General features: G+C 63.8%; 55 protein-coding genes and 1 tRNA gene (1 of these 56 running past the window's edge). 20 read left to right on the top strand and 36 right to left on the bottom strand.

Annotated features, from left to right (window positions below):
* A protein-coding gene (locus AC2FNL_RS03190) for a carbon-nitrogen hydrolase family protein (RefSeq protein ID WP_496832357.1) crosses the window boundary here: on the bottom strand, positions 1-344 show its beginning. The gene continues 532 nt to the left of window position 1, outside the view; only the first 344 of its 876 coding nucleotides appear in the window; it begins with the start codon at positions 342-344; its stop codon lies off the left edge, out of view.
* Positions 345-539: 195 nt separating this feature from the next.
* Between AC2FNL_RS03190 and AC2FNL_RS03185 the strand changes: the two genes are divergently transcribed.
* Positions 540-1,715, top strand: coding sequence for a S41 family peptidase (locus AC2FNL_RS03185; RefSeq protein ID WP_496832355.1), 1,176 nt, complete (start codon positions 540-542; stop codon positions 1,713-1,715).
* A 55-nt stretch (positions 1,716-1,770) separates the two neighbouring features.
* Here the strand turns inward: AC2FNL_RS03185 and AC2FNL_RS03180 are convergent, their stop codons facing one another.
* The 10 genes from AC2FNL_RS03180 to AC2FNL_RS03135 form a co-directional block, all read right to left on the bottom strand.
* Positions 1,771-2,364: a GNAT family N-acetyltransferase gene (locus AC2FNL_RS03180; protein ID WP_496832353.1), complete on the bottom strand. Its 594-nt coding sequence runs from the start codon at positions 2,362-2,364 to the stop codon at positions 1,771-1,773.
* Complete coding sequence (locus AC2FNL_RS03175) at positions 2,357-2,755, bottom strand: ketosteroid isomerase-related protein (protein WP_496832351.1); 399 nt, start codon at positions 2,753-2,755, stop codon at positions 2,357-2,359. The genes AC2FNL_RS03180 and AC2FNL_RS03175 overlap by 8 nt, the downstream gene beginning before the upstream one ends.
* Positions 2,752-3,210 carry an arsenate-mycothiol transferase ArsC gene (locus AC2FNL_RS03170; protein ID WP_093962858.1) on the bottom strand — a complete coding sequence of 153 codons (459 nt, stop codon included), beginning with the start codon at positions 3,208-3,210 and terminating at the stop codon, positions 2,752-2,754. Before AC2FNL_RS03170 ends, AC2FNL_RS03175 begins: the two co-directional genes overlap by 4 nt.
* 3 nt (positions 3,211-3,213) lie before the next feature.
* Positions 3,214-3,693 carry a UPF0262 family protein gene (locus AC2FNL_RS03165; protein ID WP_496832349.1) on the bottom strand — a complete coding sequence of 160 codons (480 nt, stop codon included), beginning with the start codon at positions 3,691-3,693 and terminating at the stop codon, positions 3,214-3,216.
* 83 nt (positions 3,694-3,776) lie between these two features.
* Complete coding sequence (locus AC2FNL_RS03160) at positions 3,777-4,574, bottom strand: glycosyltransferase family 32 protein (RefSeq protein WP_496832347.1); 798 nt, start codon at positions 4,572-4,574, stop codon at positions 3,777-3,779.
* 128 nt (positions 4,575-4,702) lie between these two features.
* The gene (hisD, locus tag AC2FNL_RS03155; protein WP_496832345.1) at positions 4,703-6,004 is read right to left on the bottom strand and encodes a histidinol dehydrogenase; all 1,302 of its coding nucleotides are present in this window, start codon (positions 6,002-6,004) and stop codon (positions 4,703-4,705) included.
* Between the two features lie 58 nt (positions 6,005-6,062).
* Entirely contained in the window at positions 6,063-6,584 is a 522-nt protein-coding gene (locus AC2FNL_RS03150) for a GNAT family N-acetyltransferase (protein ID WP_496832343.1), read from the bottom strand.
* Between the two features lies 1 nt (position 6,585).
* Complete coding sequence (locus AC2FNL_RS03145; protein ID WP_093962862.1) at positions 6,586-7,062, bottom strand: DUF2948 family protein; 477 nt, start codon at positions 7,060-7,062, stop codon at positions 6,586-6,588.
* Positions 7,062-8,327, bottom strand: coding sequence for a UDP-N-acetylglucosamine 1-carboxyvinyltransferase (murA, locus tag AC2FNL_RS03140; protein ID WP_093962863.1), 1,266 nt, complete (start codon positions 8,325-8,327; stop codon positions 7,062-7,064). The genes AC2FNL_RS03145 and murA overlap by 1 nt, the downstream gene beginning before the upstream one ends.
* 6 nt (positions 8,328-8,333) lie before the next feature.
* On the bottom strand, positions 8,334-8,489 hold the full coding sequence (locus AC2FNL_RS03135) for a hypothetical protein (RefSeq protein WP_170337448.1): 156 nt from the start codon (positions 8,487-8,489) through the stop codon (positions 8,334-8,336).
* A gap of 83 nt (positions 8,490-8,572) precedes the next feature.
* Between AC2FNL_RS03135 and AC2FNL_RS03130 the strand changes: the two genes are divergently transcribed.
* A tRNA-Thr gene (locus AC2FNL_RS03130) sits at positions 8,573-8,647 on the top strand.
* Positions 8,648-8,923: 276 nt separating this feature from the next.
* Here AC2FNL_RS03130 and AC2FNL_RS03125 read toward each other — a convergent pair.
* The 5 genes from AC2FNL_RS03125 to AC2FNL_RS03105 form a co-directional block, all read right to left on the bottom strand.
* Entirely contained in the window at positions 8,924-9,169 is a 246-nt protein-coding gene (locus tag AC2FNL_RS03125) for a MoaD/ThiS family protein (protein ID WP_093962864.1), read from the bottom strand.
* Entirely contained in the window at positions 9,162-11,417 is a 2,256-nt protein-coding gene (locus AC2FNL_RS03120; protein WP_496832339.1) for a xanthine dehydrogenase family protein molybdopterin-binding subunit, read from the bottom strand. Before AC2FNL_RS03120 ends, AC2FNL_RS03125 begins: the two co-directional genes overlap by 8 nt.
* On the bottom strand, positions 11,417-11,896 hold the full coding sequence (locus tag AC2FNL_RS03115) for a (2Fe-2S)-binding protein (RefSeq protein ID WP_496832337.1): 480 nt from the start codon (positions 11,894-11,896) through the stop codon (positions 11,417-11,419). The genes AC2FNL_RS03120 and AC2FNL_RS03115 overlap by 1 nt, the downstream gene beginning before the upstream one ends.
* Positions 11,893-12,759 carry an FAD binding domain-containing protein gene (locus AC2FNL_RS03110; RefSeq protein WP_496832335.1) on the bottom strand — a complete coding sequence of 289 codons (867 nt, stop codon included), beginning with the start codon at positions 12,757-12,759 and terminating at the stop codon, positions 11,893-11,895. Before AC2FNL_RS03110 ends, AC2FNL_RS03115 begins: the two co-directional genes overlap by 4 nt.
* A gap of 126 nt (positions 12,760-12,885) precedes the next feature.
* The gene (locus tag AC2FNL_RS03105; protein WP_496832333.1) at positions 12,886-16,098 is read right to left on the bottom strand and encodes a reductive dehalogenase; all 3,213 of its coding nucleotides are present in this window, start codon (positions 16,096-16,098) and stop codon (positions 12,886-12,888) included.
* Positions 16,099-16,173: 75 nt separating this feature from the next.
* Here AC2FNL_RS03105 and AC2FNL_RS03100 point away from each other — a divergent pair, with 75 nt between their 5' ends.
* Positions 16,174-17,076 (top strand): LysR family transcriptional regulator, encoded by a 903-nt coding sequence (locus AC2FNL_RS03100; RefSeq protein ID WP_496832331.1) that lies wholly within the window; start codon positions 16,174-16,176, stop codon positions 17,074-17,076.
* Here AC2FNL_RS03100 and AC2FNL_RS03095 read toward each other — a convergent pair.
* Complete coding sequence (locus AC2FNL_RS03095; protein ID WP_496832329.1) at positions 17,067-17,918, bottom strand: LysR substrate-binding domain-containing protein; 852 nt, start codon at positions 17,916-17,918, stop codon at positions 17,067-17,069. The two genes, AC2FNL_RS03100 and AC2FNL_RS03095, sit on opposite strands and share 10 nt — an antisense overlap.
* 104 nt (positions 17,919-18,022) lie before the next feature.
* On the opposite strand from AC2FNL_RS03095, the gene AC2FNL_RS03090 reads away from it, so the two are divergent.
* On the top strand, positions 18,023-18,727 hold the full coding sequence (locus AC2FNL_RS03090; protein WP_496832327.1) for an SDR family oxidoreductase: 705 nt from the start codon (positions 18,023-18,025) through the stop codon (positions 18,725-18,727).
* A gap of 4 nt (positions 18,728-18,731) precedes the next feature.
* On the opposite strand, the gene AC2FNL_RS03085 is transcribed toward AC2FNL_RS03090, so the two are convergent.
* The 4 genes from AC2FNL_RS03085 to AC2FNL_RS03070 are packed head-to-tail and all read right to left on the bottom strand — an operon-like array spanning position 18,732 to position 24,454.
* Positions 18,732-20,006: an NAD(P)/FAD-dependent oxidoreductase gene (locus AC2FNL_RS03085; protein WP_496832325.1), complete on the bottom strand. Its 1,275-nt coding sequence runs from the start codon at positions 20,004-20,006 to the stop codon at positions 18,732-18,734.
* Positions 20,007-20,048: 42 nt separating this feature from the next.
* Positions 20,049-21,083: an ACP S-malonyltransferase gene (locus tag AC2FNL_RS03080; protein WP_496832323.1), complete on the bottom strand. Its 1,035-nt coding sequence runs from the start codon at positions 21,081-21,083 to the stop codon at positions 20,049-20,051.
* Positions 21,080-23,269, bottom strand: coding sequence for a dehydrogenase E1 component subunit alpha/beta (locus tag AC2FNL_RS03075; RefSeq protein ID WP_496832321.1), 2,190 nt, complete (start codon positions 23,267-23,269; stop codon positions 21,080-21,082). The genes AC2FNL_RS03080 and AC2FNL_RS03075 overlap by 4 nt, the downstream gene beginning before the upstream one ends.
* 18 nt (positions 23,270-23,287) lie before the next feature.
* Positions 23,288-24,454 (bottom strand): pyridoxal phosphate-dependent aminotransferase, encoded by a 1,167-nt coding sequence (locus AC2FNL_RS03070; RefSeq protein ID WP_496832319.1) that lies wholly within the window; start codon positions 24,452-24,454, stop codon positions 23,288-23,290.
* A gap of 98 nt (positions 24,455-24,552) precedes the next feature.
* Between AC2FNL_RS03070 and AC2FNL_RS03065 the strand changes: the two genes are divergently transcribed.
* On the top strand, positions 24,553-25,437 hold the full coding sequence (locus tag AC2FNL_RS03065) for a LysR substrate-binding domain-containing protein (RefSeq protein WP_496832929.1): 885 nt from the start codon (positions 24,553-24,555) through the stop codon (positions 25,435-25,437).
* A 100-nt stretch (positions 25,438-25,537) separates the two neighbouring features.
* On the opposite strand, the gene AC2FNL_RS03060 is transcribed toward AC2FNL_RS03065, so the two are convergent.
* The 3 genes from AC2FNL_RS03060 to AC2FNL_RS03050 form a co-directional block, all read right to left on the bottom strand.
* Positions 25,538-26,695, bottom strand: coding sequence for an acyl-CoA dehydrogenase family protein (locus AC2FNL_RS03060; protein ID WP_480779103.1), 1,158 nt, complete (start codon positions 26,693-26,695; stop codon positions 25,538-25,540).
* A 108-nt stretch (positions 26,696-26,803) separates the two neighbouring features.
* Positions 26,804-27,595, bottom strand: coding sequence for a TIGR03084 family metal-binding protein (locus AC2FNL_RS03055; protein ID WP_496832316.1), 792 nt, complete (start codon positions 27,593-27,595; stop codon positions 26,804-26,806).
* 48 nt (positions 27,596-27,643) lie between these two features.
* Positions 27,644-28,207 carry a TetR/AcrR family transcriptional regulator gene (locus AC2FNL_RS03050; RefSeq protein ID WP_093962879.1) on the bottom strand — a complete coding sequence of 188 codons (564 nt, stop codon included), beginning with the start codon at positions 28,205-28,207 and terminating at the stop codon, positions 27,644-27,646.
* A 305-nt stretch (positions 28,208-28,512) separates the two neighbouring features.
* Between AC2FNL_RS03050 and AC2FNL_RS03045 the strand changes: the two genes are divergently transcribed.
* From AC2FNL_RS03045 to AC2FNL_RS03035, 3 genes are read left to right on the top strand one after another with little or no spacing between them, the layout of a single operon-like run.
* Positions 28,513-28,977 (top strand): nuclear transport factor 2 family protein, encoded by a 465-nt coding sequence (locus AC2FNL_RS03045; protein WP_496832314.1) that lies wholly within the window; start codon positions 28,513-28,515, stop codon positions 28,975-28,977.
* 13 nt (positions 28,978-28,990) lie between these two features.
* Positions 28,991-29,605: a pyridoxamine 5'-phosphate oxidase family protein gene (locus AC2FNL_RS03040; RefSeq protein ID WP_496832312.1), complete on the top strand. Its 615-nt coding sequence runs from the start codon at positions 28,991-28,993 to the stop codon at positions 29,603-29,605.
* Positions 29,606-29,652: 47 nt separating this feature from the next.
* Entirely contained in the window at positions 29,653-29,901 is a 249-nt protein-coding gene (locus AC2FNL_RS03035; protein WP_496832310.1) for a hypothetical protein, read from the top strand.
* A gap of 67 nt (positions 29,902-29,968) precedes the next feature.
* Here the strand turns inward: AC2FNL_RS03035 and AC2FNL_RS03030 are convergent, their stop codons facing one another.
* Entirely contained in the window at positions 29,969-30,637 is a 669-nt protein-coding gene (locus AC2FNL_RS03030; RefSeq protein WP_093962882.1) for a TetR/AcrR family transcriptional regulator, read from the bottom strand.
* Between the two features lie 64 nt (positions 30,638-30,701).
* Here AC2FNL_RS03030 and AC2FNL_RS03025 point away from each other — a divergent pair, with 64 nt between their 5' ends.
* The 6 genes from AC2FNL_RS03025 to AC2FNL_RS03000 all read left to right on the top strand — a co-directional run bounded on the left by AC2FNL_RS03025 (position 30,702) and on the right by AC2FNL_RS03000 (position 38,775).
* Complete coding sequence (locus AC2FNL_RS03025) at positions 30,702-32,018, top strand: flavin-containing monooxygenase (RefSeq protein WP_093962883.1); 1,317 nt, start codon at positions 30,702-30,704, stop codon at positions 32,016-32,018.
* The gene (locus tag AC2FNL_RS03020; protein WP_170443686.1) at positions 32,015-32,917 is read left to right on the top strand and encodes a bile acid:sodium symporter family protein; all 903 of its coding nucleotides are present in this window, start codon (positions 32,015-32,017) and stop codon (positions 32,915-32,917) included. Before AC2FNL_RS03025 ends, AC2FNL_RS03020 begins: the two co-directional genes overlap by 4 nt.
* Positions 32,914-33,846, top strand: coding sequence for an SDR family oxidoreductase (locus AC2FNL_RS03015; RefSeq protein WP_496832307.1), 933 nt, complete (start codon positions 32,914-32,916; stop codon positions 33,844-33,846). Before AC2FNL_RS03020 ends, AC2FNL_RS03015 begins: the two co-directional genes overlap by 4 nt.
* On the top strand, positions 33,843-34,601 hold the full coding sequence (locus tag AC2FNL_RS03010) for an SDR family NAD(P)-dependent oxidoreductase (protein WP_496832305.1): 759 nt from the start codon (positions 33,843-33,845) through the stop codon (positions 34,599-34,601). The genes AC2FNL_RS03015 and AC2FNL_RS03010 overlap by 4 nt, the downstream gene beginning before the upstream one ends.
* A gap of 133 nt (positions 34,602-34,734) precedes the next feature.
* On the top strand, positions 34,735-35,607 hold the full coding sequence (locus AC2FNL_RS03005) for an NAD(P)-dependent oxidoreductase (RefSeq protein ID WP_496832303.1): 873 nt from the start codon (positions 34,735-34,737) through the stop codon (positions 35,605-35,607).
* A gap of 102 nt (positions 35,608-35,709) precedes the next feature.
* Positions 35,710-38,775, top strand: coding sequence for an aminotransferase class III-fold pyridoxal phosphate-dependent enzyme (locus AC2FNL_RS03000; RefSeq protein ID WP_496832301.1), 3,066 nt, complete (start codon positions 35,710-35,712; stop codon positions 38,773-38,775).
* A 43-nt stretch (positions 38,776-38,818) separates the two neighbouring features.
* On the opposite strand, the gene AC2FNL_RS02995 is transcribed toward AC2FNL_RS03000, so the two are convergent.
* Both AC2FNL_RS02995 and hemP read right to left on the bottom strand, forming a co-directional pair.
* A complete protein-coding gene (locus tag AC2FNL_RS02995) occupies positions 38,819-39,295 on the bottom strand; it encodes a hypothetical protein (protein WP_496832299.1) in 477 nt (158 codons plus the stop codon).
* The gene (hemP, locus tag AC2FNL_RS02990) at positions 39,292-39,459 is read right to left on the bottom strand and encodes a hemin uptake protein HemP (RefSeq protein ID WP_005978533.1); all 168 of its coding nucleotides are present in this window, start codon (positions 39,457-39,459) and stop codon (positions 39,292-39,294) included. Before hemP ends, AC2FNL_RS02995 begins: the two co-directional genes overlap by 4 nt.
* Positions 39,460-39,679: 220 nt before the next feature.
* Between hemP and gph the strand changes: the two genes are divergently transcribed.
* A complete protein-coding gene (gph, locus tag AC2FNL_RS02985; RefSeq protein ID WP_496832297.1) occupies positions 39,680-40,354 on the top strand; it encodes a phosphoglycolate phosphatase in 675 nt (224 codons plus the stop codon).
* Positions 40,355-40,579: 225 nt separating this feature from the next.
* Here gph and AC2FNL_RS02980 read toward each other — a convergent pair whose 3' ends face one another.
* Both AC2FNL_RS02980 and AC2FNL_RS02975 read right to left on the bottom strand, forming a co-directional pair.
* A complete protein-coding gene (locus AC2FNL_RS02980; protein WP_496832295.1) occupies positions 40,580-41,827 on the bottom strand; it encodes an acetate/propionate family kinase in 1,248 nt (415 codons plus the stop codon).
* Positions 41,824-43,212, bottom strand: coding sequence for a bifunctional enoyl-CoA hydratase/phosphate acetyltransferase (locus AC2FNL_RS02975; protein WP_496832293.1), 1,389 nt, complete (start codon positions 43,210-43,212; stop codon positions 41,824-41,826). Before AC2FNL_RS02975 ends, AC2FNL_RS02980 begins: the two co-directional genes overlap by 4 nt.
* 364 nt (positions 43,213-43,576) lie before the next feature.
* On the opposite strand from AC2FNL_RS02975, the gene AC2FNL_RS02970 reads away from it, so the two are divergent.
* Entirely contained in the window at positions 43,577-44,779 is a 1,203-nt protein-coding gene (locus AC2FNL_RS02970) for an Aq_097 family APC-type transporter (RefSeq protein ID WP_496832291.1), read from the top strand.
* A gap of 44 nt (positions 44,780-44,823) precedes the next feature.
* Here the strand turns inward: AC2FNL_RS02970 and AC2FNL_RS02965 are convergent, their stop codons facing one another.
* A complete protein-coding gene (locus AC2FNL_RS02965) occupies positions 44,824-46,419 on the bottom strand; it encodes a GMC family oxidoreductase (protein WP_496832289.1) in 1,596 nt (531 codons plus the stop codon).
* Positions 46,420-46,527: 108 nt separating this feature from the next.
* Between AC2FNL_RS02965 and AC2FNL_RS02960 the strand changes: the two genes are divergently transcribed.
* The 4 genes from AC2FNL_RS02960 to AC2FNL_RS02945 all read left to right on the top strand — a co-directional run bounded on the left by AC2FNL_RS02960 (position 46,528) and on the right by AC2FNL_RS02945 (position 50,647).
* A complete protein-coding gene (locus AC2FNL_RS02960) occupies positions 46,528-47,766 on the top strand; it encodes a TRAP transporter substrate-binding protein (protein WP_093962894.1) in 1,239 nt (412 codons plus the stop codon).
* A gap of 66 nt (positions 47,767-47,832) precedes the next feature.
* Positions 47,833-48,498, top strand: a complete 666-nt coding sequence (locus tag AC2FNL_RS02955; protein ID WP_093962895.1) for a TRAP transporter small permease — start codon at positions 47,833-47,835, stop codon at positions 48,496-48,498.
* Positions 48,498-49,856 carry a TRAP transporter large permease gene (locus tag AC2FNL_RS02950; protein ID WP_093962896.1) on the top strand — a complete coding sequence of 453 codons (1,359 nt, stop codon included), beginning with the start codon at positions 48,498-48,500 and terminating at the stop codon, positions 49,854-49,856. The genes AC2FNL_RS02955 and AC2FNL_RS02950 overlap by 1 nt, the downstream gene beginning before the upstream one ends.
* A gap of 11 nt (positions 49,857-49,867) precedes the next feature.
* The gene (locus tag AC2FNL_RS02945) at positions 49,868-50,647 is read left to right on the top strand and encodes an IclR family transcriptional regulator (RefSeq protein ID WP_170337418.1); all 780 of its coding nucleotides are present in this window, start codon (positions 49,868-49,870) and stop codon (positions 50,645-50,647) included.
* Between the two features lie 99 nt (positions 50,648-50,746).
* On the opposite strand, the gene AC2FNL_RS02940 is transcribed toward AC2FNL_RS02945, so the two are convergent.
* The 6 genes from AC2FNL_RS02940 to AC2FNL_RS02915 all read right to left on the bottom strand — a co-directional run bounded on the left by AC2FNL_RS02940 (position 50,747) and on the right by AC2FNL_RS02915 (position 55,202).
* Positions 50,747-51,259, bottom strand: a complete 513-nt coding sequence (locus AC2FNL_RS02940) for a c-type cytochrome (RefSeq protein ID WP_496832928.1) — start codon at positions 51,257-51,259, stop codon at positions 50,747-50,749.
* Positions 51,246-52,145 (bottom strand): c-type cytochrome, encoded by a 900-nt coding sequence (locus tag AC2FNL_RS02935; protein WP_496832286.1) that lies wholly within the window; start codon positions 52,143-52,145, stop codon positions 51,246-51,248. The genes AC2FNL_RS02940 and AC2FNL_RS02935 overlap by 14 nt, the downstream gene beginning before the upstream one ends.
* Before the next feature lie 9 nt (positions 52,146-52,154).
* Entirely contained in the window at positions 52,155-52,727 is a 573-nt protein-coding gene (locus AC2FNL_RS02930) for a c-type cytochrome (RefSeq protein ID WP_496832284.1), read from the bottom strand.
* Between the two features lie 55 nt (positions 52,728-52,782).
* Positions 52,783-53,103 carry a hypothetical protein gene (locus tag AC2FNL_RS02925; RefSeq protein WP_496832282.1) on the bottom strand — a complete coding sequence of 107 codons (321 nt, stop codon included), beginning with the start codon at positions 53,101-53,103 and terminating at the stop codon, positions 52,783-52,785.
* 24 nt (positions 53,104-53,127) lie between these two features.
* Positions 53,128-53,577, bottom strand: a complete 450-nt coding sequence (locus tag AC2FNL_RS02920) for a c-type cytochrome (protein ID WP_496832280.1) — start codon at positions 53,575-53,577, stop codon at positions 53,128-53,130.
* A 290-nt stretch (positions 53,578-53,867) separates the two neighbouring features.
* Positions 53,868-55,202, bottom strand: a complete 1,335-nt coding sequence (locus AC2FNL_RS02915; RefSeq protein ID WP_496832278.1) for a tetratricopeptide repeat protein — start codon at positions 55,200-55,202, stop codon at positions 53,868-53,870.
* Positions 55,203-55,472: the final 270 nt, after the last annotated feature.

The following is a 55,472-nucleotide window of genomic DNA, read 5'->3' as shown; positions in this document are numbered from 1 at the left end:
GCGCCCGAAGGGGCGTAGAATTCGGCCCGGTTCACCGGGCGGCCTGAGCCGGCCTGAACCGGGGCGGATGCGCCCAGAATGTACAAATTGTATTCGGCCGAGAGGCGCCGATGCAGGATCTGTACATCTTCTATCCGCTCGGATACCGCCTGGATCGAGCGCTCGAGATCCCCCGCAACCTCGGCCCCGGCCAGCGTCGAAAGCTCCATCGCGCCGTACTCGGGAAACACCAGCAGTTCGGCCCCCTGCCCCGCGGCCTGCGAAACCCAAGCGTCCAGCTTGTCTTCGTAATGCGCCCAGCTGTCGAGCCAGTCGAGATTGTAGGCGGCGGTGGCGATTTTCATGATGCGGGTTCCAATGCTGTTCTTGCGAAGAAGTAAATAGCCGTTGTTGCCCGGTGTACAGGCCAATCGGGTTGCTCGCTGCAACAGAAACTTTTGGTTCGATGCATAGCCTTTCAAAACAAGGTTCCGGGCCGGTAGAGCGCCGGACCCACACCCAATCTGGACATTGCCGATCGGCCATGCGCACTGTGACCCATGTCGTTGATCGATGACCTGGAGCTCATTCTGGAGACTGTCCTGCCAAACGATCCCAGCTTTCAGCGGATCGAAAGGGCGGCGATAGACAGCTGTGTCAGTGACATTCGGCGATACGCACTTGAGAGCTCGGTCGAAGCATTTCTCCTGTCCGCGATGCGCCTTCTGGCACTTCCCAGCAACGGGCACACAAGGCTGATCCCGAATGATGCAATCTCGGTGTTGCCTCTGCGGTTCGTGAGCGTGGGGCGTTCCGTCCAAGTCCTTGGGTCGGCATCGGGGGTGATCGCTCCACAAGGCAAGCTGCTGGCAGTCAATGACGCTGCTGTATGCGAAATCGAGGCCGCGGCGGACAAATTTCTGGCGGGAACGCGCCAAAGGAAGCGGGTCATCGGTCCGATTATTCTGGCTTGGCCGCAGGCGTTGGAACGGCTGGGATTTTCGTCCAACGACGGTATGACCGAGTATCATGTGCAGGACGAGAACGGGCAGACAACCAACCTGAAAGTAGCAAATGGAAACACCGTTCCTGCGTCGACGCTCTACCCGAGAAACGAGCACGGCAAAGCCGATCCAGCATGGGAGCCCGAGAGCCTTGTGGAGATTGAGGATTGGCAGGCATATGGACTTTCAATACAATTGCTGAGCTTCTTTGACCCGGGCAAAGATGCGCTGCGCAAAGCCATATCCGAGGCAGCGGATCGCGTGCGCACTTGCTCTGACAAAACGCTTTTGATTGACGTTCGCGGAAACACCGGCGGTGATTTTCTTCTGACGATGCCTTTGATCGACGCACTCGCGCAAAGCGCAAGTCAGCGGGTCGTCGTACTTGTCGATAAATTCACGTTTTCCGCCGCGATCGTGTTTGTCGCCATCCTCAAGCATCGCTTGGGTGGCCGGCTCACACTCATCGGGGAAGAAGTGGGAGACGGACTGACGTTCTTTGCCGAGGGTGGGTTGCTTGACTTGCCAGCGAGCGGAGCGGTCGTTCGATACTCCTCCGCATTTCACGATTGGAAGACGGGAACGTCTGACGAAACGACACCGCGCGAAATCGCACGGCAAATCGTGCCCGCGGGGGAATTGAACCTGGATCGGGAATGCGTCGCAGGACCCTTGGGTGCTGGAGCACGAGACGCGTTCTATCGACGGATCCTCGAAGATTTTCGCGGCTAGACGAACGGCTATCGGTTCGCGCGCCCGCGGGCACAAACAACGCGATAGGGCGGGTTCACAAATCCCTGATCCAGAACTGCAACGGTTTGAGGGTTTCCGAGTCCTCACCCAGATCCTTCCACGAGAACTGGGCGATTACGCCGGGCAAGGGCGCATAGCCCCGCGCGCGCCAGAAGGGGTCGAGCGGCCGGTAGCCGGCTGGCCGCATCGGGTGGTCCGCCGGACGCTGCACCCCGCAGAAGGCGCATTTGGCAAAGCCCAAGGCACGTGCATGGTCTTCGCGCAGGTCAAAGAACGCATGTCCAACGCCCTGCCCCCGATAGTCGGGCAGCAGCACGGATTCGGCACAGTAGAAGATCTGCGACAACTCCAGCTGGGTGCCGTCGAAAGCGGCTGCGAAATCCTCGGCATGGTCGGCCAGCGGCGCGCCGGTCGCGGCCCCTACCAGCCGCTCTCCGTCAAAGGCGCCGACCACGATCGCCCGGTCGCTGTCGCGATAGGATTGCAGGTATCCGCGTTCGTAATCCAGATCGCCGTCATAGAGATAGGGCCAGTCGCGGAACACTGCGATGCGCAGGCGCGCCACGTCGTCCAGCGCCGCCTCGAGCGCCGGCCCCGTCAGCGCGCGGACCTGCGTGATCTCAGCCATTCGAGACCTGCTTTACCCAGTCAGCCAGATTGTAATAGGTGGTCACGCGGGTGATCTTGCCATCCTTCAGATCAAAGAACGACCCGGCGGGCAGGCGATAGGTTTGACCCGAAGCCGCGGGCAGGCCGGCATCGGTTTCCAGATAGGTGCCGTTGACGATGTATTCGGCGGCGGCGCGGGTGCCGCCCTCGGCCTCGAAGATCACCATGTCGGTCAAGGTCTCGCGATAGCAGCAGTTCATATGCGCGCAGAATTCGGCGAATTTCTCTTTGCCGACGCGGATCTGGCCTTCGTTCACGTGATGGGCCACGTCGTCGGACAGGCAGGCCAGCATGCCGGCCACATCCCCGGCGTTGAAGGCATCGAAATAGGCTTGGACGGTCTGGGTCATGCGATCTCCGTAGGTTTCCCCCAGCGATCCTTCAGGTGTTTGATGATCTGATCGCGGGTCTGACGGTAGTGGTGTAGCTTTTCCTCGCGCGTCTCGCCCAGCCCGGTAGGGTCCATTATTGGCCAATAATCGACATCGAGGTGAAAAACCCGCGTCAGCTCCAGCGCCTTGCGCTGGCTGGCAGGCGACAGGGCCACAATCAGGTCGAATGACCCCAGGTCATCTCCCCATTCCTGCATCTCGTCGAACGACCGCGACCGGTGGCGCGACAGCTCCACGTCGATCTCCTGGCAGACGGCGATGCTGAACCCGTCGATTTCCAGGTCGTTGTGCACCCCGGCCGACTGCACATACGTGCCCGTGCCGTAGAATTTCTTCATGATGCCTTCGGCCATGGGCGAGCGCACCGCGTTGTGGTCGCAGCAGAACAGGACCGAATGCGGCAGAGGCTTCACCCGTCAGCCTCCGAAATGCAACACGCAGATCAGCGTGAACAGGCGGCGGGCGGTGTCGGTGTCGATCTCGGCCTTGCCCTCGAGCCGTTCCTGCAGGACTCGGCTGCCCTCGTTGTGGATGCCACGCCGGGCCATATCGATGGTTTCGATCTGGCTGGGCGGCAGGGTCTTGACTGCATCGAAATAGCTTTTGCAGATCTGGAAGTAGTCCTTGACCACCTGCCGGAACGGGCCCAATGACAGGTGGAACTCGGCCGCTTTCTGGCTGTCTTCGGTGGTGACGTCGAACACCAGCCGCTTGTCGCGGATCGACAACTGCACGTGATAGGGGCCGTCGGGCACCAGCCGGTCGTCGCGGTTGGGCAGGGCAAACGAGTTTTCCTCGAGCAGGTCATAGATCGCAACCTTGCGCTCCTGTTCGATCTCGGGCGTGGGCGGCGGCAGGTTTCGATCGTCCAGTTCGATATGCGAAATGCGGGTCATTGTCATCGACTTCCGTTCAGGTCAGGCCAGACCTAGCGCACCTATGCCCGCGGGACAACGCGGGAAACGGGCTGGACGCAAGGTCAGATAGGGTGCTCGTTGGGGTCGATCCCGTGCTTTCGCAGCAAGGTGTCAACAAGCGAACCGGGATTGATATCGCGATCTTTGAAGATCCTGCGAAACCACGAGCCGTAGAAATGGATCGAGGTTTTGTCACGCCAGTTCAAGAAATCCAGCTTTGAAAGGTCAGGGTCGTTCCAAATCGCACGATGTCGCGGCGGTATGGCGTAGACTTCGGTGCGCTCGACGGCCATTTGCCGTTCCGTCCCTTTGTAGACGAAATGATACAACATCGGCGGGCCCAGACTGAACAGTGGCAGGCTCCAATAGGTCGATCTGCCGTAGATTTTCAGATAGGCGCGCTGCTGCTCTTCGGGCCACCAGGGTGGAACCAGATCACTGTTAAATGCAAAGTCGCACATTTCGGCCAAGGCGGGGCTGTCGCTGGGAAAGGCCAGCACTCCATTCATCATGCGCCGGGTCTTCCGGTTTCCGAGCGGAAACAGGTACCCTTGTTCAGTTTGAAACGGCCGCAGGGCATAGGCATCCGCATCCACCCATATCTGATCGGTCTGCTGCAGCAGTTTCAAGCGGAACAGGTCCGCATGTACTGCGACCGACCGCGTGATCGGATCGCGATAGATTTCGGACGCGTCGAATACCTCTCGCGCATCGCGGGCCTCAACATAGCCCGGAATGTCCTGCAGATCGCCATAGTGGTAGACGATCGGCTTTTGGTCCAAGTCCGCAAAGGATTTCAGGCACAGATGCTCCAGAAAGCTGAAGCGCTCTCCGATCCAGAGGGTTGCGACACGTTCCAAATTCGGCTCCGGGTTTGTCCTAAGACGTCACCGGTTAAAACGCACGGGTCGGACGACCACCGCAAGTGGTTTTGCACGCGCCGCGGCAGTCGCAAGCCGGATGTGACCCCGCCGCCATGATGCCAAGGTCAACCGTTCAGCCGCTTGAGCCGCGCGCCCACGGATAGCCCGTGCGCCTCCAGGCTTTCCGACCGGGCCAATTGCTCGGCCGCCGGGCCGATGGCGCGCAGGGCCTCGGGCGTCATGTGGCTGAGCGTGGTGCGTTTGAGGAAATCCATCACGCTGAGCCCCGACGAAAACCGGGCCGAGCGTGCGGTGGGCAGCACGTGGTTCGGGCCACCGACATAGTCGCCGATGGCCTCGGGCGTGTACTGGCCCAGGAAAATGGCGCCGGCATGGATCGTCTTTTGGCTGAGCGCCACCGGATCGGCCACGCACAGTTCAAGGTGTTCGGGTGCGATGCGGTTCGACAGCGCGGCGGCTTCGTCCAGGTCGCGCACGGTTATAACCGCACCATAGTCGCGCCAGCTCGCCCCGGCGATCGCGCGTCGTTCGAGCGTCTCCAGCCGTTTTTCCACCGCCTCGGCCACCGCGCGGCCGAAACCGGCGTCGTCGGTGATCAGGATCGACTGGGCGCTTTCGTCGTGCTCGGCTTGGCTGAGCAGATCCAGCGCGATCCAGTCGGGGTCGTTGTCCTTGTCCGCGATCACCAGAATTTCGGAGGGGCCGGCGATCATGTCGATGCCCACCTTGCCGAACACCCGCCGTTTGGCCGCCGCGACAAAGGCGTTGCCCGGTCCGGTGATCTTGTCCACCGGCGCGATCGTGTCGGTGCCATAGGCCAGAGCGGCAATCGCCTGCGCGCCGCCAATGCGATAGATTTCGTCGACCCCCGACAGACGCGCGGCTAGCAGGACCAGCGGGTTGACCTGTCCGTGGGGTGTAGGCACCACGATGGCCAGCCGTTCGACCCCGGCCACCTTGGCCGGAATGGCATTCATCAACACCGAGGACGGGTAGGAGGCCAGCCCGCCGGGAACGTAAAGCCCCGCGGCAGAAACCGCCGACCAGCGCCAGCCCAGCGTGGCGCCCGACTCGTCGGTCCATTCCTGATCCTGCGGCATCTGCCGTTCGTGATAGGCGTGGATGCGCGCGGCGGCCAGTTCCAACGCCGCGCGGTCATCGTCGCTGACGGTCGCGATGGCCTGCGTCACCTCGTCGGCGCTGAAGGCCAACGTGTCCGGCGTCAGCTGCAACCGGTCGAATTTTGCGGTCAATTCGATCACCGCAGCATCGCCACGCGACCGCACGTCTGCGATGATCTGCGCCACGACGGCGTCGACATCGGGGCTGTCTTCGCGTTTGGCGGACAGAAGGGCCAGGAATCCGGTTTCGAAATCGGCGGATGTCGTGTCGAGGAAAACGGGCATTTGCGTACTCCGGGGCGTTTGAACGGGTCTTATCGCCCACCGGGGCGGGCCTCAACCCTCAGCCCGAGGGGTGCAACGATTTGTTCAGGGGAAATTGGGGAATGCCGTTCCAGTCCGCGGGATCTCCCGCCGCGACCCAGCCGTTCCGGCGATAGAAGCCCAGCGCGGTCCGGGTGGACATCAAATGACCCGTGGTGGCCCCGGACAGGGCCAGTTCGGCCTCGAGCCGGGACAGCAACGCCGCACCGACCCGCTGCCCCGCGTGGCCCGGATCGACGTAAAGCAGCGAAATCTCGGCCGGTGCGCGCAGCCCGCCGACGGCGACCACATGCCCGCTCCGCTCGGCCAGCCATATCTGAGCGCCCGACGCGATCCAGTTGCGAACGGACTGCGGGTCCTTGTTGGCAGTCCACGCTGCGATCTTGTCTGGTTGATTTCCGTGGTCGGCCTCACAAAGCCGGGTGATGGAGCGGACCAGAACCCGGCTCAGGCCGAACACGTCGAACACGGTGGCCCGGCGCAGCGACACGCCGGCCCGCCCCGGAGACAGCGCCTGCGAAATGCCACGCTTGTTCTGCATATCAGCCCGGGTGCCGAGGGGCCTTGCCCGAAGGCGCACGATAGGGGCGGGTCACATCCTTGAGCGTTGCCTCAACCGCTTCCACCGTCAGTCGGATCGCGCCATCCCCGGCCAGCACAAGCAGCACCTCGCCCGTGCCATCATCCGAAGGGTGGAGCTCGATATCAAGAACCGAGAGGATCAGGTCCTTGTCGGATCGATCAACCCCCTGGCTGGACACCGACAGGACCGAGTCGAATACCAGCAGCGACTGCACGCGTTCGAAATCCCGGCCACGGCGCTCGGCCGCTTCCTTGTCCTCCCAGCGGAACCGGTTGAGCAGCAAGGCAAAGCGGCGGCGGGTTGGTTGCCAGATCATCTCGCTGACCGGAAAAACCGCGTCCTGCGTCAGCGTTGCGATCACCTTGAGGTCCTCGGCATCCAATGCGCCAAGGTTCAGCGGCGCCTCGCGCCCGTCTTCGAATGTTGCGTCTGCCATCAGCCCTTGATCCGTTCGATTTTCGCGCCCACGCCTTCCAGCTTGCGGACCACATGCTCATATCCGCGGTCCAGATGATAGACCCGGCTGACGGTTGTTTCGCCCTCGGCCGCCAACCCGGCCAGGATCAGCGAGACCGAGGCCCGCAGATCGGTGGCCATCACCGGCGCCCCCTTAAGACGCTCGACCCCCGTCACCGTCGCGGTGCCGCCATGCACCTCGATCTGCGCGCCCATGCGCACCAGTTCGGGGGCATGCATGAAGCGGTTCTCGAAAATCCGCTCCTCCAACACCGAGGTTCCCTCGGCCGTGCACATCAGCGCCATCATCTGCGCCTGCAGGTCAGTGGGAAAGCCGGGGAACGGCTCGGTCACCACGCCCACGGCGCGCACCCGGCCATTCTTGCGAGAGACCTTCAGGCCCTGTTTCGTCTCGGCAACGTCCACCCCTGCGGCCGTCAGCTTCTCGACGAAGGATTCGACCAGCGACAGGCGGCCGCCCAGCAGTTCGACCTCGCCGCCGCAAATGGCAGGGGCCAGCATGTAGGTGCCGAGCTCGATCCGGTCGGTGACCACCTGGTGCGTGGCCCCATGCAGGCGGTCGACACCCTGGATCTCGATGGTCGAGGTGCCCTCGCCCTCAATCTGCGCGCCCATGCTGCGCAGGCATTGAACCAGATCCACGATCTCGGGCTCACGTGCGGCGTTTTTCAGAACCGTGGTGCCCTTGGCCAGCGTCGCGGCCATGACGATGTTCTCGGTGGCACCCACCGAGGCAAAGCGCATTTCATGCACCGCCCCCTTCAATCCACCTGGCGCCTTGGCGTGCAGGTAGCCGTCCTTCAACTCGATTTCGGCACCCAGGGCTTCCAGCCCCTCGACATGCAGGTCCATCGGCCGCGCCCCGATGGCACAACCGCCCGGCAGCGACACTACGGCCTGCCCGAAACGCGCCAAGAGCGGCCCCAGAACGAGGTTCGAGGCACGCATCTTGCGCACGATCTCGTAATCCGCCGTGTGACTGGTCAGATCATGACTGGACATCGCCAGAACCTGCCCGTCCTGCAGGGCCGACACCTCGGCCCCCAGCGACTGCAGCAGCGCGGTCATGGTCTTGATGTCACTCAGACGCGGCGCGTTGGTCAGCGTCAGCGGATCTTCGCTGAGCAACGTGGCCGGCATCAGCGTCAGGCAGGCATTCTTGGCCCCCGCGATCGGAATTTGGCCGTGAAGCGGCCCGTTGCCCGTTACCAGAATCGAATCCATCTGCTCTTAGTCCTTGTGCTGTCCCGGCCGGTCATCCTGTGCGCTGCGCGCCTTGGCCTGCGCCTTGCGCCGCGCCAGGTTTGCCTTGAGGGCAGCCTTGAGCCGATCTTCGCGCGCGGATCCGGATTGTCCGTGTTTTTTGGGTGATTTTTTCTCTGCCATGATCTTTCTCTACAGGAGGCGAAAAAAACCGTCCAGAGACCCTTGCGCCCCGTTTCGTTTGAGTCTAATCACCCGCCCACAGCGCTGCTGTAGCTCAGAGGTAGAGCACTCCCTTGGTAAGGGAGAGGTCGAGAGTTCAATTCTCTCCAGCAGCACCATCTTCCAATTTTTTTTTCCGGATTCCGTTGCACGACGCCTCACTATCTTGGCAGCAACGACTTACCCAACGTCAACCAGACTTGGCCGGAAATCACACACATCTGCCACCTTCCCGCAATACTAATGCCAATATTGCAATACATATCGGATCAATCCTGCCGATCCGTTTGATGGTGTTTTTTTAACGAGGGGGTACTTCGGTAGGGCTAGGGGTGAGGCCGAAGCGCTGAATTCAAGACCGGGGCTTCCGGTCCTCCCCCGCCGATTTCACGAGGCTACCCGCCCCGCAACCTCTGCATCAGATAGACTTCGGCACCTTCGGGAATAGGTTCGGACAGACCCGCTGCAATGATCCGGCCATTGACGGCAACGGACACGCCCGCGTCGATCGGCGCCTGCAGTTGCGGATGAAGGCGCACCAGTTCGCGCAGCAGCTCGCCGGTTGTCTCGGCCTGAATCTCGACCACTTCCCGGCCCCCGGTCAGAGACCGGAGACCGGACCAGAGATGGACCTCAACCATCGCCCTTGAGCGCGGCCAGAATGCGTGGCGGCGACATCGGCAGTTGCCGCATCCGCACGCCCGCGGCGTTCGAGACCGCATTGGCGATTGCCGCCAGCGGTGGCACGATGCCGGTTTCACCCACGCCACGCACGCCGAACGGATGGCCCGGATTGGGCACTTCGACGATCACCGTGTCGATCATCGGCAGGTCGCTGGCCACCGGAATACGGTAGTCGAGGAACACCGGATTCTGCAGCCGGCCATCCTCGCCATAGATGTACTCCTCGTTCAGCGCCCAGCCGATGCCCTGCGCCGCGCCGCCTTGGTACTGGCCCTCGACATAAGCGGGGTGGATCGCCTTGCCCGCGTCCTGGATGACGGTGTAGCGGGTGATGGTGGTCTTGCCGGTTTCGGGATCGACCTCGGCATCGACGATATGGGTGCCGAAGGACACGCCCGCGCCTTCGGGGGTCGCCTCGAAATGGCCCGAGATTGGGCCGCCGGTGCGCCCCATGTCGGCGGTGATCTCAGCCAGCGGCAGCGGGTCGAAATCGCCCGCGTTGGGGCCGGATGGCACCGCGCAGCCATTTTCCCATTTCACCGCGTCCACGGGGATGCCCCATTTGGCCGCCGCGCGTTCGCACAGTTTCTCGACCGCGTGCTGCGCCGCCTTGATCGTGGCCAGACCGCTGGCATAGGTCACGCGCGAGCCGTGGCTGACGTCGTTGTAGCCCAGCGTGGCGGTGTCGGCGATGGTCACGCGGATGTTCTCGTAGGGGATGCCCAGCACCTCGGCCGCCATCAGCGCCATCGATGCGCGCGAGCCGCCGATATCAGGCGTGCCGACCATAAGCTGCGCCGAGCCGTCCTCGGACAGGGCCAGCGACACCGAGGTCTCGCCCCCGTGGTTGAACCAGAACCCGCAGGCGATGCCCCGCCCCTGTCCCGGCTTCAGCGGCGCGGAATAATGCGGGTGGGCTTTGGCGGCTTCGAGCGTCTCGACCAGGCCGATCCGGTCATAGGTGGGGCCATAGCTGGCCTTGGTGCCCTCGCGCGCGGCGTTCTTCAGGCGCACCTCGACCGGGTCGAGACCCAGTTTCTTGCACAGCTCGTCGATGACCGATTCTACCGCAAACGCCCCCATCGGCGCGCCGGGCGCGCGATAGGCGGCCTGCTTCGGGCGGTTGGACATGACGTCATAGCCCACCTGCCGCACATTGGTCAGGTTGTAGGGCGCAAAGGCGCACATCGCGGTCATGTCGCCCGGCGCACCCGGAAAGGCACCGCCTTGCAAGCGGAACACGCCTTGGGCGGCGGTGATGGTGCCGTCTTTCTTCATGCCGATCTTGACGTCCATCGAGGCCGAGGCCGTCGGCCCCGTAGCCCGCAGAACCTCGGACCGGGACATCACGATCTTGACCGGACGGTTGGCCTTGCGCGACAGCGCCAGCGCCACTGGTTCGATGAACACGGTGGTCTTGCCGCCGAACCCGCCACCGATTTCCGATGCGGTCACGCGCAGCTGCGCGGTTTCGATCCCCAACAGCGCGGCGCAGGTCTTCTGCACGATCCAGTGGCCCTGGGTACAGCACCACAGCTCGCCCTTGCCGTCAGCGCCCAGCGAGGCAAGGCAGGCGTGCGGTTCGATATAGCCCTGGTGCGTGGCCTCGGTGACGAAGTGATCCTCGATCACCAGATCGGCCTCGGCAAAGCCCGCCTCGACATCGCCATGCCCGCTTTCGTGATAGCGCACGACGTTGGGGTGCATGCCCTTGGGCACCGAATAGTCGGCCGCGCCCTCGCGGATCACCGGCGCGTCGAGCGCCATCGCCTTGTCCACGTCGGTGACATGGGGCAGCACCTCGTATTCGACCTCGATCAGCTTGATCGCATCCCGCGCCGCCAGCGCCGAACTGGCCGCAACCGCCGCCACCGCGTGCCCGTCATAGAGCGCCTTTTCCCCGGCCATGACGTTTTCCAGAACGTTCCAGAACTCGCCCTCGAGCCCCGGCTTGAACGGGACATCGGCGAAATCGGCGCGGGTAACCACAGCCTTCACGTCCCGATGCGCTTCGGCCTTCGAAGTGTCGATCCGGACGATCCGCGCATGGGCGTGGGGCGAGCGCAGGATGGCGCCGAAAAGCATGCCCGGCGCGGTCACGTCGGCCCCGAACCGGGCGCGGCCGGTGACCTTGTCCAATCCGTCGGGACGGTTCGGGCGGGTGCCCACGAAGGTGAAGTGCGACTTGCGATCGTCGAGTGCCATTACGAAGCCTCCCGCAGCTCGGCGGCCGTCTCCAGAACGGCGCGGATGATCTTGTCATAACCCGTGCAGCGGCACAGGTTGCCGGCCAGCCAATAGCGGGCCTCTTCCTCGGTCGGGTCGGGGTTCTTTTCCAGCAGCGCCTTTGCGGCGACCAGAACGCCCGGTGTGCAGACCCCGCATTGCAGCGCGGCATGGTCGATGAACTTGCGCTGCAGCGGGTGCAGGGTTTCGCCCTGGGCCATGCCTTCAATGGTTTCGATCTGCTTGCCCTCGGCCTCGACCCCCAGCACCAGACAGGAACAGACCAGCCGCCCGTCCAGCGTGACCGAGCAGGCCCCGCAATCGCCGGTGCCGCAGCCTTCCTTGGCGCCGGTCAGGTTCAAATTGTCGCGCAGACAGTCCAGTAGGGTTTCGCGCGCGTCGCACAGGTATTCGACCGTGTCGCCGTTGACGGTGGTGGTGACGTGATGCTTGGTCATGCGGTCTCTCCCTTGGCGCGGGCATAGGCGATTTTCGCGGCGCGTTTTGCCAGAACGCCGGCCACTTCGGTGCGGAATTCGATCGTGCCGCGTTTGTCGTCGATGGGTTTGCAGGCGGCCGAGGCGGCGGCGGCCAGTGCCGCCAACGCGGCATCGTCCAGCGTGGTGCCGATCAGCGCCCGGGCGCAGTCTTCGACAAGCAGGACGGTGGGCGCCACGGCCCCCAGCGCAACGCGGGCCTCGGTGATCGTGTCACCATCGACGCGCAGGTTTACGCCCACGCCGACCACGGCGATGTCCATCTCGGTGCGCGGAATGAAGCGCAGATAGGCGTCGCCGCCATTCGCGCCCCGCGCCGGGATATGCAGAGCCGAGATCAACTCGCCCTGCGCCAGCGAGGTCTTGCCGGGCCCGGTCGGGATGTCCTCGACCGCCACGACCCGACCGCCGTTCGGGCCGGTCACCGTCGCCGTCACGCCTGCGGCCACCATGGCCGGAACCGAGTCGGCCGCGGGTGAGCCATTGCACAGGTTGCCCGTCAGCGTGGCACGGCCCTGAATCTGGGTCGAGCCGATCAGGTCCATCGCCTCGACCACTCCGGGCCACTCGCGTCCCAGCTGGGGGTGTTCGCTCATCTCGGCACCGGTGACGGCCACGCCCAGCGTCCAGCCGTCATCGGCGTGGCGGGTGATGTCGCGCACGCCTTCGATGGCCTTGATGTCGATAAGGGTGTCGGGGGTCACGATCTCGGACCGCAGCTGCACCAGAACGTCGGTGCCGCCGGCCAGAAACCGCGTGATGCCCGTTGCATGGGCAGCCAGATCCGAAGCTTCGGCAAAGCTGGCGGGGCGGTGATATTGCATGATTGTACCTCGCGCCTGTTGGTCAGGGTTCACTGGGTTTGGGGCGACGTTAGAGCAGCCGCGCGGCGGCGTCCATGGCCCGCGCGACCTATTTTTTCACCTGAAAATGTCGCTTTCCAACCGAGGTCAGAGGTCGATCTCGACCACCCCGCCCGGCTCGGCCGCACGGCTCTGGCAAAGAATCAGCGCCGATTCCCGCTGCTTGCGCGACAGGACGAAATCGCGATGCTCGACCTCGCCCGCGATCAGCCCGCATTTGCACACGCCGCAGATGCCGTCGGCGCATTTCACGTCGACATGGATGCCGGCCTCGTTCAGCACCTGCGCCGCGTCCTTGTCGGCGGGCACCTCAAGGTCACGCCCCGAGCGCGCCAGCCGCAGGGTGAACGGGTGGTTTTCATAGTCGGGCTGCTCGGGTACCGAGAAATACTCCAGATGCCGGGCCTCCTCTGGCCAACCCTGACGTTCGGCGGCCTGCATCACCGCCTCCATGTATCGGTCCGGGCCGCAAGTATAGACATGCCAGCCGTCGCTATAACCCGCCAGGATTGTGTCCAGATCGGCGCGGGTGCCCTCGTCCGAGACATGCAGATGCACGCGGTCCGCCCAGGGCGCGGCGGCCAGATCGGCCAGATACCCGGCCTTTTCCCGTGAGGGGACGGAATAATGCAGGTCGAAATCGCGCCCCAGCGCGTGCAGGCGATGGGCGAAGGCGATCATCGGGGTGATGCCAATACCACCGCCCATCAGCAGGGTGCGGGTGGCGGTCTCGTCCAGTTCGAAATGGTTGATCGGCTTTGACACGAACACCTTGCGGCCCGGCGTGAAGATCCGGTGCAGCAGGGCCGAACCGCCGCGGCCCTGATCCTCGCGCAGTACCCCGATCTGATAGGTCATGCGTTCGGCTGGGTCACCGGACATCGAGTATTGCCGCAGGAATTCCGGCGCCACCAGCACATCCAGATGCGCGCCGGCCGTCCAATCCGGCAACGGTGCACCGTCCGGGGTGGACAACTCGTACTTGGTGACATCCGCCGTCATCTTCTCGACCTTCGACAGCACCAGCTGCATCACCGGCGCATCGCCCGAGATCGTGTAGCGGTGGATGACCGACGTATCGCCCGCGGCCAGACGGGCCTTGTATTCCTCGGCCGTGACCATGGCCTGATAGGCGGCGATCCCGGCCTCGCGATCCATTGCGAAAGGATAGGGCCAGGGATGCGGCGCAAGCGGGGCGGGATAGACGGCCAGGGTCTGATCCTCGTATTTCAGGTCCAGGTCCTTTTGCAGGCCGCGCCGGTTCAGCGGGTGCGCGGTGGGCCGATAAGCGCCGTCGGGCTGCAGTTCCAGATCCCACCACCATTTCTTGGTGTCGTTCAGCCCGCCATTGCCCAGCGCGTCGTCCAGCCGTGCCAGCGCGGGCGCGGCGGCGGGGATGGTCATCGCGGCCCAGCGGAACGGGCGTTCGGCGAACAGCCCTTCCAGGTTCCACGGGCAGGTCTTCATGCAGCGCCCGCACATCGCGCCGCCGGGGGTGGTGATCCGGTAGGTGGCGCATTTCTGGCTGTCGGATTTCCAGATCTCGTAGCCGTTGAACATCAGCTTGGGCCCGGCGGTGATCGCTCCCGAGGGGCATTCGCGCGCGCATTTGTTGCAAACCTCGCAGAACCGTTGCAGGCCGAAATCGATAGGCTTGTCATGGGCCATCGGCATGTCGCTCGTCACGACACCCGATTTCAAGCGCGGTCCCAGGAAGGGGTTCAGGATAACCTCGCCAATGCGGCTGACCTCGCCCAACCCCGACAGCAGCAGCAGCGGCGGTTGCAGCACCTCGCCATCCATCACCGTATGCGCTTTTGCCTTGTAGCCCAGATTGCGGATCTGCCGGGCCAACACCCCGCCCAGCAGGGAAAACCGCAGATAGGCGCGCATCGACTGGGCGACGCTGATCCAGTCATCGCCGGATGCACCCTCCATCGTCTCGTAGCCCTGGTCGATGATCATGCTGATCGCCTGATCGTGGGGCGGCACGATTTCCGTGCCGGTGGCGTCGTGGGAATACCACGCCCATTCGGGGCAGCGGCTGAGGCCGACGGCATCGACGCCCAGGAAATAGCTGGCCGCCTTGATGTTCGCCGCGTTGCGCTCGGCATCGGTGGGTCTGGCGACCTCGGCGCTGTCGCCGTCCTGCAGCAAGACGAAGGCCCCCAGCGCGCGCCGTTGCGCAAAGCTGGGCGCGGATTTTCGGACGTAGTGCCCGCCCTTGGCCGCATCCTGCAGCGGCTTGCCCATATCGCCGAACTGCGCCCGCGCGAACATGTCGGCCCGTTTGGGCACGCGGGCCACGTTCGCCTCGTCGATATAGGTGGTCGGGCTGTCCACGCGTTTGAGCGTCTCGAACGGGTGCGCGCCATCGGCATAGCGGCGGCGAGCGTAAGGGTCGTGGTTCAGCGCGCTTTTGGCAAAGCCCGCGCCCAGCCACCATGCGGGGCCTTGGGTTCTGAACCACGGCTGCCGGTCGCGCGGGGCCAGCGGTCGATCATGGGCGATTTCCATCTCGGTGGTCACGACGGCCAGGCCGAACCGATGCCCCAGCCAAGGGGCCACGGCGGTGCCATCCTCGGCCCAGACCAACCCGGCTGCGGCGGCAAGGCGAGGCAGGTCCACGTCCGAGGACATCACCGAATGCGCCCGCGCGTCATACCCCAACAGACGGATGTAATTGGCGATCACCACCGCGTTTTCGGTGGCCAGCAGGCAGGCGCGGTGGTCCTGCGCATCCAGGATCCACTCAGCGCCCGGCTCGGACGGATCGGGGTCGCGGTGATGTTCGTACAGGAACACGATGGCATGACGGTGGGCGGTGATCGGCCCCGGTTGGGCCGCGACGCTGTCGCGCAGATCGGCCATGATCACATCAATCCCCGAGGCCAGGGTCTTCGTCTGCCGGGTCTGCAGCGCATGGGCCAGCCGGTCGATATCGGGGTTGCGCCGGGGCCGGTTCAACAGCGCCTGCGGCGGCAGAGGCCCACAGCCCATCATCGAGGCATCGTTGAAATAGCCGAACGCCTTCAGGTGATTGGCGCGTTCAGCCGGATCGCGGGGCATCTCGGCTCGGGCCGGATTGACGAAACCATCGCGGATGGTGTCCAGCATCGCCTGAAACTCGCCCATCGCGTTGACGATGCTGTGGGGCTGTTCGGGGCGGTCGAAACTCAGCACCGGCATGGGCGCCAGCGCCGACAGATCGGGCAGCGCATCCTGTCGCTGCAACCTTTCCAGCGGATAAGGACCCATGTGAACGGGTCGGTTCTTGTCCGAGAAAAAGCGGATCCCCATCGCGTGCCTCCTGTTGCCAAGCTTCCCCTAGCGCGGCATGAACAGCAATACCATTCATGGCGGATCATAAACGGTATGAGGAAAATCGATTTCACGGATCTGGACGGCAAGGTCCTGCGCACCTTCCTGACGATCCTCGAGGAAAACTCGGTCTCGAAGGCCGCCGACCGCCTGGGCGTTACGCAATCGGCCATCAGCCACACGTTGGCCAAGTTGCGGCATGTGCTGGGCGATCCGCTGTTCGTGCGCTCCGGTCAAGGGCTTACCCCGACCGAGCGGGCGCTGGCGCTGAAGGAGCCGGTTCAGAAGGTGCTGGACGGGATGCGCGCCCTGACCGACGAGCGGCCCTTTGACCCGCTGTCCGAAGAGATCGCCGTCCAGATCGCCACCAACGACATGCCGCGCGAGCTGATCTTTCCGAAGTTGCTGCGCAGGGCGCGGGCCGATGGGGTGCGGCTGCGGCTGGGGTTCATGCCCTCGGGCGTGCCCGACCCGGAACTGCTGCGCAGCGACCGGTGCCAGTTGATGCTGACCCCGCTGCCGCCGGATGGCCCCGACATCTTTCAGAAGCTGCTGGTGAGCAGCCCCCTGATGGTGTTCTACGACGCCGAGCGGCGTGATCCGCCCGCCGACTGGGCCGACTATTGTGCCTCGGATCATGTCGAGGTGCGGTTTCCCGATGGACGCAACGCGCGAGCAGTGATGCGCGGCGTGGATCAGAGCCAGATCCGCCCGCCCACCGTGACCTTGCCGCATTTCAACGCGATCCCTGCCTTCGTGAAAGGCAGCGATCTGATCTCGACCGACACGGCGCTGATGAAACAAGGGCCTTTGGCGGCGCTAAACTGCGCGCCCTTGCCCTTCGATTGTCAGCCGGTTTCGATCTACATGGTCTGGCACCAGCGGTTCGCCAACGATCCCGCCCATCGCTGGCTGCGGGGGCGGATCGCGGCGATTGCCGCCACGCTTCAGGCCTGAGCCCGCAGCCAGTCGCGCATCAGCGCCACCAGATCCGGCTGCCGCGGCTTGCGCGGGGTGACGATATGGAACCCCAGATCGTCCAGCAGCACCTGCGCCAGCGGTTGCACCAGCCGCCCCGCCGTCAGTTCGGCCGCGACCAGTGGCGCATTTGCCAATGCAAAGCCCTGCCCGGCCACGGCGGCGTCGATGGCCAAACTGGTCTGGCTGAAATTCATCATTCTCGGGCGCCCCTGCACGCCGGCGCGTTCCAGAAACAGAGGCCAAAGGCCATGAGAATCGCTCAGCAGTACATGCGCCAGCAGGTCTTGCGCCGATGTCACCTGCGCGGCCAGGTCGGGGCTGCCGACGACGACGAATTCGGTGGGGAACAGCGGCTCGGCCACCAGGCCGTCGCCAAACGGCGCGCGGCCCTGCCGCACCGCGATATCCACCCCGTCCGTCTGGAAATCAGCCAGCCGCTCGCGCGCATCGACCTGCACCGAGACATCCGGGTGGCGCGCGGTGAAATCGCCCAGCCGCGGCACCAGCCATTTCGAGGCAAAGCTGGGCGTGACCGACAAGGTGATCTGACGCTGGTCGGACAGGTCTTCGACCGCCTCTTCGATCAGTCGGAAAGCGCGACGCAGGGGCGCGTGGAATCGCCGTCCGGCCTCGGTCAGGCGCAGGCCGCGCGGCAGTCGGTCGAACAACGGGGTGCCCAGCCGCGCCTCGAGGCCCCGGACCTGCTGGGCAACCGCCCCTTGGGTGACGCCCAGTTCCTGCGCCGCCAGCCTGAAGTTCAGGTGACGGGCCGACGCCTCGAAGGCGCGCAGGGCGTTCAGCGGGGGAAGGGCAGCCATGGCATCCATACAATAGATTTTCTACAGCCATAAGGCAGAAGAACTGATTGGTCAAACGGCCGGCCGCGCTTCATCTTGGCGGCAGATTGAAACGGAGAACAAAGATGACGGAAAAAGTGGCTCTGATCATCGCCGGCGGCAGCGGCATGGGCGCAGATGCGGCGCGGCGGCTGGCGGCGGACGGGTTCAAGGTGGGCATCCTGTCCTCGTCCGGCAAAGGCGAGGCGCTGGCCGCCGAGCTGGGCGGCGTGGGAGTGACGGGCTCGAACCAGTCGACTGACGACCTGCAAAGGCTGGTGGAGGCGGCGATGGCCCATTGGGGGCGGATCGACGTGCTGGTGAACTCGGCCGGGCACGGACCCCGCGCGCCGGTGCTGGAACTAACCGACGAGGACTGGCATCAGGGGATGGAGGTCTATTTCCTGAACGCCGTGCGCCCGACCCGGCTGGTGACGCCGATCATGCAGGCGCAGGGCGGCGGGGCGATCATCAACATCTCGACCTTCGCGGCGTTTGAGCCGGACCCGGTCTTTCCGACCTCGGGCGTGTTCCGGGCCGGGCTGGCGGCGTTCACCAAGCTGTTCGCCGACAAATATGCCGCCGAGAATATCCGCATGAACAACGTCCTGCCCGGCTTCATCGACAGCCTGCCTGAGAAAGAAGAGTTCAAGGCCAAGATCCCCATGGGCCGCTATGGGCGCAGCTATGACGAGATCGCCTCAGTCATATCGCTGCTGGCCTCCGAGGGCGGCGGTTACATCACCGGGCAGAACATCCGGGTGGATGGCGGGATCACCCGCTCGGTCTGATCGGTCAGACCCGCGCCTTGACCAAGTGTGTCAGCGCCGCGCCGGTTTCAAAAAAGGCGCGGCGCAGGCCTGTCCAGCTTTCGCTATGCGCTGGCACCGGCGGCAGCGGCAGGCGGGCGGGGTCGCCCGCCAGCAGGCTGTCGGCCATCATGCGGCCGAACACCGTGCCCGGCCCGATCCCGCGACCGGAATAGCCATGCGCAGACAGGGCGTTCGGCCCGATCTGCACCAGTTTCGGGATGTGGTCCGAGGTCATGGCAATGCGCCCGTGCCAGCCGTCCTTCAGCGACCGTTCGGCCAGCGGGGGAAAGATCTGCGCCAGTTTCCGCGTGATCCAGCCGCGATGGGCAAAGCTGCCCATGTGTCCCAGATCACCCATCGCCCCGATCACCAGCCGCCCGGCCTGATCCATCCGGAACGAGGTCATGATCAGCCCGGTATCCCAGCACCCCTCGCCCCCCGGCAGCAGGGTGGCGCGGATGTCCTCGGGCAGTGGGTCGGTGGCGTATTGGAAGTAGTAGACCGGCACATAATCCTGACGGGTGTCGGGCAGTCCTGCATGATAGGCATTGGTGGCCTGGATCAGCGCCTTGGCCCGCACCGAACCCTGCGGAGTGTCCAGATGCCAGATCTCGCCATCGTGGCGCAGCGCCTGCACCGGGCTGTTGGCGTGGATCGCGGCCCCGGCCTGCTGCGCGGCGCGGGCGAGGCCCTGCACATAGGCCAGCGGCTGGATCGTCCCGGCACGCGGGTCGAAAATGGCGCCGTGAAAGGCGGTGCTGCCAGTGCGGTGGGCGGTGTCCTGCGCGGACATCAGTTCGACCGGCGCGCCGTCGGCTGACAGCTGTTGGTGGCGGGTCTGCAGGTCGCGCAGGCCCTTGGGCGAATGGGCCAGGTGCAGGGTTCCGGCCTGCACCGGCTCGCAATCGATGGCGTGGTCACGGATCAGGCGGAACACCTCGGCCGGGGCCTGCGCCAGCAAGGCGATCAGCCGGTCGCCGGCCTTGCGGCCCAGGTGGGCGCGGATTTCGGCCGGGGGCAGCCATAGTCCGGCATTGGCCAGCCCGACATTGCGGCCCGACCCGCCATGACCGATCTGGTGCGCCTCGAGCAGGCAGACCGACGCACCCGCCTGCGCCGCATGCAGCGCCGCCGAACAGCCCGTGTAGCCGCCGCCGATCACTGCAAGGTCCACCGTGGCGGACCCGGTCAGGGGCGGGGCGTCCACCCGCTCGCGGCTGATCTTGGTCCACAGGCTGATTTCCGGGTCGGTGGTCATGGGCGGGATGTCCTTGAATGCGCGCGCAGATTTCCCGAGGGCTCAGCCGATGGCAAGAGGTCTTTGATCCTCGCGCCCCAGCGCGATCAGGAACGGGTCCTGTGCCCGCAGGGCCTGAAAGCTCTCCTTGTCGGACATGCCGCGCCAGGTGGCCAGCACCAGCGACTGCGCCACCGCGCCGCCCAGCGTAGCGCTGGGGCCGGTCACGATGAACAGATCGGGCGCGAATTCGCGGGCGGCGGTCTGCACCGCGCGGGTGAAGTCGTAAGGCTCGGTCACCTGATGGCCCAGCGTGTAATCCCACAACGCGCCCACGTCGGTGGCGCCGGGCCACCAGATCTTGCCGCGCCCGTCGATCATCGGCAGGTCGGGCTGGGTGAACAGCGTGGCGGGCAGTTGGCGACAGCCCTCCTGCGCGACGGGGGCCTGAAGGCGCGTGTGAAAGGCCGCGTGGTTGGCCAGCCGCATCGGGAACCGCTCCTGCACCACGGGTTGCGCGGCCTCGAAGGCCTTGAGGCCGGCCTCGTTGCCGGCCAGCACCAGCATCCCGCCCAGATCGATCGACAGGGCGAGGTCATGCTCCGGCAGGGCATTGATGCGCGCAACTTCGGCCAAAAGTTCGGCCTTGCGGGCGGGGTCGTCGCGCCAGTCGTCGCCGGTGAAGGGATAGACCAGTTGCCCGCCGATCAGGTGGGTCTGCATCAGCGTGCCCATGGTGTTGACCACCCGGAAGCCGTTTTCGGGCGACAGCGCCCCTGCGGCGGCCAGCGCGATATACCAGCCCATCGAGTTGCCGGTGACGGCCACCACCTCGATATCCTCGGCCAGCGCCTGCGCGTCGGCCAGGGATGCGGCGTAGATCAGGGGCGAGGCCACGTCGCCACGGGAGTACTTGCTGACCGAGAAACGCGACGCGCCGTCCAGCGCGGTCACCGCCTCTTGGTCCGTTTCGGCGCGGATCGCGTCGAACTCGCGGAACAGCTCCATACGGCCCGCGTGGTGGCGGTGCAGGTAGCCCAACTCGGACTTGTTGTAGGTGCCCCGGCCGGGGCAGATCACGACGGCGGTGCGGGTCATTTCTTGGCTCCGGTCAAGGTCAGGGCGGCGGCCACGATGCCGTCGCGCGAGGGCAGTGGCGCGGCATAGGCGGGTCCGGTGGCGATGAAGCAATCCTCGGCCACAACGCGGGCGGTGGGCAGGTCGGTCTGCTCGGCAAAGAGCGTCATCAGCGCCTCGGACTGGCTGCCGGTGCGGCGGCATTCATCGACGATCAGGACGTGTTTGCAGCCTTTGGTGGCCTCCAGCAGGGCCTGTTCCGGCAGCGGCGCCAGCCAGCGCAGGTCGATGGTGCGGGTGTTCAGCCCGGCGGCCTGCAGCTCGGGCAGGGCTTGTTTCGACAGGTAGTGGCCGTTGCCGTAGGTCACGATCGCCAGATCTTTGCCGTCGCCATGCACGCCGACCTCGCCCAGCGCGATGCATTCGTCGGGGGCGGGATAGCGGGTCATCCAGGCGCCGTCCTGCCCCTCGTGCAGGTCGCGCATCGGGTAGAGCGCGATGGGTTCCAGGAACACCACCACGCGCTGCTCCTCGCGCGCCAGCCGCACACATTCGCGCAGCATCCGCGCCGCATCCGCCCCGGTCGAGGGACAGGCGATGATGACGCCCGGAATGTCGCGCAGCACGGCCAGCGAGTTGTCATTGTGGAAATGCCCGCCAAAGCCCTTCTGGTATCCCAGCCCGGCGATCCGCACGACCATTGGGTTGGTGAACTGCCCGTTCGAGAAGAAGGGAAGCGTGGCGGCCTCGCCCCGGATCTGGTCCTCGGCATTGTGCAGATAGGCGAGGAACTGGATCTCGGGGATCGGGACAAAGCCGTTGTGGGCCATGCCGATGGCAAGCCCAAGGATGGACTGTTCGTCCAGCAGCGTGTCGATCACCCGGTCGGGGCCAAAGCGCGCCTGCAGCTTCTGGGTCACGCCATAGACGCCACCTTTGCGGCCCACATCCTCGCCCATGCAGGCGATCTCGCCATGTTCCAGCATCAGATCCGTCAGCGCCCAGTTGATCAGGCGGGCCATCGGCTGCGGGTCGTCCATCGCGCGCAGGTCGCTGCCGAAGGTGGCGGCGCGGGCCTCGGTGCCGGGGCCGTTGGTGGGCTTGCAGGGGCGCTTGGGCGGGATCAGGCTGGCCGCGACCTCGGCGGCGGTTTCCAGATGCGGGCGGGATGCGGCCTGCGCCGCGATGCGGTCCGTGCGGGCGCAGGTCTGTTCATAGATCTTCAACGCCTGATCGGGCGACAGCGCCCCTACCTGATCCAGCAGGCGCACCGAATGCAGCAGAGGATCGTTTGCCTCGTCGGCCTCGACCTCGGCACGGCTGAGATAGGTGGTCGGCACATCCGCTCCCGCATGGCCGTAAAGGCGCACGGTTTTCAGGTGCAGGAAGGCCGGTTTGCGCCGGGTGCGGACATAGTCGGCCGCCTGCTGCGCCACCGCGAAGGTCTCGAAGATGTCCAGCCCGTTGGCCTGAAAATACTTGATGCCCGGACGATGTTCCATCGAGGCCTGAATCCAGCCCTTGGGCGTCTTGACCGAGATGCCGATGCCGTTGTCCTCGCACACGAACAAGAGCGGCAGCGGGATCGACTGCACGCTGGTCCAGCCGGCGGTGTTGATCGCCCCCTGCGCGGTGGAGTGGTTGGCCGAAGCGTCGCCAAAGGAACACATGGCAATGCCATCCTCGGGCAGTTGCCGGTGCTCGGGGTCGTGCCGCCGCGCCGCGCCCAGGCTGTAGGCCGCGCCCACCGCCTTGGGCAGGTGGCTGGCGATGGTCGAGGTCTGAGGCGGGATCATCAGCGCCTTGGAGCCCAGCACCTTGTGCCGCCCGCCCGAAATCGGGTCCTCCTTGGAACAGGCGAAACTCAGCAGCATGTCCCAGACGATCTGCTGGCCGGGCACCTGCTCGGCCCGGGCGATCTGAAACGCGGCGTCGCGATAGTGCAGAAAGGCGATGTCGGTCGGGCGCAGGGCATGGGCCACGGCGGCCATGCCTTCGTGCCCCGAGGATCCGATGGTGTAGAACCCCTGCCCCGCCTTCTGCATCGCGCGGCTGGTGCGGTCCAGCGCGCGGCTCAACACCTGCGACCGGAACAGCGACACCGCCTCGGGCGCAGTCAGGCCCGGGCGCGGCGGCGCGCCTTTGGGCAGGTCGCGATTGGCGACGCGGGTCAGGAAGTTTTCGTGAACGATCTGGGCGCGATCCATCTGGGTTCCCCGGTCAGGTCAGAGCTTGGCGGCTGCGTCGGCGATCCGGCGCAGGCCTTGGGTCAGGCTATCGGTGTCATAGGCAAAGGAAAGCCGAAAATGCCCCGGCATGCCAAAGGCCCGCCCCGGCACCACCGCGACGCCCGCGTGATCCAGCAGGTGGCGGCAGAACTCGGGGTCCGAGGGCATCGCAGCAGGCGTCCGCGGGAAGACGTAAAAGGCGCCGTCCGGCACCGCGCAATTCAAACCGGCGGCGCTCAGGCCATCCACGACCAGATCGCGGCGCGCGCGCATGGCCGCGCGGCGTTCGGCCAACAGGTCCTGCGGGCCGGTCAGCGCAGCCAGCGCCGCCGCCTGCGCGATAGAACAGGCGCCCGAGGTGATCTGCCCCTGCACCGCCGCCATCGACTTGATCAGCGGTGCCGGGCCGATCCCCCAGCCGATGCGCCAGCCGGTCATCGAATAGGCCTTGGACACGCCGTTCACCGTCAGCGTGCGGTCTGCCAGCGCCGGAACCGCCTGAACGAAGGGTGTGAAAGGCACATAGGCAAGGTGCTGATAGATCTCGTCCGAGATCACCCAGACCTGCGGGTGCCGCTCCAGCACGTCGCCCAGCGCTTGTAACTCGGATTCGGTGTAAACCGCCCCGGTCGGGTTCGACGGCGTGTTCAGCAGCAGCCAGCGGGTGCGCGGGGTGATCGCGGCCTCCAGCTGTTCGGGGGTCAGCTTGAAGCCCTGTTCGCGCGGACAATCCAGCACGACCGGCACACCGCCCGCCAGCTTCACCATGTCGGCATAGCTGGTCCAGAAGGGCGCGGTGGTGATGACCTCATCGCCCGGATCGAGCGTCGCGAGGCACGCGCCGGCCAGCACCTGCTTGGCCCCGGTCGAGACGATCACTTGCGCAGGCTCGACCCCGGCCTGTTCCGCGATGGCGGAACGCAGGGCCGGGGTTCCAGCGGTGGCGGGATATCGGGTCTGACCGTCCAGCGCCGCCTTGTGCGCGGCCTCGACCACATGCGGCGGGGTCGGAAAGTCGGGCTCGCCGGTGCTGAGCGCGATCACGTCCACGCCCTGCGCCCGCAGCTGCGCGGCCCGTTCCGAGATCTGGACGATCTCGGACAATTCGATCCCGTCGAGACGGCCCGCCCTCCGAAATCCGCTCAAACTGTTCTGAATGGTCATAATCGCCCCGCTGCACTTTTCTACGGCTGCGCCTTTTTGCTATTGGATTGGAGGATCCACCAGTGATATTCCCTCCACAAGCCATGAGGGAAAATCATATGCTGGCGCCGCGTCGATTTCTGCCGTCTATTTCTTCCCTGTTGGCGCTCGAAGCCGTCGACCGCCTAGGCAGCGCTTCAGCAGCAGCCGATGAACTCTCGCTGACCCAAAGCGCGGTCAGTCGCCAGTTGAAGGCCGTCGAAGAACAGCTGGGCGTCGCGCTGATCCAGCGCGACCAAATGCGCCTGCAACTCACACCCGCTGGCAAGGAATACGTGGAAACCGCCCGAACAGCGCTGCAGCAACTGGCGCAGGCCTCACTGAAGCTGAAGGCCAACCCCTCTGGCGGTTCTTTGCAACTGTCGATCCTGCCCGCGTTCGGCATGCACTGGCTGGCGCCGCGCCTGCAGGATTTCGCGCAGCGCCACCCCGAAGTGACGATGAACCTGAGCACACGGCTCAAGCCTTTCGACTTCGGCACCGAACCTTTCGACGCGGCTATCCATTTCGGCCAGCGAGACTGGACCGGGGTGAACTATCTGCCGATCATGCGCGAAGAGGTTCTGCCGGTCTGCGCGCCAGCGCTGCTGCCAGCCGAATCCCCAAAGGTTGAATGGCTGGTCGACGCACCACTGCTGCATCTGGATACCCGGCCCGATGCGTGGGAACGCTGGTTCGCCGCGCAAGGCACCCCTGTCGAGGGCGTCCGAGGCATGCTGTTCGACCAGTTTTCGACCATTATCCAGGCCACGATCCATGGGCTGGGCGTTGCACTGCTGCCCAGCCATCTCATCTCAGCCGAGCTCGAGGCCGGCCGGTTGGTTCCGGCCTGCGCAGCTCCGCCGGTCAGTCTGGGCGACTACTATCTTGTATGGCCGCAAAATCGCACGGAACCGGCCCCGCTTGTCTCGTTCCGCGCTTGGCTGCAGGGGCAGCTGACTTAGCCGATCCGGCACCGCCGCGGCCGAGCATCGCTCGGGCGCGGCCGGGCCCAACCGGAGAAGGCGGCCCGCAAGTGCCGTTGACGACGGGCGGGAGCCCCGGTCAGACGTCGATCGAGCGGGCGATGAGTTCCTTCATCACCTCGTTGGTGCCACCATAGATCATCTGCACCCGCGCATCCGCGTAAAGCCGTGCGATGGGGTATTCCATCATGAAGCCATAGCCGCCGAACAGCTGCAGGCATTCGTGCATGATCTCGTTCTGCACCTCGGAGCCCCAGTATTTCACCATCGAGGCGGTGGCCGCATCCAGCTGCCCGGCCTCCAGCTTGGCGATGCAGTCATTGACGAAGCTGCGCAGCACTTCGGCCTTGGTCTTGCATTCCGCCAGCTTGAAGCGGGTGTTCTGGAAGTCCATCACCCGTTGGCCGAACGCCTTGCGCTCTTGAGTGTATTTGACCGTCTCGGCGATGGCGAAGTCGATCGCGCCCAGCGCCATGATGCCGATGGTCAGACGTTCCCACGGCAGTTGCTTCATCAGCTGATAGAAGCCCTGCCCCTCCTCGGAGCCCAGAAGGTTGGTCATCGGCACCTTGACGTCCTCGAAGAACAGCTCGGCCGTGTCATTGGCCTTCATGCCCAACTTCTTGAGGTTGCGCCCCCGGCGGAAGCCCTCGGCCCCCTCGGTCTCGACCGCGATCAGCGACACGCCCTTGGAACCCAGCGACTTGTCGGTCTTGGCGGCCACGATGATCAGGTCGGCGGTCTGGCCATTGGTGATGAAGATCTTGGACCCGTTCATCCGGTAGGAATTGCCGTCCTTCTCGGCGGTGGTGCGGATCGCCTGAACGTCCGAGCCTGTGCCCGGTTCGGTCATGGCCAGCGCACCGACCATCTCGCCCGAGGCCAACTTGGGCAGCCATTTGCTCTTTTGATCCTCGCTGCCATAAGCGGTGATGTAGTGGGTCACGATCGACTGGATGCCATAGCCCCAGCCCGCATCCCCCCGCGAGGTCTGCTCATAGATCGTGACCGCATCAAAACCCATACCGCCGCCGACACCGCCGAATTCCTCGGGGATGGCCCCGGCCATCAGCCCGGTTTCCCCGGCTTTCCGCCAGAAGTCGCGATCGACCACGCCCTGCTCGGCCCACGCTTCGATGTTGGGCACCAGCTCATCATCCATGAACCGTCCGGCCATTTCGGCAAACATGCGGTGTTCGTCAGTGACCCAGGAAGCGGTCGAGGTAAAAAGCGACATGATTGGTTCTCCGGAATTCTGTTGGCGGAAAGGGTAGCTTTCGCCGCCGATTCCGCCAATCCGGGTGACGCCGCGTCGGTTTGCGCTGCTACGCAACGTCCTTTGGCGTCAATGCCCTACGCAATGCCGGGCACCGGGCGGCGGCGGCGTTTCCGGGGCGCCGGCGAAACACTGGGCGATGGCCATCCATTCCTGCGCGACCGGCCCCTGCACCGACAGGCCGGTGTCCGCCACGTTTCGGGTCTGGGTCACCACGCGGGCAAAATCGACGGCCAGTCCTTCGATCAGGTCGGCACCGGGCGCGCCGAATTCCCACAGCTCCCCCGAGGGCGCGGTCAGGCGCAGATAAGGTGCCACCGGTTGCACCGGGCGGCCATGTACGGTGAAGGTCCAGCCAAAGGTGTTCACCCCCAGCACGACGATGTTGCGGATCCGGTCGGTCTCGGGCCGGGTCAGGCCAAGAATGTCGAATACCTCCTGTCCATGCGCCCAGGTCTCCATCTGCCGGGCGGTCATCGAGGACCGCACCGACATGTCCGGCCCCACCCATTTGACCCGCGCCTTGGGGTCCAGCCCCAACCAGTCGCGACCCATTCGGCTGCATAGATCAGACCATACGGCGCGCAGTTCATGTCCACGCTCGGTGATTGCAGCGTTTTCCGTCGTACGGAACCCGTCGGCCTGAATACGCGGCATCACCTGCTGCACCCTTGCGTCGAACGCATCCGGGTCACGCTGTGACAGGTCGGCCATCTGGTTCCAGAAATGCAGATGCACCAACACATCGTCGATCGTCCAGCCTTTGAACTGGGTCACGATCTGCCAGTCCGCGTTATCCAGCCCCCTCAGAGCGTCATCAAGAGCCTGACATTCTTCCAGAAAATCCGAAGCCTGCTGCATACGCCCCCCCTTTTGCCTGCTTCAGGGACTAAAGCGGGTTTTCATGGGTCAAGCCAGCGCGTTTTTCAGCAAGACGGCAGCCGCCTCTTTGGCGTCGCGCGCGGGATCGCCGTTGCGGAGCAGCACGGCGGTGACGATCGCGCCCTCTTTCAACAGCAGCAGCTGGCAGGCCAGCTTGTCCGGGCCCTGCGCGCCGGCCTTGCGACACAGGTCGGTGAAATACTCCAGCAACAGGCGCTTGTGCTCGCCTGCCTGCACATGGATCGGGTGGTCGGGGTCTTGGTACTCGGCCCCGGCCTTGATGAACATGCAGCCGCGGAAATTGTCCTCGCGGAACCATTCGCCCAGCGCATCGAACGCGGCCAGCAGTTGATCGGCGGGGGTGTCGGCCAGTTCCTCGATCCGGCGCACGAACCAGTTGCGGAAATTCTCGTCCCGCAGGCGCAGCACCGCCAGGATCAGCTCTTCCTTGGTGCGGAAATGCTTGTACATCGAGGTCTTGGAGACGCCGGTTTCGACCACCAGCCGGTCCATTCCGGTGGCGTGAAACCCGTCGCGGTAAAACACCTGCAGCGCCTTGCGGACCAGCTCATCCCGTTTGTTCGGACGCATGATTCGGCTCCTTTACGTACAGATCAGTACATAATGCCTTTTCCGTTCAGGTACAATTCACACCGTTGAAGCCGCTGTTATTAGGTCTTTTTCTCTATACCACCGGCCATATCGAAAAACTTTTTTTGACCCAAGGGTTGAAAGTGGTGACCGATCTGTACACCTTATCAACGCAGTTTACTGATCTGTACACCCAAAGGATTTGACCGATGCGACGCCGCGCCAGCCCATTTCCCGCAAGCTATGTTCCCTTCCTTCTGACTGTGGCCCTTCTGGCCGCCACCCTCGCCTGAAAGCCCCCCATCATGCCGCGCCCTCCTCTGCCCCCGTTCACGACGCAGACCGCCATCGAAAAGGTCCGCAAGGCCGAAGACGCTTGGAACAGCCGCGACCCCGACATCGTGACCCCGGCCTATACCGAGGACAGCCAGTGGCGGAACCGGTCCGAGTTCCTGACCGGCCACGCAGAGATCCACGCCTTTCTGACCCGCAAATGGCGCACCGAGCTGGACTATCGCCTGATCAAGGAGCTGTGGGCCTGTGACGGGAACCGCATCGCGGTGCGCTATGCCTATGAATGGCACGACGACAGCGGGCAGTGGTTCCGCTCCTACGGCAACGAGAACTGGGAGTTCGCCGCCGATGGCCGGATGGCCCAGCGACATACGTCCTTGAACGATCTGCCGATCACCGACGCCCAGCGCCTGTTTCACTGGCCCCTGGGGCCGCGGCCCGCCGACCATCCCGGCCTGTCCGACCTGAACCTGTGAAAGGAGGCACCCCATGCCACGCGCCTTTTCCGAACTGACCTTCACCCCCGCTGTCCGCGCGCATCAAGAGCGGATGGGGTCCGCCGCCTCCTACGCCAGGTTCATCGACAGCGGCCCGCAGCAGGGCCACCTGATCGGCCCCGCCGAGCAGGCCTTCATCGAGGCGCGCGACGGGTTCTATCAATCCACCGTGTCCGAGACCGGCTGGCCCTATGTGCAGTATCGCGGCGGCCCGGCCGGGTTTCTGAAGGTGCTGGACGACCGGACCATCGGCTATGCCGATTTCCCGGGCAACAAGCAGTATATCTCGCGCGGGAACCTGGACGGTAATGACCGGATCGCGCTGATCCTGATGGACTATGCCAACCAGCGCAGGCTCAAGATCCTGGGCCGTGTGGACTTTCGCGAAGGCGCCGAGGCCGCGCGCGATCTGTTTCCCGATGGGGCCGAGGCGGAACGCGCGGCGATCATCCATGTCGCGGCGCTGGACTGGAACTGCCCGCGCCACATCACTCCGCGCTTCACCGAGGCCGAGCTGCGCCCCCATCTGAACGAGCTTGGCCGCCAACTGGCCCAGCTGCAGGCCGAGAATGACCAACTGAAGCAGGCCCTGGCCCGAAAGGCCTGAGGCAACCCCAAGACCCCGAAACCGTCAGCAATAGGAGTATCAATGCCATGCTACGCGCGATTACCAACACACTTGCAACCCTGACCGCCGGATCGGTCTTTGCCGTCTCGGTCGTGACCGTCGGCTTCTACCTCTCGCCCGAGGCCGTGCGCGCCGCCGAGCCTGACCCATTCCAGACCCAGTTCCGCGCGCAGGCCATCGAAGCGATGCAGAGCGCTTATCGCGAATTTACCGCCTACGCAGAATCCAAGGCGCGACCAAAGCCCGAGTCGTCACCCAAGCTGTCGACAAACTGACAATTGAGGGCCGAGATTTTGAAACCCTGCGCGTCTCGGGAACCCCCGCGCCATCGACTGAGCCGGGTCAGGGCCGTGCGCGAGTCGACTGTACCATTGCCTCGATCCCCGCGGCACAGAACTCGACCAGTTGGTCGATCCCGGAGAGATCGCCCCCCTGTGACAGCGCCTGCACCCGCCAGGCGCTGTTGAGATGCGCCAGCATCGCCGAAACCGAATAGATCTGGCCCGTGGCCAACAGCGCCGGATCGGCCTGCGGATACAGCGCGGCGATTTCGCCGATGAATAGCTGAGCGGTTGGGTCGAAACACTCGGCCGCGATATGGCGCCAGCGCGGATCGACCGACACATGCGCCACCAGCCGCCCATAGGCCATCCAGCCCGGGCCGCCGGTTTCGGCAAGGCTGACATAGGGGCGGATGAAACAGTCCAGAATGCCCCGCAGGGTCAGCGAGCCATGCGCGCGCCGTTCCTCCAGCGCCTGCATCCGGATCCGAGCAAGTTCGTCAGCGCGGCGCGCGACGGTCTGGAAGAACAGCTCTTCCTTGCCGCCGCCATGGTGGTGAACCAGCCCCACCTGCACCCCGGCGCGCGTGGCGATGTCGCGGATCGAGGCGCCCTCGAATCCCCGCTCGGCAAACAGCGCCTCGGCCGCGTCCAGAATCCGCGCCTTGGTTTCCAGCGACCGGGCCGACGGCGCCCTTTGCCTTTGTTTTTCAATGTATTTCGCGCTCATGTTTTTCACCTTGCCTTATTTTGGACGATCGTTCAAGTTAAGCATCACGAGCAGGGGAGGATTCATGACACAAGCGCGCAAGGCATATGCCTTGATCGGCGCAGGTCCGATGGGGCTGGCGGCGGCCAAGGTGCTGAAGGAACAGGGCATCCCGTTTAAGGGGTTCGAACTGCATTCCGATGTGGGCGGGCTATGGGATATCGATGCGCCGCGGTCGACCATGTACGAATCCGCGCATCTGATCTCGTCCAAGTCGATGACCGAATTTGCCGATTTTCCGATGGGCGACGACGTAGCTGAATACCCGTCGCACCGGCAGATGCGCGACTATTTCCGGGCTTTTGCCGATCATTTCGGACTGCGCGATCACTACAGGTTCAACACCGAGGTGATCGAAGCATCGCCGCTGGGTGCGCCGGGCGATGGTTGGCGGCTGACCTGGCGGGACGACCAGGGAACGCATAGCGATGAGTTTGCCGGGGTGCTGATCGCCAACGGCACCCTGTCGGAGCCCAACATGCCCGATTTTCCCGGCCGGTTCGACGGCGAGTTGATCCACGCCTCGCAGTACCGCTATCCCAGCCAGTTCGACGGGAAGCGGGTGCTGGTCGTGGGCGCGGGCAATTCCGGGTGTGACATTGCGGTGGACGCCATCCATCACGCCGCGCAGTGCGACCTGTCGATGCGGCGGGGATATTATTTCGTGCCGAAATACGTGTTTGGCAAACCCGCCGACACGCTGGGCGGGATGATCCGCCTGCCCATGTGGCTGAAGCGTCGGATCGACGGCATGATCCTGCGCTGGTTTGTGGGCGACCCGCAGAAATACGGCTTTCCCAAGCCTGACTACAAGCTTTACGAAAGCCACCCGGTGGTGAATTCGCTGGTCCTCTATCACGCAGGCCACGGCGATCTGCGCATTCGCCCCGACATCGACCGGATCGAGGGCCGCACGGTCCACTTCAAGGACGGCAGCGCCAGCGACTATGACATGATTCTGGCCGCGACCGGCTACAAGCTGCATTACCCGTTCATCGACCCGAACCTGCTGAACTGGCAGGGCGATGCGCCGCATCTGTACCTGAACGCCATGCATCCCGAACGCGACGATCTGTTCGTTCTGGGTATGATCGAAGCCACCGGGCTGGGCTGGCAAGGACGCCACGAGCAGGCCGAAATGGTGGCGCGCTATATCAAGGGTCTTCAGTCCGGCTGCCCCGTGGCCGCGACGCTGAAGGCGGAAAAACAAAAAGACTATCAGCGCGCCACCGGAGGCATGCAGTACCTGAACCTGCCCCGCATGGCCTATTATGTGGACAAGGCGACCTATCGCAAGGCGGTGACGGACTGGATCGCGCGGTTCCGGAAAGCCCGCGCATGACCGGAATCGACGAGATAACGCTGAATTTCAGCCCCGGCTCGCTGACCCTGCTGAACGCGATCCTGGCGATCGTGATGTTCTCGATCGCCATCGACCTGTCACCACGCGACTTCGACCGGCTGCGGCGCGCGCCCAAGCCGGTAGTGGTGGGGCTGGCCTCGCAATTCCTGGTGCTGCCGGCGCTGACCTTCCTGCTGGTCTGGCTGACCGAGCCGCGCCCCTCGATCGCATTGGGGCTGATCCTGGTGGCGGCCTGCCCGGGGGGTAATATCTCGAATTTCATCACCCATCGTGCGGGCGGAAACGCGGCGCTCTCGGTGTCAATGACCGCCTTCGCCACCATCGGGGCCATCGTGATGACCCCGTTCAACATCGCGCTGTGGGGCGGGCTATACCCGCCGACCCGCGCCATTCTGCAGCAGACCCAGATCGACCCGGTGCAGATCGCCATCATCGTCGGGCTGATGCTGATCCTGCCGCTGGTTCTGGGCGTGACCCTGAACCAGAAGCGCCCCGCCCTGACGGCGCGGCTGCGCGGGCCGCTGCAGATCCTGTCCATGGCCATTTTCGTGGCCTTCATCGTACTCGCCCTGGCGGCCAACTGGAGTTTCTTCCTGGGCTACGCCGGGGCGGTTGCCGGGCTTGTGATCCTTCACAACGCCTTGGCACTGGGGGGCGGTTGGGTTGTGGCCACTCTGACCCGGCTGTCCCCCTTTGACCGGCGTGCAATCACGATCGAGACTGGCATCCAGAATTCGGGCCTTGGGCTGGTGCTGATCTTCGCCTTTTTCAACGGCTTGGGCGGCATGGCGGTGGTGGCCGCCTTCTGGGGGATCTGGCATGCTATCTCGGGGCTGGCGTTAGCGCAGCTGATGGCCCGGACCGAGGCCGCTCGATGACCCGAATCCTGATCACCGGCGCTGCGGGGCTGGTCGGCCGTGCCCTGCTGGACGAGCTGAGCGACCATGAGGTGTTTGCCACCGATCTGCGCCGCCCAGACACGCTTCCGGACGAGGTGCCGTTTCTGCGCTTAGACGTCACCACGGGCGACCCCGCCCGGGTGATCGCCAAGGTAAAACCCGAGGTGGTCGTGCATCTGGCCTCGATCGTCACGCCGCCGCCGGGGATGTCGCGGACCGAAGCCCATGCGGTGGATGTGGGCGGCACGCGCAAGGTGGTCGATGCCGCGCTGGCCCATGGCGTGCGGCGGCTGGTCGTCACCTCATCGGGTGCGGCCTATGGCTATCACGCGGACAACCTGGTGCCGCTGCGCGAAACCGATCCGGTGCGCGGCAACCCCGAGTTTCCCTATTCCGACCACAAGCGGCAGGTCGAGGAATTGCTGGCCGAGGCCCGAACCGCCGCACCGCAGCTGGAGCAGTTGGTGCTGCGGGTGGGCACGGTGCTGGGCGACGGCACCGACAACCAGATCACCGCCCTGTTCCGCAAACCCCGCCTGCTGGCGGTGGCGGGCAGCGACAGCCCCTTCGTGTTCATCTGGACCCGCGATCTGGCCCGCATCCTGAAACGCGCGGCCACCGATGGGCCGCCGGGGGTGTACAACGTCGCCGGGGACGGCGCGCTGAGCGTCGACGATCTGGCGCACGCATTGGACAAACCCATCCTGCGCCTGCCGGCCTGGGCGCTCAAGGCGGCGCTGGCCGTGGCCCGACCCTTGCGCCTGTCGCGCTACGGGCCTGAACAGGTGCGGTTCCTGCAATACCGACCGGTTCTGGACAATACGGCGCTGAAGACCGTGTTCGGCTATGTCCCGCAGAAGACCAGCGCCGAGGTGTTCGACCTTTGGAAACGGAGTGTGGGCCTGTGAAAACCGCAGTTATCTCGGGCGGAGCCGGCGGGCTGGGTCAGGCGCTCTCAGTCGCGCTGCAAGAGCGTGGATGGCGCGTGGTCCTGCTGGATCTGAAGGTGGATGGGGTGCAGGACACCGCCACGCAGATGGCGATTGCCTGTGATCTGACTGATCCGGAACAACTCGCGCGCTCCGTGAATGAAACGCTTGCGCATTGCGACAGCATCGATCTGGTCGTCTACAACGCCGGGATTACCCAGATCTGCGGGTTCGATCAGTCCGACGACGCCAGCCACCGCAGGGTGTTCGAGATCAACTATTTCGCGGCCGTCTCGATGGCCCGCGCCTTTCTGCCCGCGCTGCGCCAGTCGCGCGGGGCGCATCTGGCGATCTCGTCGGTGGCGGGGTTTGCGCCTCTGTACCACCGCACGGCCTATGCGGCCTCGAAACACGCGCTGGAAGGTTTCTTCAAATCGCTGCGGTCCGAAGAACGGCCCCATGGCGTGCGGGTGCATATTGCGGCGCCCTCATTCGTGGCGACCAACCCGGGCCGGGCCGAGCGGCAGCCCGATGGCACCGCGCGCCCCGGATCGGCCAGCGACGGCATTGACGAGATGACCCCCGAGGCGGCCGCCCGCGTGATCCTGCAAGGGCTGGATCGCGGGCGGCCCGTCATTCCGGTGGGCCGGGTGGCGCGACTGGCCTGGTGGCTGAACCGGCTGGCCCCACGCCTGTACCAGCGCTTGATGGAGCGCAATATCGGCGGCGCGTGACGCGCGGCCATAATTTACGACCTGTTTCCCGGTGCGGGGTTGCCCTTTGGGCGCGGCTTTGCTTTGTCTCTGGCAAGCATTCCGGCCAGTGGGCGTTTCATGTCCCGGACCGGTCACAGGGAGGATCTCGAAAATGGCAAAAGTTGCATTCCTTGGCCTTGGCGTCATGGGCTATCCGATGGCCGGGCATCTGCAGGCGGCCGGGCATGAGGTGACCGTCTACAACCGGACCGCATCCAAGGCGGAGAAATGGGTGTCGCAGCATGGTGGCCAGATGGCGACCACGCCGCGCGCTGCCGCCGAGGGGGCCGAGTTCGTGATGGCCTGCGTCGGCAACGACGACGATCTACGCATGGTCTGCACCGGCGACGACGGCGCGTTCGAAGGCATGGCCGAAGGCTCGATTTTCGTTGACCACACCACCGTTTCGGCCAAGGTCACGCGTGAGCTGTACGCGGCCGCCAAGGCGCGCGGGATCTCCTTTGTCGATGCGCCGATCTCGGGCGGCCAGGCCGGGGCCGAGAACGGGGTTTTGTCGATCATGTGCGGCGGAGATCAGGCCGCCTATGACCGGGCCGAGCCGGTGATGCAGGTCTATGCCAAAATCTGCCGCCGCATCGGAGACAGCGGCGCGGGCCAGATGACCAAGATGTGCAACCAGATCGCCATCGCAGGGCTGGTGCAGGGCCTGAGCGAAGCGCTGCATTTTGCCGAGAAGGCCGGGCTGGACGGGCGCGCGGTGGTCGAGGTGATCAGCCAGGGTGCCGCTGGAAGCTGGCAGATGTCGAACCGGTACGAGACCATGTTGGACGACCATTTCGACCACGGCTTTGCGGTGGACTGGATGCGCAAGGACCTTGGCATCTGCCTGGACACGGCGGACGAGACCGGGGCATCGCTGCCGGTGACCGCGCTGGTCGATCAGTTCTACAAGGATGTGCAGAAGATGGGCGGCGCCCGCTGGGACACCTCGTCACTGATCAAACGCCTGCGGGCATTGGGGTAAACGGGGGGCTGTCTGCCCCCCATCGCGCCGCGGCGCGATTCCTCCCGAGGATATTTTTGGCCAGATGAAAAGGGCTCCGGCGCGCACGGGGCGGAAGTTCGAATGAATGATGTCAGTGAATTTTGGGCGGCCGCGCTGCGGCGGGTCTGGGGGCTGGACGCCCGGCTCTCGCGGCTGGATGGCGAGTATGACCTGAATTTCCTGGTGCAGGCCACCAATGGGCAGGACTACGTTCTGAAGGTCATGCGGGCCGGGTGTGACCCGCAATTGGTGGATCTGCAGATCAAGGCGTTGGAGCATATCGCAGCCGAGGCCCCCGGGCTGCCGTTTCCCAAGGTGATCCCCGGTCTGGACGGTGGTTCGCTGCCGCAGATCGACGACGACGCGGGACGGCCGCGGCTGGCGTGGCTGTTGGAGCGGCTGCCGGGCCGCTGCTATGCCAAGACGGCGCCGAAATCCGAGGACCTGATCCTGAAACTGGGCCGGGTATTGGGGGCGACCGATCGGGCGCTGGAGCGGTTTTCGCATCCCGGCCTGGAGCGGCCGGAGTTCAAATGGGACCTGACCCAGGCCCGCTGGATCGCTGACAAGCTGGATGCGGTTGCCGACCCGGATCGTGCAGCCCTTCTGCGCGAGATTTGCGCGCAGTTCGATGCCGTCTCGGACATGCTGGCCGAGTTACCCCGGCAAGCCATCCACAATGACGTGAATGACTACAACATCCTGGTCGAAGGTGAGCTGTCGGAGCGCCGGCAGGTTTCGGGCCTGATCGACCTGGGCGACATGTGCGCCGCGCCGCGGGTGTGTGAGCTGGCGATCGCCGGGGCATATGTGGTGCTGGATCACCCCCGACCTGAACGGGCACTGGCCGCGCTGGTGCGGGGCTATCACGCCGCAAACCGGCTGCGCCCGCAGGAGGTGGATTTGCTCTGGCCTCTGCTGCGGATGCGGCTGGCCGTGTCGGTCGTCAACTCCACGCTGATGGCCGCCGAAAACCCCGACGACCCGTATGTGACCATCAGCCAAGCTCCGGCCTGGCGGTTTCTTGAGGATGGTTCGGTCAATGGCGAGATGATGCCGGCGCGGCTGCGGGCGGCCTGCGGGCTGCCTGTCACCGACGGAGCCGAGCGCATTCACGCGTACCTGTCCGAACATCGTGGTCAATTTGCGCAGCTGTTGGGACAGGATCTGTCGGACGTTCCGATGGGTTCGCTGTCGGTCGAAAACTCGACCTGGCCGCAGAACCCGTTTCACATGCCGCTGGACGAGGCCGCGCGGGTGGGCGCGGAATTCGGCGACGGGTTGTGGCTGGGCTATTACAACGAACCGCGCCTGATCTATGCCGAGCCGACGTTCCGCAAGGGTCCGTGGAAGGCGTCGGACCGGCGCACGGTGCATCTGGCTGTGGATGTGTTCGCGCCGGCGGGGACGCCTTTGCTGGCGCCGCTGAGCGGGCGGGTCGAGGCGGTCGAGAACCGGGCGAACTATCTGGACTATGGCGGCGTGGTGATCCTGCATCACGAAACCCCCGAGGGTGACTCGTTCTATACGCTGTACGGGCATCTGGACCCCGAGGTCTGTGACCGGCTGAAACCCGGCGATCCGGTGGCGCAGGGGGCGGCGTTCGCCCGGCTGGGCGATGCTGGCCAGAACGGCGGCTGGGCGCCGCATGTGCATTTCCAGCTGGCCCTGACCACGACCGGCATGCAGGCCGACTGGCCAGGCGTCGCCGACCCGAACGAGCTGGACCTGTGGCACGCGGTCTGCCCGAACCCGGCGGCCCTGCTGAACCTGCCGGACGAGAAGGTCTTCTATCGCCCGACCGACAAGGCCGAGATCCTGAACAAACGGCGGGCGCATTTCGGCGGCAACCTGAGCCTGACCTATGACGACCCGGTGATGCTGGTGCGCGGCTGGAAGCATCACCTGTTTGACGAATGGGGGCGGCCCTATCTTGACGCCTACAACAACGTGCCGCATGTGGGGCACGCGCATCCGCGCATTCAGGCCGTGGCGGCGGATCAGCTGAAGCGGATGAATTCGAACACCCGCTATCTGCATCCCGCGCAGGTGGAATTTGCCGACAAGCTGCTGTCGAAGCTGCCCGACCACCTGCAGGTGTGCTTCTTCGTCAATTCGGGCACCGAGGCCAACGAGCTGGCCCTGCGCCTTGCCCGGGCGCATAGCGGGGCCAAGGGCATGGTGACGCCCGATCACGGCTATCACGGCAACACCAATGCGGCGGTCGCCATTTCCGCCTACAAGTTCAACAAGCCCGACGGCGTGGGCCAGGCCGATTGGGTGGAACTGGTCGAGGTGGCCGACGATTATCGCGGCCGGTTCAAACGTGAAGACCCCGACCGCGCGCAGAAATATGCCGACCTAGTCGATGACGCGATTGCCGCCCTGCAGCGCAAAGGGCACGGGGTGGCCGGGTTCATCGCCGAGACCTTCCCTTCGGTCGGGGGGCAGATCATCCCGCCCAGGAGCTATCTTCCAGCGGTTTACGAAAAAATCCGCGCCGCCGGCGGCGTCTGCATCGCCGACGAGGTGCAGACGGGCCTGGGCCGGCTGGGCGAGTACTACTTCGGCTTCGAACATCAGGGCGCCTCACCCGATATCGTGGTGCTGGGCAAGCCCATCGGCAACGGCCACCCTCTGGGCGTGCTGGTCACCACGCGCGAGATCGCCGACAGTTTCGACAACGGGATCGAGTTCTTCTCGACCTTCGGCGGCTCGACCCTGTCCTGCCGGATCGGCAAAGAGGTGCTGGACATCGTCGATGACGAGGGCCTGCAGGACAATGCCCGCATGATGGGCGCACGGCTGATGGATGGTCTGCGCGCGATCGAAGCCGAGTTCGCCTGCGTGGGTGATGTGCGGGGCATGGGCCTGTTTCTTGGGGTCGAGCTGATCAACCCCGACGGCTCGGAAGGCACCGAGATCTGCCGATACGTCAAAAACCGGATGCGGGACCACCGCATCCTGATCGGCAGCGAGGGGCCGAAGGACAACATCCTGAAGATCCGCCCGCCTCTGACCATCGAGGCCGAGGATGTGGACATGATTCTGTGGGCGCTGCGGTGTGTGTTGGCCGAATTGGGCGACTATGCCCCTGCCCCGGTTTGCGACCACACCCATCACCATGACGGGTGCGGCTGCTGCTGAGATACGCCCTGGCCGGATCCGGCCAAGGCACTGAACCGCGCTGTCAGTGCAGCACGGCCGAGGGGGTCTGATGGCCGGTGCTCGGCAATGGGATGGCGGTGGTCATACGCCGCAGGGCCAGCCCGAACTCTTCGGACAGCGACGCCAGCGCGGGCGCGAAATCGGGGCGTACGATCAAGGCGGCCAGCATCATCGCATCCTCGCGCGCCCCTTCCGAGGCCGCGGCGATCATCTGCGCGAAACAGCTTTCGTCCGCGCCCAGGCAGGTGCAGCCCAGCCCGTGCCGGATCAGGGGACGGCGGCCGTGATGGGCGCACAGGCTGCACAGACGATCCAGCGCCAGCATGGCCAGCTGCCCATGATCGGCGCCCAGCGCGATGTCGAAATCATGCGCCGCGTCGGCACGGCCGGCGGCGCCGTCGCTCCACATCCGCAGGTACATGACGGCGCCAGCCTCGATCGGGGTCAGATCCGCCAGCCGCCCGACCGGGGCGCCGCCCCGGGTCGATGCGCCGCTCATTTCGTCAGGATCAATTTGCCCGCGCGGGTGATGCGCAGGGTGTACAGCTGGTCGCCCAGTTCGATATGGGCCAGGTTGCCGCCCTGCGTCAGATCCTCGGCCTTGTGGGCCGGCAGCATCGAAACGGCATAGGCTTGGGTCGGATTCGGGTTCTGCGCGTTCATCGGGTCATCTCCGGTTGTGTTCAGGCAAAGCGCCTTTTCCGTTCGGTTTTCGTGGATCTGGCTGGCCCGGAACCGGGTTGGCTGCGTGTCTTCGCGCTTAATCTGATAAAAATACTAAGGTATGTCAAGAGCCGGTTTCCTGCTATTCGCACACCGAACCATTGCGCCCTTGCGGCAGGCCCGCTAGGCCGGGTCTCGACACTGAGAGACGGGAGCGGAGATGACGGCGGCAATCGTGTTTGATCTGGATGGCACGCTGGTAGACAGCCTCGCCGACATTGCGGCGGCAGCGAACCGGATGCTGGCCGATCAGGGCCATGCGCCCCTGCCCGAGGAAACGATCCGGGGATTCGTCGGCAATGGCTTGCCCAAGCTGGTTGAGCGCGTGATCCTCCACTGCGGACTGAGCATCGAGCGCCATTCCGAACTGACACAGGGCACGCTCAACCATTACAACCAGGCATCAAGTGCAACGACCAGGCCTTATCCAAGTGTAAAAGATGCTCTGCGACGACTGCGGGCTGCAGATATCGCGCTAGGGGTCTGCACCAACAAACCGGAAGCGCCCGCGCGGCACATCCTTGAGGTTCTGGATCTGGCGCAGTTCTTCGACGTGGTGATCGGCGGAGATACTTTGAAATCTCGCAAACCCGACCCCGCCCACCTGTCCGCCACGTTCGAGGCACTGGGCACAAACGACGCGCGTGTCTTTGTGGGCGACAGCGAAGTAGACGCAGAAACCGCCCAACGTGCCCAAGTCCCATTTCTTCTGTATTCGGAAGGGTATCGAAAGTCGCCGATCTCGGAACTCCCCCATTTGGCCAGCTTCGACGACTTTGCGCGCCTCCCTGACCTGGCACTGCGCATCACAGGCTTATCTGGCACCGGGCTCTAAGGCTTTGGCTGCCAAGGGATTCAACTGATTTCTGGGGGTTTTTTGAGGGGCCGGCTGAGGGGGTAGGTAGCCAGCCCCTCTTCGGGGAAAGTGGTAGGCCAAGTTTGACCTTGGTTAATCAGACAATAGCCCAGCCCACCTATGCCCGAAATTGGGGGTTTCCCGTAGAGAGACACTTTTTGCAAAAAATTCGCCGAAAATCCTTTGCTGACGTCCAGCGCCTGATCACTCAGGCCCCGAACCATCGGCCGGGAGTGGCGCGGCTGGGCTCGCTTTGTCCAAAAGCGTCTCGTACATGTGTGGATAGACGAAACGAGCAGCCGCACGGGCGATCACCAGTTCCTCGTTGGTGGGGATGACCATGACCTGAACCCGGGACAGCGGTGTCGAGATGATCCGGGTGTGGTCCGTGTTGGCATCATGGTCCAGTTCAATCCCCAACCACCCCATGTTGACGCAAATCCTTTCGCGCACCAGCGCAGAGTTCTCGCCGATCCCACCAGTGAACACCACCGCATCCAGCCCACCCAGCACAGCCGCAAGGGCACCGAGTTCACGCCGCGCACGGAAATTGAAATAGCTGATGGCCCGGCGCGCGCTGCCGCTGTCGGACTTTTCCAGCGTGCGCATGTCGCTGGACAGACCGGACAGACCCAGCAGGCCGGATTTACGATACAGAAGTTCGGTGATCTCATCCACGCTCATGCCCTTCTGGTCCATGAGGTAGAGAACGACACCGGGGTCCAACTGGCCGCATCGGGTTCCCATAGGCAGACCGTCTATAGCCGAAAACCCCATGCTGGACCCGACCGAGCGACCGTGGATCATACCGCACATCGACGCGCCGTTGCCCAGATGCGCCACGATGACCCGGCCGCCATGCAGCAGCGGCGCGGTCTTGGCCAGATGACCCGAGATGTATTCGTAGCTGAGGCCGTGAAACCCATAGCGGCGAACGCCCTTGTCATAATACTCGGTCGGCAAGGCAAACGTATCGTTGACCCAGGGGTGACTGCGGTGAAAGGCGGTGTCGAAACAGGCAACCTGCACCGCATCGGGGAACCGTTCGACCGAGGCACGAACGCCGCTGAGGTTGTAGGGTTGATGCAATGGCGCAAACGGTGAGAGTTCGTCAAGCGCCGCAAGGCTTTCCGGCGTCAGCAAGATCGGTTGATCGTGGTCAGGACCACCATGAACGATGCGGTGGCCGACGGCCGCAATATTGGCCGCGGGAAACTGCTGGATGATGAGGTCCAGAACATGGTTCAGGGCCTCGTGATGATCGGCAATCCCGTCTACGACATCACCGCCCAACGTGCGGCCATCCGAGGTTTTGGCGCGGATGGTCGCGCCAGCGCTGCCGATGCGGTCCACGATTCCGGTGCAGATTGCCACCGGGTCATCGGATGGCAACGAAAACAGCCCGAACTTCAGAGAGGACGAGCCCGCGTTCAGCGTGATGACATGGCTCATGACCGCCCCCCGGCAATGCGGGCGGCGTGCAGGGCAGCCACGGCGCAGGATGCCAAACGCGCCTTGTCGTCGTCGGCGCGGCTGTTCAGGATGATCGGCACCTTCGCCCCCAGAACAACCCCTGCCGCTTCGGCGTTGGCGATATATGTCAGCTGTTTGGCCAGCATGTTGCCCGCATCCAGGTTCGGAACCACAAGTATGTCGGCCTGTCCGGCCACTGGCGAGACGATCCCCTTGATCCGTGCTGCGGCCATGCTGACCGCATTGTCCATGGCCAGCGGACCGTCGACCAAGCCCCCTTTGATCTGGCCACGTTCAGCCATCTTGGACAGCAACGCCGCGTCGATCGAGGACCGAATGGCCGGGTTCACCGTCTCGACCGCCGACAGCACGCCGACCTTGGGCGTTTCCATCCCAATCGAGATCGCCAGATCAATCGCATTCTGGGTAATGTCGATCTTGGTTTGCAGGTCGGGCTCGATGTTGATCGCGGCGTCGGTCACCAGCAGCGGGTGCGGTTGCCCGGGCACGTCCATGACGAAAACATGGGTAAAGCGTCGGCCCGCGCGCAATCCCTGATCCTTCCGCAATGCGGCCCTCAGCAGATCATCGGTGTGCAGATGCCCCTTCATCAGCGCCCCGGCCCGGCCTTCGACCACAAGGTCTACGGCGATGCGCGCGGCTTCGCTGTGCTCTTCCGCGGCGACAATCTCGAAACCATCCAGCCTTTCGCCCAGTTCCTGCGCCGCCTGCCCGATCAGGTCCGGGCGACCAACAAGTATCGGCTCAATGATCGTTTCCCGCGCAGCCAGGATCGCGCCGCCCAGCGAGTTCGGGTCCTCCGGCGCAACGACGGCGGTCGGGATGGGATCCAGCGGCCGGGATTTCTCCAGCAATGCGTCGAAGTGACGGTGCCGCTGAACGATCAGGCCGGGAACCTCGATTTCGCGGAACGACAGGGCGCGGTCCGGCGCGATTACCACGGCCTTGCCGCTGACGATGACCGCGTCATCCCTGCATCGGGTGACGGTGGTATCCAAGACCACCTCGCGGTTGGCGCGCTTTTCGATGACGACCACACGCGCCAAAAGCTCGTCCCCTGCCATGGCACGGCCCACGAAGTCGAACTGTTGCGATTTGTAAAGCGTCCCGGCCCCGGGAAGGATGTTTCCCAGAACCGCCGAGATCAGCGCGCCCACGAACAGCGATGGCGCCACCGCCTCGGGCCGGTCGTCTCCATCCCCGTCCTCATGGGCCAGGTGCAGCGGGTTGTGATTGCCCGAATTCGCGGCAAAGGCATAAAAGTCATCCTCGGTGCACAAACGTTTCAGTTCCGCCGTGTCCCCGATGTTGAGCTGATCATAGGGTTTGTTGTGATACTGCATCTGGTTCAACCTGCGAATGCTGCGCGCCGACCGCGGCAATGGCTGGGCCGAGCGACCGGAGCTGTGTTGCCCGGAACCTGATGGATTACACGCGAAATGTCCAACTCATACCCCGGCACGTCACGTCATATTTGCGTGCCGGAAGACCTTGCACGAGCGACGCAACAAAACGTTGACAGCCAGCCATCAGGCTTCAGATCCGGCGATGGATCTCGACACAACCAAGCGCCAGAGTTGAACGGGATACCGCTGATTGGTAAATCTGAGCGACCTAGGATGCCGGTATACATACCATGATCGCCCCTCAGCGATTGCCCCCCACCAGCGGCGTCCCGACGAGCACTAGCGAGGCAGAACCGTTCCCTTGACGACCGAGTTGCAGAATACGCTGATCCTGTCCGCGATCGTGGTGGTCTTGGCCATTCTGGTTTGGCCGCGTGTCGCCAATTCCCGGATGTGGCGAGCCTCGATCACCCCGTTGGCGTCGATCATCGGCAGCGGGTTCCTTGTTCTTGGTCCAATCCTGGACGTCAGTTTTGGCGATCTGGCCCCTCTGGCCATGCTTGGCCTCTGCGCCGCGGCCTGGGGGTTCGGAAGCGCAATTCGATACAACATCCGCGACATTGCGCACAGACCCGACCGCGGCGCCGGTATCGAGCGGGCCGAAAGGGTCGCGTCGGCAAGCCTGGCTTTTGCCTACTTCATATCGGTCGCCTACTACCTGAACCTGTTCGGCTCGTTTGGCGTGAGCCTGACCCAAGTGGACGACGCGTTTCATGCCCGCCTTGTGACCTCTGGTGTACTTGTGCTGATCCTTTTCGTTGGCTGCACCCGGGGGTTTTCCGCGCTGGAACGGTTGGAGCAGATTTCAGTCGGCCTGAAACTGGCAATCATCGCCGGGCTGCTTGTCGGACTTGCCACGTATTTTGCTGAGCAATACAGCCAAGATGCGCTTGTCTTTGACCCGCCGGCCGAGCGCGGCTCGCACGCGTTCATGTTATTGGCCGGGCTGATCGTCACCGTGCAGGGATTTGAGACCTCGCGCTACCTCGGCCACGCCTATGATGCGGAAACCCGCATTCGCTCCATGCGGTGGGCCCAGTTGATCGCAAGCGCGGTTTACCTGATCTATATCGGCCTGTTGACCTATTCGGTCGAACCGGGTGGCTTGGTTCTGGACGAAACGGCAATCATTGACCTGATGCAAGTCGTCGCCCCGATTCTGCCCGTCCTTCTGGTTATTGCGGCCCTGTCAGCCCAGTTCAGCGCCGCCGTCGCGGATACCAGCGGGTCCGGTGGACTGCTGTCCGAGATTTCAGGCGGACGCGTCTCTGAACGGACCGCCTATACCGTTCTGGTCGGCGTCGGATTGATACTGACCTGGATATCGAATGTCTTTGAAATCATCAGCTATGCGTCGCGCGCCTTTGCAGCCTACTACGCGCTGCAAGCGGGCATCGCAGCACGGTCGGCGTCTCAGCAGAACCTGCCCCTCCGCGCGTTGGTGTTTGCACTGTTCTGCATTCTTGGCGCAGCAATCGCGGTATTCGGATTGCCCGTCGAATGACCCTCTGACCTTACCCAACCAATAACTGACCCACAGACTCCGTGTCAGCCGCGTCCCGCGATCAGATCGCTGGCTTTCTCACCGATCATGATGGCGGGCGCATTGGTGTTTCCGCTGACGATTTCCGGCATGATCGAGCAATCCGCAACGCGCAACCCCTCGATCCCCTTCACCTTCAAGTCAGGACCGACAACGGCGGCGTCGGTCGTGCCCATCGCACAGGTTCCGGTCGGATGATAGATCGACACCGTATTCGAGCGCGCCCAGTCCAACGTACCTTCATAGTCATCACAGGACAGATCGGCCGTCGGTCGGAACTCCTCGGAGATTTTTGAGGCCAACGGATTGTGGCGCGCAATGTTGCGAGCGATGTTGACGCCAGCGACGATCGTTCGGCAATCGGTCTCTGTCGACAGATAATTCGGGATGATTTTGACATAGCTGGCGGGGTCCGGTCCATCCAACCGCAACTCTCCACGACTTTCCGGCCTGAGTTGGCAGACCGACATCGTGAAGGCCGAAAACGGGTGCACGCCTTCGCCCGGGCTGTCCGCCGACCAGGGCTGAACGTGAAATTGGATGTCCGGGGTTTGAACATCGGGACGGGTCTTCATGAAACCGGTTGCCAGACTGGCCGCCATGGTCATAGGACCGGCCCGGAACAACGCGTATTTCAGCGCGATGCGGGCCTGGTTGAACAGGCTTCGCACCTCATCGTTCAGGGTCGGCTCGTTGCACTTGAATACCAGACGCGCCTGCAGGTGGTCCTGCAGCCCCTTGCCGACGTTCGGCAAGGCGTGAACGGGTTCGATTCCGTTTGCCTTCAGATGATCGGGGTCTCCAATGCCTGACAGCATCATGATCTGCGGAGAGTTGATTGCCCCTCCGGACAGGATGACCTCGCGCCGGGCTTTCACCGTTTTGGTTTCGCCCGACCGATCGCGGTAAACAACGCCAGTTGCGCGCTTGCCGTCCATGGCAACCCGCGTCACCAACGCGCGCGTGACGATCATCAGATTCTGACGGTTGCGGATGGGCTTGAGATAGGCGACGGCCGCACTGCAACGTCGCCCGTTGCGCGTGGTCAGCTGAAAATACCCGACACCCTCCTGATTGGCGCCGTTGTAGTCGGGATTGAACGGATAGCCTGCGGCCTGTGCCGCAGCGACCCAGGCATCGCAGATCGGGCGCTGTATGCGCATATTGGAGACGGACAATGGCCCACCTACGCCATGATACTCATCCTCTCCACGCTCTTGATCTTCGCTGCGTTTGAACAGGGGCAAAACATCGTCCCAGCCCCACCCCACATTTCCCATCTGGCGCCAGCGGTCATAGTCCTCTTTTTGTCCGCGAACGTAGAGAAGCCCGTTCAACGACGACGACCCGCCCAACACTTTGCCGCGCGGCCAATCAATGGAACGCCCATTCAATCCCGGGTCAGGCTCGGTCCGATAGCACCAATCGACCGAGGGGTTGTGCATGGTCTTGAAGTACCCGACCGGGATGTGAATCCACGGGTTGGTGTCTGGTCCGCCCGCCTCGATCAATGCAACTTTGGTTTGGGGATCAGCACTAAGCCGATTGGCGATGACACATCCCGCAGAACCGGCACCGACAATCACATAGTCCACTTCCATGATCGGCTCCTCCCGAAGTTGCTAAAAAAATCCTATGCAAGATGCATGAATTAAGCTAGCATTTTTTGATACAAAACGTCTCAATAATTGCGAAACGGGAGGATAGCAATGGAGATCGGACGAAAGTTAAGTGGCATTTCACGGCGGGACTTTTTCCGCGTTGCCGGACGCTATGGCATGAGTTCCACTCTGCTGGCAGCAGGGGGTTTCGGTGGGGCCATGAGCCTTGCCAATCTCGCGCAGGCGGCTGAATCCACGTATGAAAAACGGTTCTCGAAAGAGCCTAAGCATACGCTGAAATTCGGTGCGGCAGGCTTCAACACGCGCAACCTTCTCATCGAACGGGCCGGCGCCATCGAGTTCGCCCGCGACCTCGAAGAGCGCACGGACGGTGAGATTCGCATCGAGTTCATCGGCGACAACCAGATCTGCGGTCAGCTGAGCTGTGTCGAGAAAACCCAGCAGGGTATCGTGGACATTTACGCGGCCTCGACCCAGAACTCGGCCGGTGGCGCACCCTATCTGAACGTGTTGGACTATGCCTACATGTTCCCAAGCCGCGCGGCGCAGTATCATTTCTTCTACAGCCCCGCCAGCCAGCGGATCCTGCGCGAGCCGCTCGAGAAGCGCCATGGATTGAAGTTCCTTTTCACCCACTGCGAATTGCGCGGGCTGCAGATGGGGTCGACCTTTGCGGACAAGCCCACCGTCACGAAACTGGAAGAGCTGTTTGGCACCAAGAACCGCGTGACCGGCACTCAGCTGGGTCGAATCGCGATGCAACTGCTGAACCTGAACCCTGTTCCAGTGGCCTGGGAAGAGACGCTGGATGCGCTGAAGACCGGTCTGATCGATGGTGCCGAAACTTGGGCATCGGCGGTGGCCTATGCGAACATGGCGCCGGTCGTTTCCCAGTCGGTCAACCTCAAGTTCTTCTGCGGTACCGAACACACGTCGATGTCGGCCAAGGTCTTCGACAGCCTGGGCGGCGAGTTGCAGGATGCGGTCATGGAATCATCCTACTTCACGCAGGCCCTGATCCAGGGTGCAAACGAAGCCGCGCTGCTGAACACGGTCGGCTTCTCGGATCCGCAGCTGCCCAACACGATCTTTGCCGAGAACGGTGTGCGTGCCGCCTTCCTGCCGGACGACCAAATCAAGCTGGCCGAGGAAATGTGTGCCCCGAACTTCAACCCGGAACCCTGGGCGGAATGGCGCGAGCGCCTGAACAAGTGGGCCGGCGGCATCGACACCTATCAGGAGATCTACGACATCGCGCGCGAGATCCCGGCAGACACCCTGCCGGAAAATGTCGAGCCGCGCCGTTGGTGGATGGGCCAAGCCTGATAAACTGATTTGAACCGGCCCCGCGTGGGCCGGTTCAACCGAAGACCGACTGGGAGGACGGGGTTCATGTCATTTTGGGCAGACATTGGCGCGATATTCAGCGCCTTTCTCAGCCAGGATTCCTTTGAAATTCAATCAGCGTTGGAGTCCGACGCAGCGTGGGTTGTCGGCGCCGTCGTCGCTGCGCTGGGCGGGCTTCTGGTCATGCTGATCTATCGCAAGGTTCCCTTCATCGAGCGCCATCTGGAACGATCCGTGATGGTGTATTCCTATCTGGCCATTGCGCTGATCATCTTCTGGGGCGTGATCGACAGGTTCGTCTTCAATGACCAGGAACCCTGGTCCACAACGATTCCGCCCTTGCTGTTCATGGTGATGGCGTGGTTCGGGGCCTCCTACAACGTGCGCCTCAGAACGCATCTGAGCTTCAGCGAATTCCGGACCGCGATGCCACGCGGCGGGCAGTTGGCCTGCCTGATCCTGGACGCGGTGCTGTGGTTCATCTTCGCGGTCATCGTCATCGTGACCACGTCGCGGCTGGTGGCTTTGTCAGCGTCCAACTTCCAGATCGTTCTGGGCACGGACAACGTCATGCAGTGGTGGTTCCTGCTGGCGGCACCGTTGTCATTCTTTCTTATGGTCGGCCGAGTGTTCCAGAACCTGGCGGACGATCTGCGCAACTTCAAAACAGGCGAGCCGCTGATCAAGCAGGCCGTGATCGGGGCAGACTGATGGCAGACGGAACTTGGGTTACTTTGATTTCGCTCGGCGTGACATTCCTGTTCATGTTGGGCGTGCCGGTCCTTCTGGTCATAGGCTACTGGGTGATCGGCTGCTCGTTTGTTCTGGGCCTGACGCTCGACAACATGGGCGCTGAGCTTTTGAACGTGTTCAACAAGGGCTTCGCGCTGCTGGCCATGCCCCTGTTCATCCTGACCGGAGACCTGATCAACAAGTCGGGTATCGCCCGAAGGCTCAGCGATTTCGCCTATGCCTGTCTCGGCTGGATACGCGGCGGTCTGGCGATGGCTTCGCTTGGGGCCTGCGGGTTGTTCGCAGCGATCTCGGGGTCGAACTCGGCCACGACAGCCACGATCGGATCGATGCTGCACCCCGAGATGGTCAAGGGCGGGTATGACGAACGCTTCAGCGCCGCGACCGCCGCGGCGGGCGGCACTGTCGGGATCATCATCCCACCATCAATCATCTTCATCGTTTATGGCTTCCTGATGAACCTGCCGATTTCCGAGCTGTTCGTGGCCGGCATCCTGCCCGGCGCGCTGATGGTGATCGGGATGCAGTTTGCCTGCTGGATCATCTGCCGCATGAACGGCTGGGGTCACCTGATCCCGCTGCAGCTGAACCGCGTTCTGAAAACCGCCTTCGGCGCGTGGCTGGGCTTTTTTGCCATCGGGCTTGTGCTGTGGGGCATCTACACCGGCAAGTTCTCTCCGACCGAGGCCGCCGGGGTCACCGTTGGCTTCTGCGTCATCGCCGGGCTGGTGAGTTATCCGATCAACCGGATCATGGGCGCCCGCGACGATGTTTCCCCAACGGACAAGAGCTTTGCCGAAATGCTGGTGGTCGAGGGCTTCACGATCCCCGAGATCCCGTCAATCGTCATCCGTTCGGCACAGATCACCGGGATCCTGGCGCCTCTGATTGCCATCTCGGTGGTGATGCAGCAGATCCTTTCCCTGCTGGGTGCCCAGGAAACAATCGGCAATTTCGTGACCTCGATGGGGGGCTACCATGCTGTTCTGTTCACCTCGATGGTGATCGTGTTTTTCTCGGGCATGGTTCTGGAAAGCCTGCCGGTGACCATCATTCTGGCTCCGATTCTGGCACCGATCGCAGCTTCGGTCGGGATTGATCCGATCCACTTTTCGGTGATCTTCCTTGTCGGAGCATCCATTGGCTTCATCACGCCGCCATACGGGCTGAACCTGTATGTTGCCTCGGGAGTTACAGGCGTGCCGTATTTCCGGCTTCTGCGGTATACGGTGCCTTATCTGGTGGCGTTGCTCTCGGTCTGGATTCTGGTGTCACTGGTGCCTGATCTGGCCTTGATACTGCTGCCGAAAAACTAGACTGTAGCCGGATGACCGCGACGGACACACAAGACAAGGACACCCAGATTCCAACGAACCTGCGCCTGTTGCTGATCTTGGAAGAGGTCGCGCGGCGCGGGGTCGCGGTCAAACCGGCAGACCTGATCGAAGCGTTGGGTCTGGCAAAGCCGACGGTCCACCGGCTGCTGCAGACGGCCGAGGCCGAAGGGTTCCTTCAACGAGATCTGGACGGCCGGTCCTATGGGCCCGGCCCCCGGTTGCGGCAGATGTCCGTGAACACCGTTTCGTCCGAACATCTGCGCACGGCCCGGCTGGCCATTCTGCGCGGAGTAGCCGACGAAATTGGAGAGACCTGCAACCTGGCCATCCCCGACCGCGAGGGGATGATCTATCTCGACCGGGTCGAGACCAAATGGCCGCTGCGAATCCAGCTGCCGATCGGGACCCAGGTGCCGTTCCACTGCACAGCAAGCGGAAAGATGTACCTGTCGACCCTGCGCCGAAACACCTTGGATGGGTTTCTCTCGGCGCGCGGACTGACCGCAAACACCGAGAAAACCATTACTGACCCCAAGGCCATGCGTGCCGAGATCGCCAAAATTGCCCAAAACGGTTACTCGACCGACGACGAGGAGTTCATGCCCGGCATGGCCGCCGTCGCGGTTCCGGTCTTTGACGAGAATGACCGGCTTGCGGCCACTCTGTCCGTGCACGCACCCACACAACGTCACGATCTGACAAGCCTGAAGCAATTCCTGCCACTGCTGCAGTCCGGGGCGCTCAAACTTTCTGGTCTGCTTGCCTCGTAGGGTGGGCCTGTACGGGACCCAGCCGCGGGGAGGCGAGTAGTGATCTCGCCCCACCGACTTGGGCAGACACAGAATTGACGCGCCCACCCCGGCCAATAGTCAGTTGCCTGCCTGATGTTCCGCCTCGGTGCGTTGGCGTTGAATCGCGCGTTCGCCTTCGGGCCAGCTGTTCTTGATGAACGCGAGAATGTCCCAGATATCCTGATCGGACAGGCTGTCGGCAAATCCCGGCATTCCGCTTTTGACCCCCGAGACTCCCATTCGCTTGAGCATCTCCTCGCCGCCCAACTTGGTATAATCGAACAATAGGCCATCGCCATGATGCCAGGTGTGCCCGGTTCGATCATGCGGCGGGGCTGGCAGGACGCCGTCCGCATCAGGCGTTTGCCAATCGGGCTGACCCTCCAGGTTGGCCCCGTGACACGATGCACAGTTCTCGGCATAAAGCGCCGCCCCACGTAGCGGATCGCCGAATGCACCGTCAGGCACCCCTTTCGACATCCACCAATGAGCGCTGGCTACACCGATGATCACAACGGCCACCGGTGTACCCCATTTCATCATTGGCGAGATCGATCGGCGCAGCACCTCCACCTTTTCACCCTCCATCATGGTCATCGAGCAGATAAGTTGACATGGCGCGGCGGTCTTCGTCCGTCAGGAAGCTGGTGCCGTAGGTCACGACCTCACCCATTGCGCCGCCGAATACGTCACCGTCGGGCATGATGCCGGTGCGCAGGGCATAGGCCAGGCTTTCGACCGTCCAGCCCCCCATCTGCAGGATTTCAGAGTCGATGGCCGGCGCCTTGTCACCGCCCGGCAGTGCATCACTGCCCTTGAAGTGCTCTGTATCCGACTTGCGGGCGCCCAGCAGATTGCGCCCGGTGTGGCAGGCGGCACAGTGGGTGACGCCTTCGACCAGCAGCCGGCCGCGGTTCCACACATCGCCTTTGCCGGGGACCGGATCGGTGTGCGGCGGCTCAAGGAACGCCGCGCGCCACAGTTTCAGCCCCCAGCGCTGGTTGAAGGGAAAGGCCATCTCCTGCGCGCGGGACGGCGTGGCCACCGGCGGCACGGTCTGGAACGCCTCCCACAGGTCGGCGATGTCCTGATCGGTGAAATCGGCGTAGAACGGGTACGGGAAGGCCGGGTAATAGGGCTGCCCGTCCGGCGCCACGCCTTGACGCACAGCCTTGGCAAATTCCTCGATCGTCCAGCCGCCAATGCCGTGGTCCGGGTCGGTGGTCAGGTTCGGGGAATACAGCGTGCCAAAGGGCGTCTCGAGCTTGACGCCGCCGGCCAGGGGCGCGCCACCTTCGGCGAAGTTGGTGTGGCAGGCGATGCAACCGCCCGCCCGCGCCAGGTAGGCCCCGCGGTCAACCTCGCCCGCCACGTCGGGCAGTTGCGGCGTCAAACCGATCGGCCACGCGATCACGGCGACCAGCCCCGCCGCAGCCAGTACGGCAGAGGCAAGGCCCAGACGATAGATGCGTTTCATCGAAATCCCCTATTCCGACCGAAACCGCGTGTGACAGGCCGAGCAGGTCTGGCCCAGTATCATGAACACGCCATCGGCGGGCATCTCTGACAACTCCTCGCGCCCGGGGGTTCCGCCCATCATGGCCCCGCCCCCCATCATCGAGGCGCCACCCATCATGCCCGACCCGCCCATCATGCCGGACCCTTGCCCGGCACCGGCCATCATCAGCCCGTTGTCGGCCGCAAGGGCCAGCCCCTCGGCATAGGTCTGCAGCTGTTCGGCCAGTTCGGCGAAGGCGTCCCAGTCCTGCCAGATCGCGGGTTTGGCCTCGGAGGGCATGCCGTCGCTGCCCTCGGGGAACAGCCGGGTCATGCTGTCGCCGGCATGGCGGCCGATCGCCTCGGCTGCGCGCCGGACGGTGGCGGCGTCATAGGGCGTCTTGCCCTGCATCATCGGCGTCAGGGTCTTCATGGCGTCCTTCATGGCGGACATGCCGTCCATCCGTTCCTTCACGATCCCGGTGGCGCCACCATGCGCCAGGGCGGTCACGGCAATCATCGACGCCAGCACGGCGCCCGTCGTCAGTTTGAAAAGGGTCATCGTCTTGTCCTGTATGTCTGCTTCAACTCGCCCACCGAAAGGGGCCTTTAATGACTCAGGACACGGCGCGTGGCGGGGGCGGATCGAACAGGGCCACCGGCAGCATCCGGTACCGGCCCGGTGGGATGGCACGACGGCTGATCCTTGATACCAGCGCGGAAAGGACTGGCGCGGCGACGGTCATTGCCACGCCGTTGCAGAAGGCCCCGCCGTGGCAATGGCCCGGGTGGCCCTTTTCGACGTGATCGGGGTCGGGTGCTCCCAGATCGACGACGGCATGTGTGCCCCCATCGCCCCCATGCGCAAAGGCGGGTTCCGAGAACACCAGAGTACCGGCCAGAACCAGGCCCAAGGCCAGAATCCACCGTCCGATCATCCTGTCCGCCCAGCTGTGCAAGGTTCAGTTTATCCCGTTCTCGCGCTGCAGTTCCCTGACATAGGCAACGATGCCCTGCACGTCTGCACGGGTCAAGCCAGCGACCGGCGGCATGTCGCCAAAGCGCCAGTGGTGGGCCTGAACACCATATTGAACCGCCCGCTGAAAGGCCTCGTCCCCGTGGTGGCTGGGCTCGTAGATCTTGTGTACCAACGGCGGCGCCAGCCCTTCCAGCCCCGTGGCATTCGCCCCATGGCAGACAGCGCATTTGACGTCAAAGGCAACCTTGCCCATCTGCGCCGGTTCACTGAACGTCGCCGGCACGCTGACTTGCGCGATCGGATCCCCCTGCGACAGCGACGAGGTGTCGGGCACCTCCATCGAATGGCCCGCAGGTTGTTGACTGAGGTTGCAGGCGAACACGGCAGCGCCTGTGATCAGAACGCCGCCTACCAATAGCGTCAGTTTGTTCATCGGCTCGTTTCACTCGGTTGTTTTTTGGCTTGGCGCGGGCGACACAAAACCGGTCTGACACTGATCAATCCTGCTTGACCTGCCGGTTATGCCGCCCTGCGCATAGTTTCGGGCGGACTGTCTGCCCCATTCCCGCGCTGGAAGGTCAAGAGAAGTTTGCCGCAAATTTCCCCCAAAGCCGACGAAGGACTGCAGCACCGCGCCGAAACGTCAACGCCGAGCTGGGCCGCGCACGAAGCCATCAGTTGGAACCTAAGGACTTCTAAATGGCGCAGGCTGCGACGGGCTTGTCAGTACTTCGCCAGAGATTCGAGTATCTTCTTCCGCATATCGGCATCACCCGGAAAGATCCTTTGTACCAGAAATTCGAACGGAAAATCCGGCCACGTGGCGTCCAACTCATCAACAAGTCTTTGCGCTTCGTCAAAATTGCCCAGCTGATCATGTGCGACGGCCTGGAACAAAAGTGATGGCCCGCTTACGGGTGCTCCAGCAGCCGGTGCGCCCTGAAAGGCTTCGACAACGTTTTCGTAGTTCCCGAGCACAAGCTGGGATACCCCCCAGATATTTCTCGCCCCAAATCGGCCGGATCCGGATCTGACCCGCGTCGGATTACTGACCTCGGCCGCAAGTTCAGGCTCGTTCGCAATCAGGGCGGCAATCCCGACAAGGTCCAGAACATGGCCATCTTCAGGCGCTAGTTCAGCAGACAGGCGCGCATATTTCAAAGCCTCATCCGCGTCGCCCGACACCGCCAATCGCCAACCGTTCGAGGCGTTGGCCCAAGCACCCGACGGGGACAACTCAAGCGCCGTCCCTGACATCTCGGATGCTTGGCGCAACAGATCATCTCGTGTGTCCTCGTCTTGAGACAGCAGAGCCAGTGTGGCCAAGACCTGAGCCATTCCCGCATAGCCATCGGGCAAGGCCGGGTCGAGTTCGGTGGAATGCTGAAACATTCCCAGGGCGATCTGCTGGCGTTTGACATCGAAGACCGGAAAGAACATCCCCCGCGCCTGATCCGCCAGGTTGGCCGCCTGGAGTCTGGCAAGCGATTGCTGACCAAGCGCAGCCCGTGCGGCCTGCCGGGTGGTGTTGGAGGGTTGCCCGACCTCGTCATTGCCGGGTCTCAGCCACATGCCCAGCATGACGATCATGGTCACAACGCCCAGCCCGACCAACAGAAGTCCACGCAGGTGCCTGGGTCCGCCGGTCGGGCCGTGGCTTGCCAAGTCCGACTTCGGATCATCCAGGGAAGCTTGGTGTGAAAACCGCGGCTTGTATCCGCCAGGATCGACGAAGATCCGAACGCCCTTGCCGTCCCTATGGTCTTCGTAAAACTCACGCAGCAAACGCCGTAGTCGCCTGGCCTCTACCCGAACCAGATTTCGACCGCCGCTACCATCAATGCTGCGCCCGTACACTTCGACGGCAATGGCCTTGCCGCGGATCTGGGAACCGCGACCGGCGAGGGCTTCCTCGACGGCATAGGTCAGAAACTGCTGAAGCCGGGGCGAAGTTTGGAACTCGGCGCTGGCAACAACGTCACGCAGCGCCTGCCGGACCAGGTCTGGTGATGGTTGCCCAACATCTTGATCTATCGATAAATCATTGGCTTGGTTCACTGCAAACTCACCCCCAACTCACGGTGACTCACTTGGCCGCCCCGGTCAACCGCACGCATCTTGATGCGAGAATAGATAGTGGGAAGCGGGCTTTATCCAGTGACAGACGACCTCAAAGACGAGCTACCCGAGCTTTCGAACGCGCTTTCCAGCCAGTTCGAACCGGACGCGTTTCTGAGCGAGGCCATCGAGGACTGATCAGCCCCACCCGAGTGGTCCAGTTCGAGTGTTAGTGCATCGCCGGCCTTTGGTCCATCTGGACGATGGTTT

This window comes from Ruegeria sp. CRTD044 (assembly GCF_059613485.1).
Note: the sequence above shows the minus strand (reverse complement) of the source record. Positions and strands in the feature narration are given on the sequence as shown.

Coding starts and splice junctions, on each gene's coding strand:
- AC2FNL_RS03045 (WP_496832314.1), top strand. CDS start 28,513: ATGCCGCGCCCTCCTCTGCCCCCGTTCACGACGCAGACCGCCATCGAA.
- AC2FNL_RS03065 (WP_496832929.1), top strand. CDS start 24,553: ATGCTGGCGCCGCGTCGATTTCTGCCGTCTATTTCTTCCCTGTTGGCG.
- AC2FNL_RS02965 (WP_496832289.1), bottom strand. CDS start 46,419: ATGGAAGTGGACTATGTGATTGTCGGTGCCGGTTCTGCGGGATGTGTC.
- AC2FNL_RS02935 (WP_496832286.1), bottom strand. CDS start 52,145: ATGAAACGCATCTATCGTCTGGGCCTTGCCTCTGCCGTACTGGCTGCG.
- AC2FNL_RS03030 (WP_093962882.1), bottom strand. CDS start 30,637: ATGAGCGCGAAATACATTGAAAAACAAAGGCAAAGGGCGCCGTCGGCC.
- AC2FNL_RS03180 (WP_496832353.1), bottom strand. CDS start 2,364: ATGGCTGAGATCACGCAGGTCCGCGCGCTGACGGGGCCGGCGCTCGAG.
- AC2FNL_RS03150 (WP_496832343.1), bottom strand. CDS start 6,584: ATGCAGAACAAGCGTGGCATTTCGCAGGCGCTGTCTCCGGGGCGGGCC.
- AC2FNL_RS03035 (WP_496832310.1), top strand. CDS start 29,653: ATGCTACGCGCGATTACCAACACACTTGCAACCCTGACCGCCGGATCG.
- gph (WP_496832297.1), top strand. CDS start 39,680: ATGACGGCGGCAATCGTGTTTGATCTGGATGGCACGCTGGTAGACAGC.
- AC2FNL_RS03070 (WP_496832319.1), bottom strand. CDS start 24,454: ATGACCATTCAGAACAGTTTGAGCGGATTTCGGAGGGCGGGCCGTCTC.
- AC2FNL_RS02960 (WP_093962894.1), top strand. CDS start 46,528: ATGGAGATCGGACGAAAGTTAAGTGGCATTTCACGGCGGGACTTTTTC.
- AC2FNL_RS03025 (WP_093962883.1), top strand. CDS start 30,702: ATGACACAAGCGCGCAAGGCATATGCCTTGATCGGCGCAGGTCCGATG.
- AC2FNL_RS03055 (WP_496832316.1), bottom strand. CDS start 27,595: ATGCAGCAGGCTTCGGATTTTCTGGAAGAATGTCAGGCTCTTGATGAC.
- AC2FNL_RS03020 (WP_170443686.1), top strand. CDS start 32,015: ATGACCGGAATCGACGAGATAACGCTGAATTTCAGCCCCGGCTCGCTG.
- AC2FNL_RS02955 (WP_093962895.1), top strand. CDS start 47,833: ATGTCATTTTGGGCAGACATTGGCGCGATATTCAGCGCCTTTCTCAGC.
- AC2FNL_RS03000 (WP_496832301.1), top strand. CDS start 35,710: ATGAATGATGTCAGTGAATTTTGGGCGGCCGCGCTGCGGCGGGTCTGG.
- AC2FNL_RS02945 (WP_170337418.1), top strand. CDS start 49,868: ATGACCGCGACGGACACACAAGACAAGGACACCCAGATTCCAACGAAC.
- AC2FNL_RS03115 (WP_496832337.1), bottom strand. CDS start 11,896: ATGACCAAGCATCACGTCACCACCACCGTCAACGGCGACACGGTCGAA.
- AC2FNL_RS02975 (WP_496832293.1), bottom strand. CDS start 43,212: ATGCAGTATCACAACAAACCCTATGATCAGCTCAACATCGGGGACACG.
- AC2FNL_RS03185 (WP_496832355.1), top strand. CDS start 540: ATGTCGTTGATCGATGACCTGGAGCTCATTCTGGAGACTGTCCTGCCA.
- hemP (WP_005978533.1), bottom strand. CDS start 39,459: ATGAACGCGCAGAACCCGAATCCGACCCAAGCCTATGCCGTTTCGATG.
- AC2FNL_RS03110 (WP_496832335.1), bottom strand. CDS start 12,759: ATGCAATATCACCGCCCCGCCAGCTTTGCCGAAGCTTCGGATCTGGCT.
- hisD (WP_496832345.1), bottom strand. CDS start 6,004: ATGCCCGTTTTCCTCGACACGACATCCGCCGATTTCGAAACCGGATTC.
- AC2FNL_RS03145 (WP_093962862.1), bottom strand. CDS start 7,062: ATGGCAGACGCAACATTCGAAGACGGGCGCGAGGCGCCGCTGAACCTT.
- AC2FNL_RS03100 (WP_496832331.1), top strand. CDS start 16,174: ATGAGGAAAATCGATTTCACGGATCTGGACGGCAAGGTCCTGCGCACC.
- AC2FNL_RS02925 (WP_496832282.1), bottom strand. CDS start 53,103: ATGATCGGACGGTGGATTCTGGCCTTGGGCCTGGTTCTGGCCGGTACT.
- AC2FNL_RS03165 (WP_496832349.1), bottom strand. CDS start 3,693: ATGACCCGCATTTCGCATATCGAACTGGACGATCGAAACCTGCCGCCG.
- AC2FNL_RS03105 (WP_496832333.1), bottom strand. CDS start 16,098: ATGGGGATCCGCTTTTTCTCGGACAAGAACCGACCCGTTCACATGGGT.
- murA (WP_093962863.1), bottom strand. CDS start 8,327: ATGGATTCGATTCTGGTAACGGGCAACGGGCCGCTTCACGGCCAAATT.
- AC2FNL_RS03175 (WP_496832351.1), bottom strand. CDS start 2,755: ATGACCCAGACCGTCCAAGCCTATTTCGATGCCTTCAACGCCGGGGAT.
- AC2FNL_RS03015 (WP_496832307.1), top strand. CDS start 32,914: ATGACCCGAATCCTGATCACCGGCGCTGCGGGGCTGGTCGGCCGTGCC.
- AC2FNL_RS03120 (WP_496832339.1), bottom strand. CDS start 11,417: ATGGCACTCGACGATCGCAAGTCGCACTTCACCTTCGTGGGCACCCGC.
- AC2FNL_RS03090 (WP_496832327.1), top strand. CDS start 18,023: ATGACGGAAAAAGTGGCTCTGATCATCGCCGGCGGCAGCGGCATGGGC.
- AC2FNL_RS02950 (WP_093962896.1), top strand. CDS start 48,498: ATGGCAGACGGAACTTGGGTTACTTTGATTTCGCTCGGCGTGACATTC.
- AC2FNL_RS02940 (WP_496832928.1), bottom strand. CDS start 51,259: ATGATGGAGGGTGAAAAGGTGGAGGTGCTGCGCCGATCGATCTCGCCA.
- AC2FNL_RS02930 (WP_496832284.1), bottom strand. CDS start 52,727: ATGACCCTTTTCAAACTGACGACGGGCGCCGTGCTGGCGTCGATGATT.
- AC2FNL_RS03075 (WP_496832321.1), bottom strand. CDS start 23,269: ATGGATCGCGCCCAGATCGTTCACGAAAACTTCCTGACCCGCGTCGCC.
- AC2FNL_RS03060 (WP_480779103.1), bottom strand. CDS start 26,695: ATGTCGCTTTTTACCTCGACCGCTTCCTGGGTCACTGACGAACACCGC.
- AC2FNL_RS03125 (WP_093962864.1), bottom strand. CDS start 9,169: ATGGTTGAGGTCCATCTCTGGTCCGGTCTCCGGTCTCTGACCGGGGGC.
- AC2FNL_RS03085 (WP_496832325.1), bottom strand. CDS start 20,006: ATGACCACCGACCCGGAAATCAGCCTGTGGACCAAGATCAGCCGCGAG.
- AC2FNL_RS02995 (WP_496832299.1), bottom strand. CDS start 39,295: ATGAGCGGCGCATCGACCCGGGGCGGCGCCCCGGTCGGGCGGCTGGCG.
- AC2FNL_RS03095 (WP_496832329.1), bottom strand. CDS start 17,918: ATGGCTGCCCTTCCCCCGCTGAACGCCCTGCGCGCCTTCGAGGCGTCG.
- AC2FNL_RS03005 (WP_496832303.1), top strand. CDS start 34,735: ATGGCAAAAGTTGCATTCCTTGGCCTTGGCGTCATGGGCTATCCGATG.
- AC2FNL_RS03080 (WP_496832323.1), bottom strand. CDS start 21,083: ATGACCCGCACCGCCGTCGTGATCTGCCCCGGCCGGGGCACCTACAAC.
- AC2FNL_RS03040 (WP_496832312.1), top strand. CDS start 28,991: ATGCCACGCGCCTTTTCCGAACTGACCTTCACCCCCGCTGTCCGCGCG.
- AC2FNL_RS03135 (WP_170337448.1), bottom strand. CDS start 8,489: ATGGCAGAGAAAAAATCACCCAAAAAACACGGACAATCCGGATCCGCG.
- AC2FNL_RS02980 (WP_496832295.1), bottom strand. CDS start 41,827: ATGAGCCATGTCATCACGCTGAACGCGGGCTCGTCCTCTCTGAAGTTC.
- AC2FNL_RS02920 (WP_496832280.1), bottom strand. CDS start 53,577: ATGAACAAACTGACGCTATTGGTAGGCGGCGTTCTGATCACAGGCGCT.
- AC2FNL_RS03050 (WP_093962879.1), bottom strand. CDS start 28,207: ATGCGTCCGAACAAACGGGATGAGCTGGTCCGCAAGGCGCTGCAGGTG.